General features: G+C 37.4%; 54 protein-coding genes and 1 pseudogene (1 of these 55 running past the window's edge). 1 reads left to right on the top strand and 54 read right to left on the bottom strand.

Annotated elements, in window-relative coordinates; translation table 11 throughout:
* Positions 1-965 precede the first annotated feature (965 nt).
* The 32 genes and pseudogenes from CYJ37_RS23235 to CYJ37_RS23400 form a co-directional block, all read right to left on the bottom strand.
* Complete coding sequence (locus CYJ37_RS23235) at positions 966-1,151, bottom strand: hypothetical protein (RefSeq protein ID WP_101552180.1); 186 nt, start codon at positions 1,149-1,151, stop codon at positions 966-968.
* A 179-nt stretch (positions 1,152-1,330) separates the two neighbouring features.
* Positions 1,331-1,906, bottom strand: coding sequence for a hypothetical protein (locus CYJ37_RS23240; RefSeq protein ID WP_101552182.1), 576 nt, complete (start codon positions 1,904-1,906; stop codon positions 1,331-1,333).
* Positions 1,907-2,201: 295 nt separating this feature from the next.
* Positions 2,202-2,768: a hypothetical protein gene (locus tag CYJ37_RS23250; RefSeq protein WP_101552186.1), complete on the bottom strand. Its 567-nt coding sequence runs from the start codon at positions 2,766-2,768 to the stop codon at positions 2,202-2,204.
* 1 nt (position 2,769) lies between these two features.
* Positions 2,770-3,360: a hypothetical protein gene (locus CYJ37_RS23255; RefSeq protein ID WP_101552188.1), complete on the bottom strand. Its 591-nt coding sequence runs from the start codon at positions 3,358-3,360 to the stop codon at positions 2,770-2,772.
* A 708-nt stretch (positions 3,361-4,068) separates the two neighbouring features.
* The gene (locus CYJ37_RS23265) at positions 4,069-4,686 is read right to left on the bottom strand and encodes a hypothetical protein (RefSeq protein ID WP_101552191.1); all 618 of its coding nucleotides are present in this window, start codon (positions 4,684-4,686) and stop codon (positions 4,069-4,071) included.
* Between the two features lie 28 nt (positions 4,687-4,714).
* Complete coding sequence (locus tag CYJ37_RS23270; RefSeq protein WP_101552192.1) at positions 4,715-5,227, bottom strand: hypothetical protein; 513 nt, start codon at positions 5,225-5,227, stop codon at positions 4,715-4,717.
* Between the two features lie 46 nt (positions 5,228-5,273).
* Positions 5,274-7,457 (bottom strand): peptidoglycan DD-metalloendopeptidase family protein, encoded by a 2,184-nt coding sequence (locus CYJ37_RS27850; RefSeq protein WP_257964293.1) that lies wholly within the window; start codon positions 7,455-7,457, stop codon positions 5,274-5,276.
* A gap of 17 nt (positions 7,458-7,474) precedes the next feature.
* Positions 7,475-9,460: a hypothetical protein gene (locus CYJ37_RS23280; RefSeq protein ID WP_101552194.1), complete on the bottom strand. Its 1,986-nt coding sequence runs from the start codon at positions 9,458-9,460 to the stop codon at positions 7,475-7,477.
* 37 nt (positions 9,461-9,497) lie between these two features.
* Positions 9,498-11,957 carry a hypothetical protein gene (locus CYJ37_RS23285; protein ID WP_101552196.1) on the bottom strand — a complete coding sequence of 820 codons (2,460 nt, stop codon included), beginning with the start codon at positions 11,955-11,957 and terminating at the stop codon, positions 9,498-9,500.
* 11 nt (positions 11,958-11,968) lie between these two features.
* Positions 11,969-13,930, bottom strand: coding sequence for a VirB4 family type IV secretion system protein (locus CYJ37_RS23290; protein WP_101552198.1), 1,962 nt, complete (start codon positions 13,928-13,930; stop codon positions 11,969-11,971).
* The gene (locus tag CYJ37_RS23295) at positions 13,884-14,819 is read right to left on the bottom strand and encodes a hypothetical protein (RefSeq protein ID WP_257964294.1); all 936 of its coding nucleotides are present in this window, start codon (positions 14,817-14,819) and stop codon (positions 13,884-13,886) included. The genes CYJ37_RS23290 and CYJ37_RS23295 overlap by 47 nt, the downstream gene beginning before the upstream one ends.
* An 18-nt stretch (positions 14,820-14,837) precedes the next feature.
* Positions 14,838-15,146, bottom strand: coding sequence for a PrgI family mobile element protein (locus CYJ37_RS23300; RefSeq protein ID WP_101552200.1), 309 nt, complete (start codon positions 15,144-15,146; stop codon positions 14,838-14,840).
* A 53-nt stretch (positions 15,147-15,199) separates the two neighbouring features.
* Positions 15,200-15,574, bottom strand: a complete 375-nt coding sequence (locus CYJ37_RS23305) for a TrbC/VirB2 family protein (RefSeq protein WP_257964295.1) — start codon at positions 15,572-15,574, stop codon at positions 15,200-15,202.
* Positions 15,575-15,780: 206 nt separating this feature from the next.
* Entirely contained in the window at positions 15,781-16,194 is a 414-nt protein-coding gene (locus tag CYJ37_RS23310) for a hypothetical protein (protein WP_101552202.1), read from the bottom strand.
* Positions 16,195-16,461: 267 nt separating this feature from the next.
* Positions 16,462-17,232 (bottom strand): hypothetical protein, encoded by a 771-nt coding sequence (locus CYJ37_RS23315; RefSeq protein ID WP_101552203.1) that lies wholly within the window; start codon positions 17,230-17,232, stop codon positions 16,462-16,464.
* Positions 17,233-17,516: 284 nt separating this feature from the next.
* Positions 17,517-18,575, bottom strand: coding sequence for a hypothetical protein (locus CYJ37_RS23320; RefSeq protein WP_101552206.1), 1,059 nt, complete (start codon positions 18,573-18,575; stop codon positions 17,517-17,519).
* A 21-nt stretch (positions 18,576-18,596) separates the two neighbouring features.
* Positions 18,597-20,822, bottom strand: a complete 2,226-nt coding sequence (locus CYJ37_RS23325) for a DEAD/DEAH box helicase (protein ID WP_257964296.1) — start codon at positions 20,820-20,822, stop codon at positions 18,597-18,599.
* A 42-nt stretch (positions 20,823-20,864) separates the two neighbouring features.
* Positions 20,865-21,971: a hypothetical protein gene (locus CYJ37_RS23330; protein WP_101552208.1), complete on the bottom strand. Its 1,107-nt coding sequence runs from the start codon at positions 21,969-21,971 to the stop codon at positions 20,865-20,867.
* 86 nt (positions 21,972-22,057) lie between these two features.
* Positions 22,058-23,032: a DNA polymerase III subunit delta' gene (holB, locus tag CYJ37_RS23335; RefSeq protein ID WP_101552210.1), complete on the bottom strand. Its 975-nt coding sequence runs from the start codon at positions 23,030-23,032 to the stop codon at positions 22,058-22,060.
* Positions 23,029-23,268, bottom strand: coding sequence for a hypothetical protein (locus CYJ37_RS23340; protein ID WP_101552212.1), 240 nt, complete (start codon positions 23,266-23,268; stop codon positions 23,029-23,031). The genes holB and CYJ37_RS23340 overlap by 4 nt, the downstream gene beginning before the upstream one ends.
* 338 nt (positions 23,269-23,606) lie before the next feature.
* On the bottom strand, positions 23,607-25,292 hold the full coding sequence (locus tag CYJ37_RS23345) for a hypothetical protein (RefSeq protein ID WP_101552214.1): 1,686 nt from the start codon (positions 25,290-25,292) through the stop codon (positions 23,607-23,609).
* Between the two features lie 16 nt (positions 25,293-25,308).
* Complete coding sequence (ltrA, locus tag CYJ37_RS23350; protein WP_101552216.1) at positions 25,309-27,096, bottom strand: group II intron reverse transcriptase/maturase; 1,788 nt, start codon at positions 27,094-27,096, stop codon at positions 25,309-25,311.
* A 700-nt stretch (positions 27,097-27,796) separates the two neighbouring features.
* Positions 27,797-28,183, bottom strand: a pseudogene (locus tag CYJ37_RS23355) (AAA family ATPase); the annotation flags it as partial.
* Positions 28,184-28,205: 22 nt separating this feature from the next.
* Positions 28,206-29,090 carry a ThiF family adenylyltransferase gene (locus tag CYJ37_RS23360; protein ID WP_101552220.1) on the bottom strand — a complete coding sequence of 295 codons (885 nt, stop codon included), beginning with the start codon at positions 29,088-29,090 and terminating at the stop codon, positions 28,206-28,208.
* A 43-nt stretch (positions 29,091-29,133) separates the two neighbouring features.
* Positions 29,134-29,781, bottom strand: a complete 648-nt coding sequence (locus CYJ37_RS23365; protein ID WP_101552222.1) for a hypothetical protein — start codon at positions 29,779-29,781, stop codon at positions 29,134-29,136.
* Positions 29,769-30,140, bottom strand: coding sequence for a hypothetical protein (locus CYJ37_RS23370; protein ID WP_101552224.1), 372 nt, complete (start codon positions 30,138-30,140; stop codon positions 29,769-29,771). The genes CYJ37_RS23365 and CYJ37_RS23370 overlap by 13 nt, the downstream gene beginning before the upstream one ends.
* A 335-nt stretch (positions 30,141-30,475) precedes the next feature.
* Positions 30,476-31,570 carry a prokaryotic E2 ligase family D protein gene (locus CYJ37_RS23375; RefSeq protein ID WP_257964299.1) on the bottom strand — a complete coding sequence of 365 codons (1,095 nt, stop codon included), beginning with the start codon at positions 31,568-31,570 and terminating at the stop codon, positions 30,476-30,478.
* A 2-nt stretch (positions 31,571-31,572) separates the two neighbouring features.
* Positions 31,573-32,091, bottom strand: coding sequence for a hypothetical protein (locus CYJ37_RS23380; RefSeq protein WP_101552228.1), 519 nt, complete (start codon positions 32,089-32,091; stop codon positions 31,573-31,575).
* An 11-nt stretch (positions 32,092-32,102) separates the two neighbouring features.
* On the bottom strand, positions 32,103-32,438 hold the full coding sequence (locus tag CYJ37_RS23385) for a hypothetical protein (protein ID WP_101552230.1): 336 nt from the start codon (positions 32,436-32,438) through the stop codon (positions 32,103-32,105).
* Between the two features lie 83 nt (positions 32,439-32,521).
* Positions 32,522-32,725 (bottom strand): hypothetical protein, encoded by a 204-nt coding sequence (locus CYJ37_RS23390; RefSeq protein ID WP_101552232.1) that lies wholly within the window; start codon positions 32,723-32,725, stop codon positions 32,522-32,524.
* Between the two features lie 102 nt (positions 32,726-32,827).
* On the bottom strand, positions 32,828-33,739 hold the full coding sequence (locus tag CYJ37_RS23395) for a 5'-3' exonuclease (RefSeq protein WP_101552235.1): 912 nt from the start codon (positions 33,737-33,739) through the stop codon (positions 32,828-32,830).
* 18 nt (positions 33,740-33,757) lie between these two features.
* Entirely contained in the window at positions 33,758-34,018 is a 261-nt protein-coding gene (locus CYJ37_RS23400) for a hypothetical protein (RefSeq protein ID WP_101552237.1), read from the bottom strand.
* Between the two features lie 359 nt (positions 34,019-34,377).
* Between CYJ37_RS23400 and CYJ37_RS23405 the strand changes: the two genes are divergently transcribed.
* Positions 34,378-35,379 carry a hypothetical protein gene (locus tag CYJ37_RS23405; protein WP_101552239.1) on the top strand — a complete coding sequence of 334 codons (1,002 nt, stop codon included), beginning with the start codon at positions 34,378-34,380 and terminating at the stop codon, positions 35,377-35,379.
* Positions 35,380-35,488: 109 nt separating this feature from the next.
* Here the strand turns inward: CYJ37_RS23405 and CYJ37_RS23410 are convergent, their stop codons facing one another.
* From CYJ37_RS23410 to CYJ37_RS23520, 22 genes are all read right to left on the bottom strand, one after another.
* Complete coding sequence (locus tag CYJ37_RS23410; RefSeq protein WP_101552241.1) at positions 35,489-35,989, bottom strand: hypothetical protein; 501 nt, start codon at positions 35,987-35,989, stop codon at positions 35,489-35,491.
* Between the two features lie 620 nt (positions 35,990-36,609).
* Positions 36,610-38,001: a DNA cytosine methyltransferase gene (locus tag CYJ37_RS23420; RefSeq protein ID WP_101552244.1), complete on the bottom strand. Its 1,392-nt coding sequence runs from the start codon at positions 37,999-38,001 to the stop codon at positions 36,610-36,612.
* Positions 38,002-38,066: 65 nt separating this feature from the next.
* Entirely contained in the window at positions 38,067-38,696 is a 630-nt protein-coding gene (locus tag CYJ37_RS23425) for a hypothetical protein (protein WP_101552246.1), read from the bottom strand.
* Positions 38,697-38,750: 54 nt separating this feature from the next.
* On the bottom strand, positions 38,751-39,884 hold the full coding sequence (locus tag CYJ37_RS23430) for a PD-(D/E)XK nuclease family protein (protein ID WP_101552248.1): 1,134 nt from the start codon (positions 39,882-39,884) through the stop codon (positions 38,751-38,753).
* On the bottom strand, positions 39,881-40,195 hold the full coding sequence (locus tag CYJ37_RS23435; RefSeq protein ID WP_101552250.1) for a hypothetical protein: 315 nt from the start codon (positions 40,193-40,195) through the stop codon (positions 39,881-39,883). The genes CYJ37_RS23430 and CYJ37_RS23435 overlap by 4 nt, the downstream gene beginning before the upstream one ends.
* A gap of 269 nt (positions 40,196-40,464) precedes the next feature.
* Positions 40,465-41,706, bottom strand: coding sequence for a hypothetical protein (locus CYJ37_RS23440; protein ID WP_101552252.1), 1,242 nt, complete (start codon positions 41,704-41,706; stop codon positions 40,465-40,467).
* A 76-nt stretch (positions 41,707-41,782) separates the two neighbouring features.
* Entirely contained in the window at positions 41,783-42,901 is a 1,119-nt protein-coding gene (gene dnaN / locus CYJ37_RS23445) for a DNA polymerase III subunit beta (protein WP_101552254.1), read from the bottom strand.
* Between the two features lie 120 nt (positions 42,902-43,021).
* The gene (gene ssb / locus CYJ37_RS23450; RefSeq protein WP_101552256.1) at positions 43,022-43,453 is read right to left on the bottom strand and encodes a single-stranded DNA-binding protein; all 432 of its coding nucleotides are present in this window, start codon (positions 43,451-43,453) and stop codon (positions 43,022-43,024) included.
* Positions 43,454-43,472: 19 nt separating this feature from the next.
* Entirely contained in the window at positions 43,473-43,781 is a 309-nt protein-coding gene (locus tag CYJ37_RS23455) for a single-stranded DNA-binding protein (RefSeq protein ID WP_101552258.1), read from the bottom strand.
* 13 nt (positions 43,782-43,794) lie between these two features.
* Positions 43,795-45,183: a CHC2 zinc finger domain-containing protein gene (locus tag CYJ37_RS23460; RefSeq protein ID WP_101552259.1), complete on the bottom strand. Its 1,389-nt coding sequence runs from the start codon at positions 45,181-45,183 to the stop codon at positions 43,795-43,797.
* A gap of 722 nt (positions 45,184-45,905) precedes the next feature.
* A complete protein-coding gene (locus tag CYJ37_RS23465; RefSeq protein WP_101552261.1) occupies positions 45,906-47,099 on the bottom strand; it encodes a hypothetical protein in 1,194 nt (397 codons plus the stop codon).
* A gap of 652 nt (positions 47,100-47,751) precedes the next feature.
* Complete coding sequence (locus tag CYJ37_RS23470) at positions 47,752-48,042, bottom strand: hypothetical protein (protein ID WP_101552263.1); 291 nt, start codon at positions 48,040-48,042, stop codon at positions 47,752-47,754.
* A gap of 147 nt (positions 48,043-48,189) precedes the next feature.
* Entirely contained in the window at positions 48,190-48,819 is a 630-nt protein-coding gene (locus CYJ37_RS23475; protein WP_101552265.1) for a hypothetical protein, read from the bottom strand.
* Entirely contained in the window at positions 48,803-49,258 is a 456-nt protein-coding gene (locus CYJ37_RS23480) for a hypothetical protein (protein ID WP_101552266.1), read from the bottom strand. The genes CYJ37_RS23475 and CYJ37_RS23480 overlap by 17 nt, the downstream gene beginning before the upstream one ends.
* Before the next feature lie 336 nt (positions 49,259-49,594).
* Positions 49,595-50,290, bottom strand: coding sequence for a hypothetical protein (locus CYJ37_RS23485; RefSeq protein ID WP_101552268.1), 696 nt, complete (start codon positions 50,288-50,290; stop codon positions 49,595-49,597).
* Between the two features lie 22 nt (positions 50,291-50,312).
* Positions 50,313-50,636, bottom strand: coding sequence for a hypothetical protein (locus CYJ37_RS23490; protein ID WP_101552270.1), 324 nt, complete (start codon positions 50,634-50,636; stop codon positions 50,313-50,315).
* Between the two features lie 602 nt (positions 50,637-51,238).
* Complete coding sequence (locus CYJ37_RS23495) at positions 51,239-52,189, bottom strand: hypothetical protein (RefSeq protein WP_101552272.1); 951 nt, start codon at positions 52,187-52,189, stop codon at positions 51,239-51,241.
* Between the two features lie 444 nt (positions 52,190-52,633).
* Positions 52,634-54,490, bottom strand: coding sequence for a hypothetical protein (locus CYJ37_RS23500; protein ID WP_101552274.1), 1,857 nt, complete (start codon positions 54,488-54,490; stop codon positions 52,634-52,636).
* Position 54,491: 1 nt separating this feature from the next.
* Positions 54,492-55,940: an AAA family ATPase gene (locus tag CYJ37_RS23505; protein WP_101552277.1), complete on the bottom strand. Its 1,449-nt coding sequence runs from the start codon at positions 55,938-55,940 to the stop codon at positions 54,492-54,494.
* A gap of 87 nt (positions 55,941-56,027) precedes the next feature.
* Positions 56,028-56,882: a hypothetical protein gene (locus CYJ37_RS23510; RefSeq protein ID WP_101552279.1), complete on the bottom strand. Its 855-nt coding sequence runs from the start codon at positions 56,880-56,882 to the stop codon at positions 56,028-56,030.
* A complete protein-coding gene (locus CYJ37_RS23515) occupies positions 56,879-57,457 on the bottom strand; it encodes an NYN domain-containing protein (RefSeq protein WP_180827429.1) in 579 nt (192 codons plus the stop codon). The genes CYJ37_RS23510 and CYJ37_RS23515 overlap by 4 nt, the downstream gene beginning before the upstream one ends.
* Positions 57,454-57,671: the 3' portion of a hypothetical protein gene (locus CYJ37_RS23520; protein ID WP_101552282.1), read on the bottom strand. Its footprint extends 232 nt past the window's final position; 218 of the gene's 450 nt are visible here — the last part of the coding sequence; the start codon falls outside the window, past its right edge — the gene reads right to left on this strand; its stop codon occupies positions 57,454-57,456. Before CYJ37_RS23520 ends, CYJ37_RS23515 begins: the two co-directional genes overlap by 4 nt.

Genomic DNA, 57,671 nt, shown 5'->3' on the forward strand with positions numbered 1-57,671 from the left:
GCGTGCTGAGAAGGTCTCTTTTTTTGTTTTTTATTATATAAATTTCATTTATCCAGCCTCTGGAGACAGAGCGAAAAAAGTTCCAGTCAGGTAGGCTGAATTATATAATACTCCACTTAAAAATCTCCAAATATAACCTCTTTTTTTACAAGGCAGCATATCCTTAACAGTTTAAGAGTTAATGTAAGGGTCCTTTATCCAATATTCTTATTTAAAAAAGAGCAATAATGTTCATGTTGCCGTACGGAGAGAGTCCGGGGCAGGGAGTGTTCAGGAGCTGAAAGGCAGATATAGATGACCCAGGCGCTGCCTTCCGCCAAGGGAGTTGCCTGCGCTAGTCCTTCCCACAGCCGAAAGGATTAAGGTTCCCGCCTCCTGCTGAATACAAGCAGACGCTGCACTCCCTACTGCCGGGCCGGCAGCTTCGGACTTGGACAGTTAAGTATCAAATGGCCACTCACCTCATGCCAGGCTATTTTCCCATGAAACTTTCGACAACACCTTTCCCGCTACTTGTTATATAAAAAAAGAGAGAGCAAAAGCCCTCTCGATCTAATTAGATGCTAAATAAAAGATATTCTTCTCGATTCTTAACGGTATGGGAATATAGAAGGAAAATACCTCCTGCAAGATATAGTATACCTGAAATATAAGGTATGCTAACGAACATACTAAAAATTAATAAGGAAGAAACAATGAGAGTTTGTAACGCTGATTTTAAATTCGTTTCACTCCTATCGCTTTTACTCAGTTCAGAAAATGAGCGGGCTCCCTGTATATTTACTTTTTGCAATAATAGCTTTGATCTAACAATATGGCTTACATAGGTAGCTGTTACTATAGCTAGAATACAAAAACCCCAAATTTTAAAGTCTAAAGTCTTCTGTATATAAAAGACTACTAACAGAAATAGTATACTCATTTCGACTGACCTGAATAACTTCAACATAATTTCTTCTCCTTACTTATCCTACAATTTTGACTTGATTCAAGAATGGAGTAATATCTGCTGGCTTTTCTTTATTTCCTAATCGAATGCTCATAGCTAAAGCCCGCTCACCGGTTAAAGCATTTACCTGGGGAGTCCCAACAAGAAAACCGATTATAGTAAAATTATAAGGCTGTGTTAATAGAAATCGTTTTACTTTCATTCATTTCTCCTCGCATTCATTTTATTTTATATATTTTATGGCATCGGATATCAGATATTAAAAAAGCCAATATCCAGTAAAAGGATATTGGCGGTTCTTCCGGCACAATTAGATTGATATTTAAGTTATCTCTATATTAACACAATTATGCCTTCAAGACTAGATAAAGTTAACCTCTTTTAGAAAAAAGCTCCTTTTAATATACGTTCCATTTCATCTACAAATTCAGAAAAACTATTATAGGCCTTCCGTATATTATAAAGAGTCGGATGATCAATCAGCCTATTCTTATCGTATATTCGTTGTGTAGGTATCCCTTTACTGTGAGATTTACTAATGCGATAAGCTGCCAAATAATCTTCTAAATTAAACTCAAATTCTTTCTGGAAGTAGTCCCTATCAAAATAATCATACTTAAACGAGGGATCTATTGATTGACAATATAGATATAAAAGATTGTTAATTACAGTATTCATTTCTAAATCGGGAAACAAATTATCTATTTCTTCTAAAGCGGTGATAGAAATAGAAAAGGACGTATGAAATAATTTATATTTCGTCTTATAAAGTTCTTTGTTTTTCTCAGGAGCGGGAAACATTTCAATTTTAACTGGGTTACTTTTATAAAGAAGTAGTCCCTCTACAACAGCTGCTCCCAATGTGTTCTTCCCCTTCAGCTTCTTTAATTCTTCGTAAAATGAGATTGGAATATTAAGAGGTTGCTGTAAACTCACATTTTTAATATCTCTTCTCAAAGCTTATCATCCCTACTTAAGTTATTTCTGAGTGTTTTAATCCAATGGTAAGGTATTTGATGATAACCCTTTACTCTATGGTCCAGTTCTACCTTTCCATCTGTCACTTTAATTATATAGGGAGATCCCTTAAGTTCTAATTGGTTTTTTCCATTCCATTCAATAACATATTGCTCAAAGTTCTTTTCAAATGCTTTACATGAAGAATGCTCACAATAATGATACAGCTTATATAGATTGAAAATGATATTGCTGCGAATGTCATTAACCCTCTCATTATTGTTTTTCATCATTCTCACCACTGTTCAATTGGTTCATCGCTAAACCATTGATTTTTTGGATTCTTATGACGTCCTTGTCTATTTAAAAATGCCTGCTTTAACTTTGGAATACCTGGCCAATCTACTTCCTCTGGGAGAATGTGAAGAGGTACCCCTATAGCAGCAGCTTCACTCTGAGCTAATTCTACTCCTAGGTCATAAATGGTTTCCCGCTGACCTTGGTAAGTTAAGATTTTCGGTGACACACCTACCAGGATATCTCCTTTTAATTTAAGTGAGGGATCCGCAGGAATCGCTCTTTCGTAACCACGTCTTGTACTTACAAACAATGGGTTATCATCTTCATCTTTAGGTAATCGAGAAAAATCAGGTTGCCAAAATCGAGGTACATTTTCTCCTTTGGGAAAGTAATGATAAACATCCGGAATTACATTTAGATCTCTTACAAATTGACCAGATTTTTGACATTCAGCAGGTTGAGCATACTCAAGCGGATTTACTTCCTCTTGGGTCAAAGAGCATTGATTTCTATTTGGATCATAGTTCTGGCATAACGTACAAGTGGCATAGATCTTTGCCATTTTAGTTTCCCCTTCTCTTTTTTAAATTTGCTGGCAGATCTTCTTGGCAGTATTTTAAACGAACATTAAATTCCTCCAAAACTTTTATATCTGCTGCGGTTAATGGGTTATCACATTTTATGCATCTGTCATTATTAATTATTTTTCCAGTTTTATGAGGAGTCTTTATTTCCACTCCAGGATTACTCCCCCAGCTCCTATATGGTGCCAGGTCCTGCCATCCAATTCTGTATCGATCACATGCTTTTCGAAGTGCGTCACTCTCTGCAGAAAGAATGGCATTTTTTAGGTTTTTGATTTTACCTGTATCAGTATATCTTTGAAGGTTTGAAAACCCCATTCCTTCTTTATTAACATCAAGTATAGAGAGAACACCTTTCACTAAAACCTGATCCTCATTTTCAAATATTATAGGTTCCCCAGTAATTCTCCAGGACCACAAGCCCCCTGCCTTTTCCTCTAAACGTTGGATATAAGCCTGGACAGGTATCGAGCTTCTATTATCAGAAACTTCAACTGTGCCTTCTGGAAAAGGATCAGTAAGAGAATTCATTATCTCTTTATAAATTGCCATCTTTTGTTGATATTCCATTTACAACATCTCCAAGAGTACAAACCATTTGTTGATTCGATTATATATTATGTTTTAAAACAAATCAACAATATATACCAGATGCTCCATTTTTTAATACAGAAAGCGCATTCAATAACTTTCGTTCTAATGCAGCAGTCCTCTGTCTAATAGGCAGATTTGTGAATGAAATTTAGAAATAAAAAAAGCCGCATAGGCTCGCGGCTCTTAGGTTTGAGGAACAAAAAAGTGGTAAATATCTGGTGAGAACTTCAAGATGATCCAAAAGATTGGTGCCCCAATTACCATTCCCATTCCTATTCTTTTCCTGGGAGGACTCTTTGAAGCAGTTAACCAGGTAAGGTATCCAAATACAAATCCGAAAAAAATCATAGGTTCAAAGAAAATTCTCATTAGATGAAAGGTAATGGTGCCCCATGGCTGAGTCCAGTCTAGTACACTGTATAAATTCTCAGTCGTGTTTATTTTTTGCTGAGTCCCGCTCTTAATATAAGTGATGATTAAGGGTAAATATAAGGACAACAGCATTCCTATTGACCCACCTATAGAGAATAAATAAGCTTTTCTCCGTCTGAAAGGATTCTTAGAAGCAAATAGTAAGTAAAAAAGAGAGAGCAAAAAGGTCATTGCAAAGACGAATACGAACACTATCTGAATAAACCTAACACCAAGCCCTAGTAAATCTTGAACCCCATCCATATATATTTTTCATCCTTTCTCTATTTTATTGATCAAGTCCCAGATAGAGGAGTCCACATAATAAAAATCGTTCTTGACGTGGTTATGTTCACCCGAATGTTCTATATGCTCCAATTCCACTTGCTTTAGCTTTATGTTGACTCTAACCGGTTGTTCTTGTCCTTGGTAATTTAGATCTGCAACCACCCTGAGGCTTTCTTTTTCAAAGACCATCATGCTTTTAATAATATGAATATCTATTAACGTTCCTTCTCGTGTTATCCGCTTCATGATGTCTCTTATTAACTCTTCTTTGTTTGTTTCCGATCTACTTTCATGAATATCCTTTTGAAACTGTTCAAATGTAAAAGCATCTGAATATAAATCAACTTCCTCTTTCATGGCTATGGCAAAAAGGTATTCAACAGCAGCCTCCGGCTTGGAGTAACGTTCTTGAAGGTATTCGTGGAATTCCTCTTCTGTTTCCCCCTCATCCGGAGTAAAGGCCTGCTCCTTCGCTAGAACTTTTTGAGCCGACGCCATATCCTGTGTGATAGCCGGCACTGCCGGAGTAGTGGCCTTTTTATAAATATAAAATCCTGCAATTAACACACAAAAGGTTATTAGTATAGATAGAATTTTTTTCATACCATTAATACTCCTAATCTGCTTATACTTACTCTTCAGTAGATTGGTAATTCAGACTTTCCATGAGTAACTTCCATTCATTGACCAATGAGGCCTGCTCTTGTTTTATTGAAATATAGGTGTCCTTTAGCCGTTGTTTATCCACGGGGTTATCCTCAGAAGAACGATTGGCCATGTCTACAGCATCTAGAAGTAATTGGTGAGCTTTATTAGTAACCAAAATCACCTTTTGATGCATTTCAAAAATTTCAGGATTTACATCCTGTTGTTCAATGGATTTAACCAATTTTGCAGAACTTTCTACAATTCCTTTTACATAGTTTCCAAATTGTTCATCGCTAAAGTCTTTGGTATACAGTCCATCAAGACCAGTATTAAATTTGTTTAATGCTTTATTCATTCCTGCAGAATGTTCCTGAAAAGCAGTGTGGTATTCCTGGACATGTGAAGTATTCTCCTGTGACACCTCTACAGAGTTTGATTTACTGGAGCATGCAGTTAAGAATAGAGAGAGTACTAATAAGGCAACGATCTTCTTCATTTCAAATAACTTCCTTTCTATGAGTACTAATTCAAAAGTGCAACATTTACTTCTCTGGTGGAATAGGGATATAGTTTAACGGGTTTTTACTATTGGATTTTGTAGAATTCCAGCTTGGTTGATGAACTTCAAAATGAAGATGCATACCTTGTGAATCCCCTGTATTGCCCATATAACCTATAAATTGCCCTTTCTTAACAGTTTGGCCGGCACTTACTGCCCGGGTATTTAAGTGAGCATATACGGTCTCGTACTTTTGTCCTTCAATTGTATGTTGAATAAAAACGACGTTTCCATATGATGAAGAGAAATAAGAGCGGTTAACAACACCATCTGCTGCCGAAACAACTGGAACATTGCTTCTTCCGCCTCCACCTATATCGACACCCGCATGCAGTTTCCCCCAACGTTGCCCATAACCGGATGTTAATTTACCTGTAGCTGGGAAGCTGAAGTTACCAGGAGATACAGGGATACTTCCTCCTCCAGGTAATCCATCTCGATACATAATCCCCCTATTGTAAACACTAGTGACATAGGCACTTGAGTGATTGTAGCTTCCAATAGCTTTTTTTATTTTTTGCTCATTTTCTTTTGAATATCCACTTGCTGCTAGATAGGAGGCTGCAGTATGGGCAGAGTCTATTAGACTCCAGGGAGAGCTAATTCCATCTCCATCAGCATCTTTTCCATATCCTCCATATTTATTTATACTGGAAGGGTTAGTTAGTAAAGCAATGATGTCGTTCATATCTCCCACCATATTACCTAACCTAGTGGTAGAGATATTTCCATTCCCTTTGAAGTTCCAACCGAGCCAGGTTAGGGGCATAAACTGGAAGTGTCCCTTGGCTCCAACGCTCGAGCCTTTTGAAGGATCTGTTGCAGCTGGATTCCTTCCCGCTTCGGTTTCTTGCATATGGATGCTTGCAAGGATCCACCAATCAATCCCATAAGCTGCAGCTGCCTCTTCATATATTTTTTTGTATTCCTCTGGGAACCAGGAACCTCCACTGCTGAAGCCGCCAGAACCTCCGATAAATAAACCGTCCGTTATGTTACTCGCAATACACCCGGCAATGTCCTTCCCCTTCGCGCATTTAATCAATCCTTCGTAATTGATTCCAATACTTGAGAATCGATCATCTATTTGCTTAAGCATTTCCATCATGTATTCTAAATCTTTGGGTTTGATTAACCTTGCTAGTTTCCCTTTAGGATTATCAACCATAAGGAAAGTGAGTAACCTATTAGTATCGTAAATAACATTTGGTTCAGACCGATCATCAATCAGATATAGATGATAGTTTTTAAATGTTTTGGTGCTGCAGTTTCCGTTGTTTGTAATCCCGCTATCAATCCACCCGGTTTCGTGCCAATAATAACTAAATGTTGCCTGGCTATATAGCAAGTTGGCATCTAAAACAATCTCCCGAGAAGGAAGTGGCTGTGTAGATTTCCTGGTCGATTTTTCTGTTCTCGTATTAATTACTGCTCCTGTCTCATCTAATTCTTCATATGTGCATGTTATCTCTTCCCGAATATCTACTTTTTCTCCTGAAGATTGGCCCATTCCCATCGTGACTTGAAGGGTGGGATCCTGAAAGTAATAATCATACTCTTTACTAATGGCACTGTAGAATTTTGACTTGGCTTTTCTTCTTTCTTCATCCGTTTCAGCGGGAGTATTTTTAAAATCTTTGTGCCAGGCCCGGTAAGAAGTATGTTTTAGATTTTTATAGGAATATAGAATTCCTGTAATAGCCCAACTAGGAGTCATTTTTTCATGCAACTGTTGTAACCAAGCTTCATTGACAGGAGGATAAGGAGCCTTATCCTGCTGCCCTCTTATTTTGCTGATCAATGGGTTAGCTAATTGATCTGATCGGTCCTCTACAACCTCTTTCATCGTATTATCAAAGAGAACCTCAGCTTTGTTCCGTTCCCCTCCCAGCTGAAAAAAGTCAAAACTGGCTACTCCTTCAATAGCAATGAGGAGGAGGACGATTAATAAGATGATTAAGATGACATAGGGGCCCAGGAATGCCAATATTGACTTAATAATGGCCGGGATTAGTTTTTGCAAAAAGAACTTAATTGCCTTGAATGCAGCTTTAAACCCTTTTCCTAAAAGCCTTCGATTTTTAATTACGCTTTTACCAGTAGCAGCCGCTTGCTTTGTTGGTTTAACAGCTAGATTTTGACTGTCATTACCATGATTTGGATCCACTTATTATCCCCCCTCTCTTATGAAAATCCTCTATGCCTAATCGAATGGTTATTCTCAAAAATAGAATGAAGTGTATCGGCAAACTTATCCCCGTGTGTTCTCATATCTGCACCTTGCAGCCCTGGCTTGTAATAACTATTCAGATCCATTTGTTCTTTAGGGAAAGATGAATCTTGGAGGGTACCCTGTGGTGTTCGTATCATTGCTTCTGATGTAGGCGTTAATGTTAAATTATTACGATCAGCTATTTGCGATAAGCTATACCCTCCATCTGGATTAGCTTGTAAGCTGGGCCCCGCCGGTTTAAAAGCTAAATTTACTTCCCGCTGCATACCGGTCCCCATAGAACTATCAGCAGCACCAAGGGGACTTACCCTGTTCCATTGATCTTCTCCCTGTTGCATATAGAGGGCGCTACCTTTATTGTCTTGGATCCACTTGTAATTAGAATCCGGTGAAATTTCTTTAAGGCTCTCTAAATTAACGCCTGCGAATCCACCTAATTCTGAAGAGTTTAAAAGCCTTTGCCTAGAAACACCGCTGAAAGCATGCCCAATGTGGCGGCCTGTGCCACCCCTTCCTATTAAACTGCCTACTGATTCACCTACATCACCAAACATGGCTCTTCGTTTACCAATGTCATTAAAGGTATTTTTTAGGCCCCCATTTTCCTTAATCCCTTTTAACGTATCTCTTGCATTCAGCGTGAATGAGCTAATATTTCTACTGCCTTGAAGCAACCCTCCAGTTACTCCCTTTCCTATCTGAGATCCCAATATAGCCCCTTGAGGACCTAGGACCAATCCTGCCGTTCCTCCGATAAATGCACCCGTACCAGACATCACTTTTTTTGCGGAATTCCAACCTTTGGAATTTATGCCTTGTGCTCTCTCGCTTAATTTAGTTCTAGATTGTTCCGCTAAATTTATTGGACCTGATTTAGCAGAGGGAAGTCTTCTTATACTCTTTGTTAAATTAACAGCAACTGCTGCAGATTGAACTCCAAACATCCCCATCTTATCAAGGTTAGAATTTGCTTCAGACAGATTAAACCAGGAGGTCAACATGCCTGTTAGTGGTATAAACAAAATCAGTAACGTCATTTTATAGATGACGCCGGTCTCGTCTATACCGCTCACCATGGAACTCAGAAGAATAAATACTGTCAAAATCACTCCATGAAAACTTTGTAAGAAAACAAGGCCACATAAGTCACGAACCCAAGTACTGAAGAAATGTTTTAAACGGCTAGATAGAAGTGACATCCCAGCTAGTGGGGTTAAGAGTAAAAGGAAGATGATCATAATCTTTCGATATATGTAAATTACATTTAGGTACAAGGCAAGTACCCATTCAGCAAAGAAAACAATAATATCTGTAAAAACAATCTCAGTCTTAGAAGTCATTAAACTAAAGCTCGTATAATCCAATCCGTTAGATAATAGAAATTCTTTTAACCCTTTGAGAATGCCATCATTTAAAATGAACAAATATTCTATAAAGATGTCATGAGTGGCCAGGAAGAAGGCAATAATGAACCAGGTTTTAGTTTCTTCCCAAAAATTTGCTCTTGCTCTTCCATTCAGTCCACTGAAGGCCAACTTAATTGAGGAATACAAGAACGTTAAGACAAGAATTAAAGAAAACGTACTTTTAAGCATCTTTACCATTGGTTCAATAATTTTAGTTTGTTCATCAAGCGTAAAGACGCCATTTACTAGTTTAGTATTTTCTTCATCACTCCAAATACAGTAAGGGTTGCCAAAGATTAGATTTGCTAATGTATTAATATCTGCAAAATTCACGACTGATGTAATTAAATCAATAGTGTAAGACTCAACAATAGATGCATCATCTTCTTTGTACTTGGCCATCGAGTCTTGGGTTTCTTTTGAAACTACTGGTTTACAGGTAGTTGAATCCTCATTCTTTTCAGCAGCACTTACAGGGAGAGAAGAGGATAGTAGGAATAAAACGCTTAAGAAAAAGAAGACTTTTTTCATCCTGTACCTCCTTCCTCGCTAGGCAGAAACTATCCACCTAAACGATCTCCCTTCTTCTCTCTTTAGCTTTGTTAATTGCAGCTAACCCCCAGCCCTTCACTTTTTGGGTACTCGCACCAAATGAGTTTATTCCATCTGCTACTCTTTCACTGGTATTCTGGCCAGAAGGCCCAAGCACTGAAGCAGCCACATAAGAATCGGGGTTTATTTTTGACGAATCAAAATTGGAATCTACCATTCTCGGTCTGGATAACATATCATTGATAGAATTGACTTCAACTTTACCGTCCACAGTTCCACCGCCCACAACAAAGGAATTTCCAACCCTCATTAAGTCAGGAGTGGATCCTTTTAATCCAGCCAACTCGCTAGATGAACGGCCTCCTGCTGCCACTGAGTTATTTGTAGAACCAGTAGTCTGAATATCACCATTTGAGTATGAAGGTGAGACAGCAACCCCCGCTGCTGTCTCCGCAAATGCTCGTTCAGCAACCGGTAACGTACTGCTTGTAGAAGTTACCGCGTTACCATTGAAACCTCCTGAAATATTGTTGTTAAGATTCCCGCTATTTAATTGAGTTGTTTGCATTCTATAAGTGCCATTCTCTTGAATCTGAAGAGAAGATCCTTGAGTTGATGTAGGAACTTGATAAGGGGTAATACGAACTTGCCCTGTATTTAATCCGGTATCTGCTTGGCCAGTAGTCCCAAACTTCATCCACTCTCCAGCACTTTGATCTTTAACATAAAACGCTGAACCTGTATTTGTCATAACGTGAATTGCTTCAGAACCAGGTGCCGTTCTGCGTAAATCACTAAAGTTCATGGGTTGGTATATAGGAGATCCATCTTGACGATGCCCTGTAACCCAGCCGGCTCCTCCAAGTGCAGCAGGAGTCTGAGATAAACGGTTCCTGGAAACCCCGCTTAATGCATGGCCAACGTTACGGCCGGCTTCTCCAAACCCAATCATGCTTCCGATAGATTCACCAATATTACCAGCAAATTCACGTCTCTCACTCAGATTTTGAAAGAATGCCTGTACACCTTTCCCATTTGCTCCTTCATATACGAGAGGAGAAACAAGAGTCTTTCCTAAATCCGCTCCCCCTGATACAATATTTCGAGCTCTTTGAAGACCTCCTTTGGTTAGTACCTGCCCCACTTTTGCTCCAGCTGCCACACCCATTGGGTTCATGGTAACGAGCCCAGCAGCCCCTCCTACAGCGGCTCCAACAGCTCCTGCTCCTTTTTGGATTGTTTGCCATATAGAAGAATTGGCTCCTGAGGCTCGAGAAGATATCTTTGTAATTGCTGAGTCATTACCGCCGCCCATATTCACCAAACTATTTTCTGATGAATTTGCGATTCCACCATTTAACGTGGAAGCAACAGAGCTGGTAGACCCGCCTCCTCTAATAATATTTCCTGCCTGATTAGCAATCATGATTGTACTCATGACTCCACCTAGGCCAGTCATCGCCATGGCAGACCCTAACTTGCTTGTGGAATCTCCAAAGGACAGCCACCTTGATATCATTCCGCTGACTGGAATGAACATCATCAACAACCCAAGTTTCATTAGAACGCCTGCTCCCATAGATGCTAGGTGAGCAAATGCAAAGAGCACTAAAGCATGAATTGTCTGCAGAAAGATGTTTGAGCATAGCTCTTTTATCCAGGTACCAAAAAAGCCCCTAGTTCTGTTAAACATCAGTGCATATGCTGCTACAGGTCCCATGATTAGTAAAAGAAGAATGATGATCTTTCTTGCTATATAAATAAAGTTCAGAATCAACGCCAATACCCATTCGGCTAAAAAGGTTATTAAGATGGACATAAAGCTGAAAGCGACAGTCCAATCTTCCATCCCGGAAATAATAGATACCCCATCAATCTCTATCCCACTCGAAGTTAGTAAGTCCTTAATTGACTGAACGATGGCAGAATTGACGCCAAAAATGATGTTCGTTAAAGGTACGAAGAGCGCCATAAAGATTCCGGATACAATCCACATTTTAAGGTCTTGCCAGAAGTCTGCCCGGGCCTGCGGATTTATAGATCCTAATCCCATCCGGAGGGATGAAAGGAGGATCGCCAAGGTAAGCAACACAACATATGAACCTGAAAACATTTTCAGCATTGGATCCACGATGGTCGTTCTTTCCTTTTGAGTGAAAATCCCATCAGCGGCCAACTTATCATCTTTATCCATCCAAACACAGTAGGGATTTCCGTAAATCAAGGAGGATAAGCCTGCAACATCCCCAATGTTAAAAAGATTTTCAGCTTGGCTGGCCAAGAATTTATCAGCCATATTTGCGTCATTCTCTTTAAAATCCTTCAGCTTGTCCTTTAGCTCATCCGTCACAACTGGATTTCCACAGGACCAATTATAAGTAGGTAAATCGACCAGTTCCTCAGCTGCAGATACACCAGTAGGAAGAGCGCTACACAAACAAATAAACAGGGTAAGAATAAGCCCGATCTTTTTCATGTAGACTCCCCTCAACCAACAACTTGAATGTTTTGGTTAGTATTTAAGTAGACCCACTCATCTGGAGTCGGTTCACTCCTGAAAAATACGATCTCCTTACCAGCCTTAAGCAGTACTTCTCCAGTATCTGCAGTTCTAATCATTTGGCCGACCTCATTGCTAAGTTTGAAGGTTTGTAAGATAGGTTCAATATCTTGGTCACTTTGCTTTAAGAATGCAACAGTATTAAGCTGAGCAATAATATCTTGTGCTTCCTCTGTTCTATGAAACATTTCATATCGTTGAGAGACGATTGTTAAACTAACATTCCACTTTCTACCTCGTGCGGACAACAGCTTATGGAATTCGAGCATGCTTGGGTACTTAAGCTGCATCCAGAATTCATCGGCAACGACTCTCTTCTTCGTTTTGGGATCATTTTTGATGAATCGATTCCAAGTCCATATGTTTAGGACATTTTGTGCGAGCGGCCTTTCAATTCCATTAGCAGATAGTCGCGAAATATCAAAGCACACAATTGGAGTTTGATCCAGGTCAAGGTCTTGTTCTGTAATAATTTCAGTCTGCCCATCAAACATCCCAAATGCTTTCCCTCTCGTAAAAAGAGTGACCACACTCTGGAGCTCATTAAGTTGAGTTACCCCGTCCTTAACACGATTTGAGATTTCGTTGTATACATCTGATATTGTGGGCATCTCAGTGTAAACTTTCTTCCAAATAAGTTTTCCTTCTGTATCAAATCCCTCAACCTCTTTATAAATGGAGTTAGGGTCCTCTGTTATCCCGTGGTCTCTATAGAGTTTTGTTAGGATCTCATCCAGGTTACCCAGTTCTGTAGGGGTTAAAGTTGCTCCTGAATTACCTGTAACAGCTTCTTTCATGACCTTAAAAAACTCAATTCCCTCTTTGACTTTTTCATTAATGTTAACCCGCTCTAAAATATGTTCGTCTGGTTCATTTTTATTTATTATTTCTTTCTCTACATAAATATCGAGCGGATTAATACGACTAGATCTTCCTTCGAAAGAATCAGATCTTAACTCTATAACGCAGCCACCTAATGCTAATGACAACTCTCTGTATTCTGGCTCTACATCAAATATGACCACCCGGTTTATTCCGTCCATGAATCCCCGGCCAATAAGTTGTTTTACAAAGACTCCTTTTCCGGCTCCTGATTCACCAAAAATCCCTACATTATAGTTATTTAATTTGCTATCGAAATTGTTGTAGTAGACATATTCGTTTCCATAAACTCCAATCGGCATTCCACCGGTGTGATTTAACTTTGAACTGGTGTGCGGAAATATACCTGTCAAAGCTAACTGGTCCAGATTCCTTGAGGTATTTTTCAAATAATTATGACCCATTGGAAGAGTGGAAAGAAAACCTTCCCGCTGCCTTCCATATGCATTTATCAACTCAATAGATTCTCCGCCTAAATTGGTCTCCAGGTCTACGCATTTTTGATTCAATTGAGTTAACGAATCTGCATAAATGGAACCTTGAATGCTTACATAATAAAGTCCATTTTGGTTATTTCGTATTTGATCTCTTAGGAACTTTGCATCCTTTAGCTTCTGAAGAGAATCTTCAATCAAAGCCATATTTTCGTTCTGTCTAGCTGAATGAAAAACGGTCTCCAATTGGTCAATTTTATTTTTCAATTTTCTAATGGCTTCTGTGCGGTGGAAAGGATCTACATGGACAGAGACATCCATGTCATCTCCCATAAATAAACCTTCTAACCAGTTAATCCGAACTGTTCTTGGATAACCACTTGGTTTGATAAAAAAGGTACGACCATACTTAATTTGGCCTAAGCCAGTCTGAAGTAAAAAATGATCGTCTTTAAAGGTAACTCCGTCATTAAGTGCATTATCTAAGAGTGAGGGAAACGAAATTTCTTTGTCTTCAATGACTGGTTCAGGAGATTCTTTCTTCTTGTTCTTCTTCCGGAATATAGTCTTCATAATCTTCAAATACCTCCTCTAAATCTTGGACCAGCATTTCATAACCAGGTAGTGTAGATGGATCAATCGTAATAAAACTGGTAATTTTCTCTTTTCCAACCTCAACTAAGTTCTCAATAGGGTTTGAAAGCATCCTATCCCGGTTCATTGCTCTCTTTAACACTTCAATAGCTTCTAAAGAGCCTAGTGTTTCACTTTCAATTTTTGCTCGTGCTAACATCTTTTGAACTATGAAAGCCTGTTGGTAAAGAGTCTCCGCTATCTTTCGTTCCTTTTGTGCCGCGGTTAATTTCCCCATCTTTGATGGCTCATAAATATAACTGACAACATAGTAAACTCTTCGTGTTAAGCGAAAATCTTGGACCGCCCGTTTGGTTATATAGCTTATAACTCGGTTATTGTAATCTTTGGTCTGAGGGTTTGCTTTTTCAAGGTTTTTCTTAAACCGAATTTCCTCTTTCCGCAGATCTTGACGCACTGCTTGTCCTAGAATTTGAAGAGGGAAATTAATAACTCTAAAGAGTGATTGGTAACCCAGAATAATACTTTGCCTCTCACTGGTGTTTAACAAGTCAAAATTCACAAAATCACTTGAAACAATAACTGAGTACTCATTTCTTGCCTTTTCAAAAATTCCGTATCGAATATCTTTAATACCGATTAGATCTTTTAGTAACACCTCATCGGATTTCGGCTTTTTTATTTGTTTTTTAGGACCTTTAGATGTTGGCTCACCGGTGGACTCCCTTTGTTCCTCCAAAAACTGTTTTCTTTTCCAACCAGCTACAGGCTCATTGTTATCCATCCTTTTCTTTGCTATAAATAGGAAGCCTATAAGAATGAGTGTAGCGATGGAGGAAGCAATAACAAAAATATCGAAAATCTGCATACTGCGGTCCTCCCCTTTCTATGAGTGGTAAACTTTTTGTGATTTAAAGAACTTGAACTTTGTTACAAAGAATTCAGAGAGATACTGTTCATGCTTATCAAGTTTTATGTATGCAAGAGCAACAGACCCCCCCAGAATTAATATTGCAAAAATGAACCGGATAATTCCGTCAACCCAGCCATCTAGAAATGGGATGCTGACAAATACAAGCAGAGCAAGAGAAACAAAAAGACTTGGAAAGACAATTAAAAACTGCCGCTTAGAAAAAACTGCAAGGATCTCCTTTTCCTCTTCCGTTAAATCTACAGGTACAATAATTTCATTCATAAACTTACCTCCCTATAAAAAAAAGAGTGGAAAAAATTCCACCCTTCATTCTTTTAACCTGCAATCTGGGCAATTGTAGGAGCAAGGTACCAGGCAGAGTAGAAAAGAAAGGCTCCGCATATGCAGCTTATTAGCGATATCCAAATCGTTCTCATCTTTGCTGCACTTATGGAACCAAGCATAATGAGTACTGCAATTATCAAAATACCAAGAGTGAATATGCCCCCACCTACACCACCTACCAATTTAATAATCGTAAGAACAGTGTCATTTATTCGATTGTTCCCATTCTGATAGATGTCTTTACCAATATCTGCTGCAGAGGCGTATGCAGGGCTCATAAAAACAGAAAAACAAAACATTAATAGGAGCGATTTAATTTTGAGCCCTGGTTTCATAGTAGGTTTTAGTGACTTTTCCTTTTTCATTTTCTCACCTCCCCTCAAACAAAAAAGCGGAAGGCACGCACAAATAGGGTTAATCCCTAATGCGCGGTCCTTCCGCTTTTGGTTCGAATATGTAATTAATCTCTATTATTATTAAATATGGTAATTTTGTCAATATTATCTTGATGGGAGTAGTGCGCTGTGTGAATCGAAAATCACCTATTGACGTTCTGCCTTCTTATTGCCTTTTATGATTTTTTATAATGTTTTTCCCATCTAGATTTAATAAGGCCTTGTTCAATTGAGTTCCCTTCTTTATTTATTTGATAATCAATGCTCAGGTAGCAGCACTCATAATTATCTAAAGATCCCTTTATTGCTCTGGAAATCAAGTAAACCCAGGTCTTATAAACATCTTCGTTGATCTGAGGTTTTTTTTCTGGCTCATTCTCAAGCACCTCACCGTTATGGACAACAACTTTACTGCACTCAATAGACAACTTCTGCAAATCATAATTCCTAACAAAGAAATTCATGGTACCAGAATAATTTTGAAGGAATTCTTGCTTTATATCCTTTTCGAGCATTAAGGCATCCTTAATTTGCAAAGCCAAAGCCCTATTTGCTCCTAATACTTTTTGTTCAGTCATGTTAATACTCATTTTTACCTCTCCCAACAATGTTATTTTATTACCTGTTAAGTGTATGTCTATGAATTTCATTTGATATTTTGATAATTAGATATTGAAATTTCAATTAAAATTATAGTACAAAATGCTTAATCGTTTCAACAGGTTTTGACAAATATTTTATGAGTTTACTTTTTTTTCATGTATATCAATAAAAATACTTCCTTCTCAAAACCTTCAACGTTGTTAAAAGCTTTGAGAAGGAAGTAGAAAATCCACTTCCCTTTCTTTTATAAAATGCTATATTACTGCATGTTGCATGTCGCTTTCATAGTATCCATATTTTATTAATTCTGGATCCAACACTTCTTCAACCTGAAATTTATCGTCTGCTATAAAGTGTCCTGAGACTATAACGACTTCCTCTACATGAACCGGTACTTTAGGCCCAATCATTTTAATAGATTCATTTTTATACTTTAATACAAAACATTCTCCATCTGATCCAACTTTGCCAATCATCGTTAGATATCCGTCAGAAAATGTACTTGTTGGAGTAGCAGTGATCATATTAGCAACCACATTACCATATTCTTTTGATATAGCATTGTACTCGTTTTCAGGAAGTATACTAGGCACACTACCTGTTTCATCCATAAAGGATTCCGTCGCAAATAAAGAAAGGTCTGAATTTGAAATTTCAAACTCATCTTTTGTTTCAATTTCATTATCTTGCATTAGTGAAACAAGTTTATCAACGTTAACCAACAAATCATCTGTCGGAATACTATGTTCTACTTCGTCAACCTGTTCAACCTCATCTGCAGAAAATACCGGGATATCCGATGCCACTGGTAATTCTTCTTGAAGAGGCATTTTTGGTTGAACGTTTGAATATGATGAAACTCCTTCAAATGAAAAGCTTCTTGCTTGCTCATAATTGTATACCCTAGCTCCACTCCATTTAGATACTTGTCTTTCATGAAACAACTCTGCAATAGTTGGAAATGCTCCAATCGCAATTATAATGCCAACAAATATAATTACTGCATGCACTCCATTAATCTCCACACATATTCCTCCTTAAAAAAGTGTTCTATATGTAAAAAAGCCCTAAAGGAAAGGTTCAAAAAAGAACAATTCCCTTTAGGGCTTTGAATATACAAGTATACTAAATAAACTTAGCGATTTAAAAAACAAGGCTACCAAGGTAGTAGGTTGAACAAAAAAAGAAGCTCTTCCGTCTTCGGTAGAGTTAAAAGAGTAAAATTAATATATGAATATTATACCTGAATTACAAATTACTAGCAAGCGATTTAAAGAAAGCCAAGAGAATATCTCCTGGCTTTCACATATTAAAATAGTGCAACCTGACCAGCTAAGGCTTTTGATTTCTTATCATTTTGTTGGAGTACTCTATGTTCTACTTTACTAAGGTCCTCTTCTATTTCCTCATCACTAGAAGGATCAATGTTTTGTTCTTCATCAGGCTCAGAAGTGCTATCTAACTCCATCTCAATATTTTCTATTTCATCTTCTTGATTCATGGGTTCAGATGTAGAACTTTCATTCAAATGGGTTTCTTCAGTAAAATCATCTTCTTCAATCGTAATTTCTCTATCAAGGTCCAAGATATCTTCCTCGAAAAATTGTTCTGATGGCTCAAGGGTTAGTTCTTCATCCAAAACAGACAGATCCTCTAAATCTTCAAATTCATCTAGTAAAACAATTTCTTCTTCATCTTCTAACTGTGTGATAAGTAATTCTTCTTCAGTTTCTTTTTCCTCTAATTCTAAATCTTGCTCTTCATTAAAAGGTAAAGGAGTCGTTATCTCCCACACCAATTCGGACAGTTTTCCAGTAGCTTCAATGATATTTCTATATTCTTCATCATCTTGATTGTCTTCTTTTTCCGGGATAACCCCTTTTTCTAGTAACATGCATCCACCTTTTCCAACAATTAATTCCGGTGAGAAGTAAAGTCCAAAAGGTTCAAAAGCAACTGCATCGATCATTAAGTTTTTTTCAATGATTGATGCATTATCATTTACTTTTTCTTTTAAGTCATCACAAACATCGGGAATCATTTTTTTGAGCTGCCTTATGGCTCCTTTTATGGTAGGAGAAGAAAAAGGATTTTCTTCAAACCCGCCCCATCTTGATAGCCACCATCCTGTGATCCCATCCTTATTGACGGATTGTACACGGAACTTATGGATTTCTGCATATCTTTTTATCCAGCCAGGTAACTCACTTTGAAAATATGCTCTTACCATTTTATTTTTTTCTTTAGGATGAAATTGGACGCTTAAAGGTTTGACTTCAAAATAATGATGGGTAGGAGATTCTGATTTCCTGTGCTCCATCCATTCTATAATAATACATTTATTTTTAGGCTCGAATCGTGGCTCCATTTTAGTCCTCCTTAAATAGTTTTAAGAAACTGAGAATATTTCTTCCCGCTTTGTTCCTGCAGCTAACATGTCAGCTGCGAATGCTTCATAGTCCAAATCCTCTGGTTCAATACCTTCATCACCTTCAAATTCTTTCGCCACTTGGGAGAAATCTAATTCTTGTCGGTCAATTGCCATATCCACGCCGGATTGTTTAGATAGGATCAAACCATGCATATTCACATCAATGGTATTTACTGAAATCATCCAATGAATATCGACTACTGATGTCTGTCCCCATCTAACTGCTCGAGAGTAACACTGCTGCAGCTTCTTTGCATTAAATTCCATATCATATATGAATACAGCCTTTGCTTCTGTAAGTGTGTAGGATTCGGCTCCGGTCCGTGTTGTCATTACAAGAATAGAGAGATTATCGTTCGGATCCTGGAATCTATTCATTAAATCAAAACGATATTTCATATCAACTGATCCATGTATATAACCTGCTTGTTTGCCTGGGATAATCCCGTCTAATAATATGCCTAACTGCTCAGCGGTTGCCTTATGAGAAGTGAAAATTAACATCTTCTTTCCAAGTTTCAGATAGCCTTTCGCTTTATCGATTAAGTATCTTATCTTGGTAGGCTGTTCTAATTTTGAAGGTTGATATTCCTTAAAGGTCCATGGACAGCTTGCTGCTTGTCTTAGTTTAGTTAACCAAGTACAAACCTCTATAGCATTTATTTGATACTTTTTGCCTTTCATAATTGCAGCTTCTTTTTTATTGAGCTCATTAATGTACCATTCTCTGAACTGTCTCAATATGTCCTCATAAAGCTTTCGATCTGCGTCTATCATTTCTAGGTGCCGCCGTATATGTCTTGGTTTAGGGACCCTAATGAAATTCTCTACATCTCTGTCTTGCTGGTTCTTCCTTATCATGAGTGTGTCTAACAACTTCCAGAGCTCTTCTTGATGTGAAACCCTGGCTTGAATAGAATCTGTCTCTAATAAGGTTTTGTTATGTCCCCCACCATAATAAATGCGAAAGTGTTCCGCTCCCATTTTTCCATATCCTTTGAATGGCTCTCTGTGGAATGGATTTTCAAAAGAGGATTCACAACCTGTCAACCATGCCAACTGCCAATATAAATCAACCGTTCCGTTCTCTGCTGGAGTACCTGTAAGTATAGTCCTTCTTTTTGTCTTTACCTTCCTCACAATTGATTTACTTCTTTTAGAATCACCGTTCTTTAGATAGTGACCTTCGTCTACTATGGCCGCGTCATAACCCCGATGAAAGTAAGAGGAAAGAGATTTTTTCCTGGATTTTATTACAGAAAATCCACAACTACAGAACATAGATTTCTTTTTCCATTGTTTCGAACAACATGGACACTCTTCTGGTAGTGTTTCCATGGTATATAGCTCGTTAGAAGGCTCTGCCTTTAATTTGCAATGGTGACAGTATTGAAGGTTTTGATTATAACTGTGCTTACTGTCACACTGCTGGCAACTACTATTTAAAACCGATTTAAAGGCAATCCGATCATGAGACCATTTTTCATAGCTGACTAAATGTATTCTTTTATTTGAGCTTAGATCAATAGGAGATTTAAGTTGAATATAATCATCTTCATAACCTAGAACCTTTATCTCTCTAATCCAATCATTTAGGTTTCGAGACATAGTTATAATAAGAATTCTTTCATTTACAGGATTTGAAAGAGCACCTACTAAGGATGTGATCGTTTTACCGAGTCCCATTTCAAAACAGAGAAAGACCCTTTCATTAGCCATCATTAATGCTGCGCCTTCTTTTTGATAGGGTGCAAGTATCTTCCCATCAGAAAGGGTGCCTCCAAATTGGTTTTCTACCATTTGGAGAGCATGCTTATATCTAGGTGTCATTTTGATTTCATCAATTGACATCTCATTCCTTCTGTGGCGTTTCTTTTTACTATTTAGTACATGCTGTACACTTTTAACTGAGTGAGAATCAACCTCTAAGCCCCAGTCTTTAAGCGCATCAATAACAGCACTATCTTCGAGCTTGTCGTTCATGTACTTTATCTGGTGATGCCAGGATAATGGGTTAATCTCTTTATAGTAGGTTTTTTCTTGACCTTGTTTATTTTTGATTGTGAAATGAAACTGTTCTTCATATTGATTTGAATAGTTCAAACACTCATTTTTCATTAACTCTTGAAAAAGAGATTCTGTTTTAAAATCTAACCCCTTGTTTGTATACTTCATACTTAACATAAGAAAAAGCACTACGAAAAAACGTAGTGCTCTTCACCTCCCTCAGTCTTTCTGCATTTGTCCAATTAGAGTCTTTGTATGTTGCGATTCCTCACAGCATAAAGTGAATGCAGACATTTTATTTTTGAAAAGGATCACAATTTCTTCTGAACGAAATAAACTGGCAGCTATTTCAACATACTCTGCGTTGAAGGCAAAAGTAAACTGCTCCCCTTCCACTACAACTCCTAGCTGTTGAGTGAGGATATTCTCCAGATTTGCTTTTACCTTCCCCTTCTCAGAGCTGATGGATAGGACCGGTCTATGTGGAGACAACTGCCTTGCTCGCCGGCATAATTCAATAAGCTCCATACGATCAAAAATCCACTTTGATTTAGCATCATCAAGCTCCGTATAAACACTATCTAAATCCGGATAATTCCCTTTCAATACTCGACTTACTGCAGTAGTGAGTCCACATTGAAAGACCAATAGTGTACGTGTGTCATTAATACCTATTGACACTTCAGCATCAGATGGAAAAATATTTGATAACCCAGCTAAACTCTCGGTTGGTAGGGAAAATTTTATCCCTTCAAACCACTTTGTTTTTTGAGATCTGATAACGATCGATTTATAACTATTACTGGCTTTGACAAATGTTTCACCTGTATCAGCATCCATTTCTAAGAACATCCCAGCTAAACAAGGGTTCTTTTTTGCTTGAGAGGAGTTAGCTAAAGCCGCGAACGGTGGTATTTCCTTAGCTAGTGAGTGAAGCACTCCTGGTGACCAAAGAACATTCTCGATCACCTCAGGTATCTCAATAAGCGGAGCTGTTTCTGCAATCGTTTCACAGGCAATTTGAGAAGATCTCCCCCATTTAAAAATGAGTAGACTTCCATCTAAGCTGACATTTATATCTTCCTCTGGAGGTAGAGCAGCTACTTTCATATCTAACTCCATTATGGAAGTAGCTAGATTTAAATCCCCCGTGATTTCAGCTTCTATCTTTTTTTCCACTTGAAGAACGTCTCCATTAAAAAAGAAGGAAACAAAGCTTCCTTCTGTTTTTATAAAACATGCTTTTTCTCCCATACGAGCTTTTCTAGCGCCCTTAGACATTGCTTTAACCGTAGACTGAAGCATTTCGCCTTTTACTTTAAACATGTTTATCTCTCCTTAAAAAATGTTTTTCCATACAAAAAAGCCCTTATGCGACTCTTAAAGGCTTAAAAATTCTTATGAATAATGTGTCAAATAAATAAAAGCTTATTTGCAATCTTCTCTAACGTTAAAATATAGTGACCATTAGATTTTAGTCTACCCTTAGACTGAATAATTTCTTCGATGATTTCTGCACTTTTGAAAGTTCCATACTTGTTAGAATAGGCCGCTAACAAAGAATACTGTTCTTTTAATCCTATTTCTCGATCAAGGCCAAAATTGATGACTTGTTGGAACCAAACTTGTAGCAGAGATAAACTAATTTGCTGTTTATCTTTGTCTGCAAATATAGCTGGCCAATGCAGATGAAAAGCCATCATCCCTTCGTAGGGTTTCTCAATAAAATGTACTAATGCAGAATAAAGCTGTTCCTTAGCTTTCAAGAACCAGTCTTCTTCCAGTATGACATCTATAGAAATATTTGATCTGATTTGAGAAAGAAGAAAAGAACTTTCTTCATCTAGACCTATTTTGAGCAGCTGTTGCCGAACTGTTTCATGGCTGATTGGTTGAAAATTATAGGATTGGACCCTGGATAAAATTGTATCAAGGAGTCGTTCCTTATTCTCAGTCAATAATATTGCCAATGAGTCTCCATTTGGCTCTTCCAAAAACTTTAATAAAGAGTTTGCTGCTTGAGTTGTCATCTTATCCACTTGCTCGATAATATAACATTTCTTATCAGATTCAACGCCCTTATAGTGAAATTCCTTTTGAAGCGCTCTTACTTGATCAATCTTTATAGATTGTCCATCTGGTTCAATAAAATGAAGATCCGGGTGGTTCATTGAATCTATTCTGGCACACTCCATACAATTAAGGCATGGTTTATTTTCTTCATGCTGGCTGGAGCAAAAAAACCTTTTGGCCATCCAAATTGCCATTGCTTTCTTACCAACCTCTGGTCCCCCTACGAATAAATAGGCGTGTCCAATCTTATTGTGTAAAAAAGCCTTTTGAATTAGATTACTAACCCTGGGCTGCTGTGTGAGAATATCCATCATGCAGTACCTCTTTCTAATTCAAATTCTAGTCCTTGAATTACTACAGAATAAGGGAGAGCCTCTCCGAATTTGTGGACAGCAGGAAGTATAATGCTTATGCCTCCTTGATAGGAATCTGCATTGTGCAACTGCTTAACTTTGGTCCATGCTGCATAGGCTTCTTCCCTGCTGCACCTTTTCTGTTTCCTACTTGTTAATATGTAAGAATGGAAAAAACTAATACTCCTCTCAAACATGTTATACTCCTCCTTAAAAAGTTTTGAGTGAAACAAAAAAACACTCAAGAAACAATCGAATGGATTTTGCTTTAGCAAGCACATTCAATCACTTCTTGAGTGTTTTTTAGTAAAGAGTTCATCCCGCTTGGGTTGAATAAATAAAAAATGTGTATATGAGATTATCATAACATGTATTGATTAATATGGAAATTCCTTTTAATCATCTACAGGTAAAAAAAATCATTATTAATAAAAAAACACTATTAATATTTGAATGGCAGCTGCCACCCACTATCAATAGTGTTTTGATATGTTTCTAAGATGAATAGTTCAACTCAGTTTTGATTTCGATCTCATTAAACAGTTCTTGTCTTTTGAAATTCCTGCACTACAGTAAACCAATCATCTTTTTCCAAAACTACTAATTTTAAAGCCATTCCCATAACTTCTTCTAATACCCCTTGAACTACGCTTCGATTGATTACCTTTTCTAGAAGCTTTACTTGGGGTTTTGTATTCATGGTTACAACCATAAAATCCGAACTTATTGCCCGAACTTCTGCATCCCTGAACAAAGCCATTACTTGAACTCTTTCAGCTTTCAAGGTTGAGAGTATGTCATCTCTTAATTTTGCATAGGTTTCTCGATACTCTTTTTTGGCAGACTTTAAAATAGTAAATACTTTATTCTGAACCTCATTTAAATGATTGCTCCGTGCCTCAGAATATTCCTCTGTTAATACAGTCTCCTCTTCACTAGGAGAATCAACTATTTGAATATAATCTGCACCTTCAGTAATATCCTTTTCCAATTGATCGAAGAAATTCACGTTAGTTTGCTCAGCCGGCACATCTTCCCCTTCTTTTTCTGATGTACTTGCTGCCTCAGAGCTGTTAAGTTCTGTTTCAATCATGGATAGCAGATCAAAGGTCTCTTGTTCAGCGGTATTTATATTAATTTCTTCCCCCTGTATCGTTAATTCGGAACCCTCTTTTGGCTCTATTACCATATTACTCTCTACAAATTCACCTGTATCACTATTACTTAATACTTTATCTGGTTCATAGATTCCGTCCATTTTGCGACAAAAATCATCTAGTTCTTTATCTTTGTCAACATTATTTCTCACACTATTATCTACCTTAGGCTCATCTTTCTTTGCTGGCTTTAGTTCTTCAGCAGGTAACATGGTAAGAGGAGTTTGTTCTACCTTTTGTTTAAGGGCTTCTATTTCTTTTCGTAAAGCTTCTAATTCACTAACATTGTTATCAGCGGTAGCTTTTATGAGAGCCACTTCTAAAATAATTTTGTCTTGCCCGGCATACTTAATTTGAGACTGACATTTAGAAAGTATTTCAATTATTGTATATGTTGATTCTATGGTTACTCCTTCTGCTAATTGTTTGAAGGATTGGTCTGTAAATGCCTTAGTGAGATTAGCTTTCTCTCCAACTCGGCGGTACACAAGAATGTCTCGGTAATAAGCTAGTAAGTCATCGAGGAAGAATTTGGGCTCCTTACCAGTTTCAATGATTTGATCCAAAAGATTCAATACTTGTGAAGTATCTTTCCCCTCAATTGCTTCTATCATGTTCCCAATAATAGAATGATCAACGGTGCCCGTTAATTCCACTATGTCCTGGACTGTAACAGATCCGTCCGCATGAGAAATTGCTTGATCAAGTAAACTTAAAGCATCCCTCATTCCTCCATTAGCTATCCTTGCTATTATAGCCAGGGCCTCTTTATCAACATTTACCTTCTCTTTTTCCACTATATAACTCATACGTTCTATGATGACTTTATCTGTAATTCTTCTAAAATCAAACCGCTGGCAGCGGGAGAGAATTGTCAATGGAATTTTGTGAGGTTCCGTTGTAGCTAAAATAAACATAGCATGTTTAGGTGGTTCTTCTAAGGTCTTTAATAGAGCATTAAAAGCCCCTGTCGTCAATAGCAATAGGTAAGAGTTTGAAGTTATCTCCGTCTTTTCCCCTGCTCCACACCGTACGTGCGAGTTTCCCCGCATACGGCGTTCCATCTGAATCTTATATCAATTAGATACTTTCAAGCTTACAAAGGGCTCTGAATTGATTTAACCTACGAAGTTGCATTGTGTTAAGGCTCAGAATCTTAACGTATTTATCAATAGTGTCTTGATTAGTAGCATGGATAAGTCTGTGTACAAGTTTGTGTACCATGACTAGATTAGTGAAGCTATCCGTACCACCTAATGACACTGGAACTTTATGATGACAGTGGGCAACATCAGCTGTAAGGAGCATATTCGTAATCGCGCATTTTCCTTTTTGCATTGAGTATCTTGATAGTCTATTGTCAAGATATTCAATTGAGCGATTCGGAATATTTGCTTTCATTAGCTTGACGAGTTCCACGTCCCATGCAAAGACTTTAGGAGTATCATATGGATTTAAGCTTTGTGAAAAGTTAAGGTTATTTGCCGTTCTTATGGCTGAGATAGGATAAAGATATCCTGCCTTTTTAAAAGCATATGTCTTTTTCTTCCTATCACCATATAACTTATGATAAGTTGACGTCTTTTCCACTTTAATATATCCATATTTAGCAATCCTTTTGAGTCTTCTTCTGAGTGTATTAAGTAAGTTAAATTCAATTCTTTCGAAGTCTTTAGTAACATGAGTAGCGTATTTGAAGAATTGCTGACTTCCTAGTACTACTGAGTTATAAAGAGCAACGTTTTCGGGAGTTGGGTGTTTTTTCAGTTCCTTAATTTGTTCTCTTAATCTCGATGTGATTTGTTTGACATTCCTATCAGCTACATTGGTTCTAGCCACATACTTTTTCTTCTTTGGGATGGCTTTGATTTTGTAGCCGAGAAATACAGAGCTGCGTTTTCTAAGGTTAATAACCTTAGATTTTTCTTTGGAAATGTCTAGTCGAAGTCTATCTTTCAGATAACCTTTGACCGCATGAAACCATTTCCAAGCAGTTTTACTATCTCTTGCTAGAATTCTGAAGTCATCTGCGTATCTCACTATATATCCCTCTTTGAGTTGGGAAGCTCTCTTTAGGTTGAAAATCTTAGCGTCGTTACCAGAATATTTATGTCTGGTCTCAAAAGTTTCCCATTGATTCGCTACCCACTGGTCAAGGTCATTAAGGACTACATTTGAGAGAAGGGGTGATAGTATCCCCCCTTGAGGTACTCCTTTTGATGAAATACCTTCTCCTTTTATTGGAGATTTCAACATTTTAGAGATTATTGCTAATACTCTTTTGTCCCTAATTCCAATATTCCAAAGTTGCTTAATTAAGAGAGTGTGATCTACGTTATCAAAGAATCCCTTTATATCTATGTCAACAGTGTAGTGTAGCTTGTTGATGTTAATTAGAGTTTGAACTCTAGCTACGGCATGTCGAGTTGAACGTAAAGGTCTGAATCCGTATGAATGGTTATAAAACTTAGCCTCGCATATTGGTTCAAGAACTTGTAAGAACAGTTGTTGAATGAGTCTATCCTTAATCGTGGGAATTCCTAATGGTCGTTTACTACCATCATGCTTAGGGATGAATACTCGTCTAATGCTCTGTGGCTTGTAATTTACTAAGGTTTTTCTGATGTTGGACAGGAAAGTTTCCTTGTCTTTTTCAGCTAAATTTATGATGGAGAAACCATCAGAACCTTTAGTTTTCGAGCCTGAGTTCGCTTTAATGTTCCTGTATGCAAGCATTATGTTTTCGTCTGAGAGAATGATTTCTAACAAATCCTTAAAATTTTCTCCAGTTTTGCTGGATTCATATAATACTTTTTGAATTTCCCCAAACTCATAATATTGTTTGTATCTAACGCCTTTTGTGCTCATAGGTGCATCACCTTTTCTTAGTGATATACTCACCTTCCTACCCGAATTATGAGCTTCAACTTGTTTTATCGTATTAATTGATTGTATTCAGACTTGGGACTATCCCTCCATTATGTTTCCATAACTTCAAAGGTACTGTGTCCCTACTCTCACAAAGATAAATGCATTTCGTCCATAAAATAGGACTTATAGCAACCTCCCGATGGTAGTCGTTTTTGCGGAGTTCTTTGCTTTCCACGTTCCGATAAGTGTAGCTGTACATATGCCTTTAGGTGTCCGCTTTGAGCCTGTAAGTTTTATAATCTCATAGCTGATTATCCCGAATTTCATAACATGCAATTTTACTTTTCGGTAACTTACCTTGCACTTGCAAGACCTATCTTTCGATTAGGTTAGTCCTCTAGACTCTTTCATTCGCGGGATTCGTCAGTCTCTTTATAGAGACATTCTCACCATGGGCATTTTATAGCACTCCGGCCTATCTCTCGTCATATCACTCGAACGTGACTTAGATTCGATTCAGCCGACTTTACCTGGCTTCATACTAATATAGATTCTACCAATCTATTTAGCATGCAGGAGTATCAAGCTGTCAGTTTTGGTCAGCATGATGACCTCATTCCTAACATCCACTTATCAGTTGTAACTTGATTAATTCAAGTTGACTCTTTTCCTAGCAAGCGCTAGTTATAGAGTAACGTGTCGCACGCATATGAACTTCATCTATTATATAAACCTTATACTTTCCATATACAGGCGTATATCCAATTTTATCTCTAAGCTCTCTAATTTCTTCCACACCATTATTTGAAGCTGCATCGATCTCGATAATATCTGGGTTACTATCAGAGCAGATGTCACAGGTTCCACATGGTTCACCATGTGAAGTTTTCTGACAGCTTACAGCTTTCGCAAATAGTTTGGCTGAACTTGTTTTCCCAGTTCCTCTCGGGCCGGAGAATACATAAGCGTGAGAAATAGAATCTCCATTGATCGCATTGAGTAACGTCTTTTTTATATGTTCTTGGCCAACTAAATGCTCAAACCCACTAGGACGGTATTTTCGATATAATGCTATATGTGTCATATTAATTCTCCTTAAAATTAAGTTATTTGTTATTCATAAAGTCGTTGTATTCTTTTACTACATTCCGAGGAATCCTTGTAGGATTTGCTCCACTTATACGTGCATTAAAATTAACAACATGACTTTCTATATCATTTGAATAAAATAGAGTATTCATGATGTTATTGGCTAACTGAGCAGCAAACTTGTTAGTGGCACATCGTTGAGGGTTATTTATTATGGCATCACCACATGATTGGCCAGGGAATACAGTTTCCTCATCAAGGAGAATGTCGCCAAATATCCTTCCTACAGGAGGTAAAATTACTCTACCGCGGCGTTTGTACCCTACTACAATTTGACCGCTAAACCCTGAAGTGGCCTCAATTGCCTTTTCTTCCAGACTATATTGAGATGTATGTTTCCCAGGAACCACATAAACGCCCTCCACCCCAGCATCTATGTATATTAGATCTTTTAAATAATCACTATAAAAAAATTGATCAAGCAATTGCCTCGTTTTATTGTTATCCAGCATACCTATAAGTACAGGAATAATATTTTCCTCTTCTGGGAATGTAAACAGCTTTTGAAGAAGCTCTATGCTCGTTACATACTCCGGTATAGACTGGACCAATAAATTGTAGTGTTCGCTATATCTTTCTCTCAGCGCATCCACTTTTAGTTCTCCGATATCTTCATCATCGAATAATTGATTGTTTAAATTCTTTTTTTCAACTATGTCTCCGTCACATAGGGAGATATGATAGTTAATGTCTGGGTTTGAATAATTACTCGCGCTCCGGTACGTTGCTATATCCTGACAAAGAGAGCGAAAGAAATGACTCCCATTTGCTCCGGCCCCTATTTGCACAATGAAAAATTTTGTTTTATTCCTGGCTTTCTCATTAAAAAGATTTAAAGTCATGGATGATCCTCCTAAAAAAATAAAGAAGGGAATAAGTCCCTTCTCAATTAAAAATTATTCGTTTTTCCCACTCTAACGGAAATGGCACAATTCGTAGAGTGATGTCCTGAAAAATCGTATCAAGTGGTATTGTTATGGCCGTATTATTAGCTTTAACACGAAATTTACATTGTGGTCGTTCTGTATTCAACAGACCAAATACTCCATAGATCATAAACGCTTTTTCGTCCGCGTCATCTGTACTTGAAAAATAGGCACTCATCGAGTTATGCGAATGGATTTGTGCAACTTGGATATATCGCAAGCTGTTTCTACCTAATAGGTCCTGGCTTAATACTGCATCAACCTTCACTTTCGATACATATTGGACAGGGCATTCTAGAAAATAGTTTCCCGACTCTGTATCAAAGAAGATCTGCAGCATCACTTCGGTATCCAGGCGGTCACAATATGCCTTAAAAAAGGAGTATATTTGTGAAAACATCTCCCCTGGAATTTTAGGTAATCTAAATTGAAACCCTTCCTGAATATCATCTAAAGTAGGAATAGATGGTGACTTTGCAATCATCTTTCCTATTTGTGATTCCCAGGCCTCATATATCGAACCGTCTGAGGAAGCAATATATGAGATTCCTTTTTTACTTGAGTCTAAATAGTCACGGATTTTCCAATAATAATTTATGAGAGGCATTGTTGGCTCCCCTTTGAAGCACCCGCAGCATCCGGGAACAAACGCTTGTTTTCTTTGTCAACATCCCAGCGTGTACGTGTAGCTGTGAACTGAAAAAATGACTTTTCTAGCTCGATTCTTAACTCCTCAAGTGTAATTTCCTCTTCAGGAACCTCTTCAACAAAGTCAGCCACTGTGAAAGACTCTGTAGCAAAATGAATAGTCCAATCCCCATTTACTTTTATTTCTTCTTTCGGCTTAGTTGCCTTTACCTGGTGGGACATCGTTTTAGCCTTCTGCTTTGGGAGTTCTGCTTCTCTCTTTTCAGATACATCCTCTACTCCCATATCAAAGATAGATAGTTCTTCTACTTTACTCATAATAATAAAAACCCTCCTTAAAAAGTTTTATAGCTAAAAGAGCAAAAAAAATACACTCTTTCAAAAGCGCTCAAATTGAAACTGCTACTAAAGCAGAATTAATGTGAATCACTTTTGAAAAAGTGTATTTAAGTAAATCTAAAACTCATCCCGCATGGGTCGAGGTAACAAATGAAAATGATATATCTTCATTATATACTATTTTTTTCATTATTTGTATCATTTAAAACAAATTTAAAAGCCCCCACTCTTGTTAGTAATTCAAGTTGAATAGGGGGCTTATTTATATTTTTCCTGAAACTATAAAAGGTAAACACTCAATTTCTTCGTAAGCCTTATAGCCCTACAAATTCCGAAAAAGTATAGGAAGAAGCTATTAACACTTCATCGTCAAACTCCTTCCCCTGGAACTGTTCTGTAAGTTCTCGGGTACCAGGATTAACATGACTGTTGTTAGGCGTACCTAGAAAAATGTACGGAATGTGTTGTAATTTTTGAAGTGAATTGATTTCATATTCACTGTAACTCCAACAAACTGAATGGTTAGAGTATACATTTGAAAATGGATATTCATATAACTGGGTTTTTTCATCAATAATCTTATCTTTCACACAAGCAATCTTTATGTTCTGGATCCTTGAGTTTTGAATTTTGAAATAGAACAACATTCCAGGATGCCCTACTTGCTTATAATCCACATCATAATATTTTACATTTAATTGACTCTTTGGAACCTCTAATACAATAGTCTCGGAAACTAAATCCTTATGATAGTAAATGACATTCTTAGGAAAGAAACCACTATGCAAAATGCGATTAGGCGCAGCTGTACTAAGTGCTTGCTCGATCCAACTCCCTTCCGCTTTGCTGGCTATTGATAAGAATAGGTCCTTTAGTTCCTCTTGTGAATCAGTCCCAGCAACTTTATCAGAAGCTGCTTTTAATATTTGTGACAATGCCGGGGTAGATAAATCCTTATTCACATGTGCCCGCTCCACCAGGAGAAGCAATAGATCACGGAATTCAATGACATCCCCTTCTAACACCTTTATGTTTTTGAAGGTTGATGAAAGAATGTTGTTCAGCCACTTTCCTTCGATATGTTCTAAATTTATTTGCTCTAACATCAATGATAGCAGCCTGACAAACCATTCATTTTTTTCAAGAGGACCTCCATCGTTTTCTTTCAATTTTTCTATCAATATATCCATTACTTGTTCAGGAAGGTTATCCCCCTCTATTGCAATAAAATTTTTAATAACCTCTATATAATCGTTCTCAAACAGATAATTTAAAATTTCATCTTCATGTAAAAGAGACATCATACTTCTAATGAAGTCATCTACTAGTACTTTTCTTCTTCCTGTTTGAAGATCTCCCTCAAACTTACGAACATCAACATTTTTACTCTCATCGATAGTGACCACCATTTTCACTGATCAACACTCCCCTCTATTTTCTGGAGTAGCATAAGAAGTTCATCCTTGAAATCCAGCATTTCACTAAAAAAGTCACTGAGTTCCAAAAAAAATGGTTCTGCATAGAAACCTATTGTGCCATCTGTACAAAACATCACATTTAAAGACCCGTAATCTCCATAGAATTCCTTATTTTTATCCAAAAGTTGATTAACTTCCTGATTTAAATCTCCTGAAATTAAAGGAATATGTCTAAACAATTCACTTAACTCTGAACTATAAAGTGTTGCACGTAGGCATTCACTTTTTAACGATTCATATGTTGGATTCGTCCATTGATTTCCTAACTGTACCATTTTAATTATCGTTTCCATATAATCCTCGCTAGCAAAACCATATGCATTGGCTGTATAAAAGTCCCAATCTTTATTAACACGTAGATTTCGTTTTTCTAAAAGCGTTTTAGCACATAACACTAAATCCAAAGCATATTGAAATACAATTTTTTCATCATCACTTACTGGTGGCAACATCTTAATCCCTCCTATATGAAACGCTTCTTTTTTGGCTTTGCTTTGTGCCAAATAGAACCTGTTAATTCTCGTGACATATAAAGTTCACGAAAGCTATTACCATGAAGATAGTAGCGCTCTGAAATTTCTGGTGTTGAATCTTCATCCCCTACTTCCATTGAAGGGATCCAGGAAAGCTCATCCTTCGCTAGTAGTAAATGTTTTCGTTCTACTCTTTCTATAAAGTCCTCTATTTCCCCGAACTTTACAAACCTGGAGAAAACAATTGTATTGAATACATCCATGATCTTTTCATCATCTGTTTCATAACAGCCTTCTAGCTTGTTCCATACGTTTTCTAGGTTCATATATTTTCTCCTCCATAAAAAAACACTCGATATGGTTGATGGATGTTTAAGCAACATTCATCACTCGTATCGAGTGTATTTAATCATATATAAGGTAAAGCTCGAACTTCCTTAGGTCGATTCTCAATTCCCGCTCCACCGTCTAATACTCTGTATTGGGGGAACTTTTCATAAAAGCGTATGGCAGCGGCTTCGAGTGAATTTGTAACAGCTGTTACTTGAGCATTATGAAATTGACCCGTTTCTTCATTTAAAACCACAAGCCAAAATGTCTTTAGCTCTACCATAATACTCAACTCCTTAAAGTATATCCGCTTTATTTTACCATTAGAGAAATATTCATACAATGTATTCTATTCTAATGTAAAATAGTCTTCTTACTTTAAGGTTTAGTATTTCGGGAAAGCCATTCCCAAGTTAACACAATCTTTTTTTAAAGCTTCCATATTCCAATGGTCACAGCAAATTTCCGCCGTGTTAGACAAAACATGCAGCTGATCATTCAAGGTAACCATTTTCTTAAATAGTAAACCTTCCTCTTTACCCTTGGCCAACTTGGCCTTATACCGGTTTAATTCTTTTGGGAGATTAGGAATGGCTTCCATAATGGCCTCAATGGTGCCAAATGTATGTAGAAGCTCCTTTGCTCCTTTCTCACCTATTCCGTGGATACCTGGAATATTATCTGCTGTGTCGCCTTCCATTGCTTTTAAGTCTATTATTTGTTTAGGATTTAAACCTTCATAGTCCTCTAGAAACTTCTTTTTATCGTAAAAGACATCAGCGGAACCTTTCCTTACTATTTGGATTACACGGTCCGTAATAATCTGAAACAAATCTTTATCATTAGACAAAGTATAAACCACCATATCTGATTGCAGCACCTTGGCTGCTGATGATATAAGATCGTCGGCTTCATAGTCACTATTATAAAATACAGGGACCCCCATATTTTTTAATACTTCTTCTATTAAGGGGAATTGCTCTGACAACTCCATAGGCTGCTGTTTCCGGGTAGCCTTATAATCACCATATAATTTGCTTCTGAAGCCCTTTCCTTTGTCAAAAAAAACTGCTAAATGAGTGATTTGTAATTCTTTCTTATAGCGGAGCATCATTCGTATAAATCCTTTTACCCCATTAGTGTGTACACCGTTAAGAGTCGTTTGTTTTCCTACGGGACTCATTGCTGTTGCATAAAAGGCTCGGTTTAAAACATTGTTTCCATCTATTAGCAAAGCCCTTTTATGGTCTTGTTTTGGGTCCTCTTTTCTTTCTTCTTCAAACAGTGATAGTTGCATTAATATTCCTCCTTGTATTTAAAATAAACTCATTTGAAGTGCTTCTGCTTCTTCAATTGTTTCATCTTCCTGAATCTCTTCAGTATGGCGTAATGGCTCTGTGATTACGGTCAAGGACAATAAATGTGACTGCTTTCTTATATAGCAGCGGCAATAATTCTTTGCCTCCGGATCCTCCTGTACACATATTTGTCCCATGTCACATAAATTCCAACTAGCACAACATGAAAATCCAGCCTTGCTAAATCCCCTAACTGTCGTTCCCGCTTTTGGCTTCATTGCTCTTCTCCTTAAAAAGTAAATTAAATGCAAAAAAGCTCATATTGAAACACCAATGAAAGTGAATTTTCTTCAATGGGTCTCAAAATGAGCTTTTATAAAAAAGTGCTTGTCCTGCATAGGTCAAGTTAATGGGAAAAAGAATATAAGAATATTATACCATCATTAGGATAATTTTCTATAATTATCTTATTAGCCATGATATGATACTTTTATAAACTTGTTTCTTTTATTTCGCCCTCGGGGGAGAAATCTCTTACTTTTTTAAGCATTCTTTTGAATGGTTTAATCTGTCTAAATGACAAATACCATTGAAAAGAATGCTTTTTTTATAATGACTTTTAAGGAGTGATAAATCAGTGAAAAAATTAAGATTAATTTTAGTCTGGGCAGTTCTTGCTTATCCTATCACCTGGATTTTTCAAAAGGTAGTAGGCATCCCAATATTTGATTCCTATCATGAAATTCTTTACAGCGGATACGTCATTCTTTATGCATGTTGGGACTGGCTGCTTATTTTATTTCTAACTTACATATTTAATCGGAACATCGTTCAAATTAAATATGATACTTTAGAAAAAATCAGACAATCAAGATTTCATGCTGAAGTAGATCGTTGGTTTGATACACCATATATTCCGCCTCTGATGATGTACTATCTATTAAACCCACCACAATCAGTCAGTACAGATATTTATAAAAGCGTATCTAACCGATTCTATCAATTAGTGGTCTTTGCTTTTCGCGATCGGGTATTTATAAATGGCCAAAGTTCTTCCTACTATCCAGCTGCGAGGAAGTCTCATTGGAGGATAATTGGATTAAAGGAATTTCTAAAAACAAGTTTAGTATCCATATTGATTGTTGGATGGTTCGCAAGTGTAACCATCAATGATCCAGAAAGTTGGTTATTTGGAAATGAGAGGTTTTCTATACCAGTTGTAATTTTCTTAGGATTGTATGTAGCCATGAAAATTCAAGCCTACTTAGAAATGTCTTATAACAAATTAGATGTTGTTATTGAAGATCACTTTGGTGAAAAAGAGCCAAAAGTATCATGGCCAGAAGTATTTCCGGACCAACCAAAGGGGAAGGTTATAACTGCTGCATGGCAAGCTGAGACTGAGAAGCGTCAAAGGTATACAAATTTAATTAAAGAGCAACAGCTATACAATAATCCGAATTATAGAAATCATGCCTTAGCACCGTATCCTTATCCTTCTGATTCAATTCCCGAATGGGCAGAAAACATTGAAATCCCAGCACCTCTAGAAAAGACCCCTTCCATGAACGGAAAAAGCAAGAAGAATAATAAAGTGACCAAAGGCAATGTTGTAAACTTTAGGAGAAGAGAATCTTAAGAGTAAAATAATATATAAATTAAAAAAGGCCTTGATTCTATTTCAAGGTCTTTTTTGATTGCTGCTTATATCATTTTAAAACTTCAAGATGATGGTCTAGGCTGATAGCTCAACTTAAATATTGAAGGTATCTCTCGGTTTGCTGTTTAAGTGATCGATAAGTTTCCTTTTCCAATTGTAAAAGTAATTGTTCAGCTTTGTGAATGACGGAAGAAATGAGGAATTCATTTTCTATCACCCAATGGTAATATAAAATTTTCACCGAATCATCTGCAAATGAAAAGTCGATAGGTATTTCAAAGTTTCTAATTGCTTCTTGTCTAGCAACAAAAAAAACATCCAAATTAAAATAGCCGCTCCATTTATTGACTTGGAATTCTTCCCTAAAGCTTACAATCGCTCTGGAGTTTATATCCTGCTGTATCGTAAAATCATATGCCTCTCCATTGACGACTGTATTTATTTGTATTGGTATATCTTCAATTTCTTTTACTTGTATCTCTTGAAGTTCTTTCTTAGGAACGGGTACAGGTCCTTCAATATGTGCTGACCGGTATTCAATCCCATTGAAATTTAAATATATCAACCCATTCTCACGAATAATATCCATTAATATCCCACCTTCAGAGAAACTTTCTTACCGGAAGTATAGACTTTTCCGACATTTAATAAACATGTTATCCCCTTGTTTATATCATATAAAGAAACACCAGTAAAGAACATACGTTCTGTTTTTGTTCTGGTTGTGGTATGTATTTTTTTATATTCTTGACGCCTTTTATAAACTATGATAATTTTTAACTACTCCTTAAAAAGTTTTCTATCTCGTTTGAGCAAAAAAACTTTTTACGAAATGCCCATGCAGCGGGAACTGCATGGGCATTTGTCGTTTTTATAGGCCAGCAAGCCTTCCGGCTAAAAAAATTGCAAAAAGGCTGCAGACGCTAAATGTATAAGCCACGATCCTAAATGGAATGACATTTGATGTCTTTGTACTTAAAAACACCGTAACAGATGCTAAGACATATAATACAATTGATACTCCCATATAAAATATGACAAGATGAATAACCATTCTTTATCCTCCCTTCTCTAAAAAAAACACCCCTAATGGCCTTCTTGTAAAAGAAAGTTCACTAGGGGTGTTCCCTTATCATTAAATTTAATTAATATTATTTTAGCCATTCAATCCCTTTATTTCAATACATGGCCAATATTTTTAAGTTAAATTTATATCAATAGCTGTAACTGACCGTCACTCTTTACTCCATAACCCTGGATTTTTTTTGATACGGGCTTTATTTTATCTTTGATTTTCATAAAAGAGAAAGCCAAACGATTAGCAATGGCTTTAACTACCCGACAATCAATACTTTGGCCTAATAACTCATAGGTACGTATTTTTTGTAGATGTTTCGTCAATTGAAACCACTTTGGAACGGCTAAAATCTTTTTGATTTCTTCAATAGTTAGGAACCTCCAGCTCTTTTTATCCTCGCTTAATACATAGCTGGAGGAGGCACTATGACTCGTATACCTTTTGGGTAAGCAGGCAATCCTTTCAGCTTCCTTCGATACGAAAGTTAAATCTAAAGATCTTTCTGCCCAGGCTGTGCGACTATTAAACGAGGTCATCCAGTCATCAACAGATTTCCATTCATGAGTCACCCCTGCTGGTTCCAAAAAGTCTTTGAGTTTTTTTCTTTTCATTTTTTGAGGAGCTGGAAAGCGAAATTCATTGAATTGATCCTCACTTTTAAATGAACATACATAAGTTCTCTTTCTATTCGCAATGCTTCCAAAATCCCAGGCATCTAAATCTTTTTGGACCCAGAAAGGATAGTCTTCACTCAATAAATCTTTAAGGAGGTTCCAGGACTCTGATTTATAAAAGTTAGGAACATTCTCAAAAAATAATGCTTCTGCTTGAGATGTTTTGATTATTTTAGCTGTAGCCAAAATCAAATCATTTACCACATTCCCGCTCAGATCACCTAAATTACTGTGCTCATTACATGGAAGTGTAACCATAGCAATGTCTGACTTATAAACTTGATGGCAGTCAGCCATATTCCCATTAAAAACATATGAGTTTGGAAAGTTATGCAGCAGTACTTCCGCTGAATCCTCCTCGAGCTCTACCTCTTGAATAGCAGAGTAATAATTGGTGTCCACAAATGCTGCAGTACCTATGCCTGCTCCAGCTGCAATACTTAATAGCCGGATCCGCTCATCTTTTACTGCAGGAAGAGTTTCATTTTCGAAAAGGTTATATTTGAGCGGTTCAATAACAATTTGGCTTTTGTTCCCCTTTTTAAATACGCTAATTTCTATCTTTTGCTTCACATCTATAATGGTGGCGTACTTATCCCCTGCTGTATCAATAAGAGGACGTCTTTCCCCGCTTATTTTGCTTACCCTAGAAGCCACTTTGATCGTATGAGCTGCTTCTGATGGATAGTTTTGAATAACGATCTTCTCGTCATACTCATTTATTGAGATATAAAGGTTTTCTCCTGGATTTAGTCCGGCTGCTTCGCAAACGATATGTTGCAAAAAAAGCCTCGGTTTTCTAGCTTTGTTAGAAACTGTATAAACTTTCTTCAGTTTTAGATTCATCATTTACTCCTCCAATTGATTGTATTGTCCACATAAAAAAGCATGTGAGAGACACATGCCTTTGAGTACTAAGCCTTTAGATACTGTTCTTCCATAGAAGAGTCCTCTAAAACAAAGCTGTTATACAAAATTTCCAGAACTTCTTGTTCGTTTTCGTATCCGCGATTATTAAGAAAATCATTATAGACTAGTAAGAGATATTTATCTTTTTCTAACAATCTTCTCATTTTTGAAACTTGGAAAGTTAGAGATTGCTCATCATCTGTAATTTCAGTGGCCCTAAGGAATTTGAGAATAGCACAAAGAGAATTTTCCTCACTGATCCCTAATTCAATTATATAATTTAATTGGTCCTCATCCAGCTCTTCATAATTGTCCGTGTGTATGTACACCTCAAGCGTACCTTCATCACTTTGCGCTTCTAACATGACCAAAAACCCCAACTTGTCTTGTAACTTTTCTTCTAAAAACTCTCTTATTTTGTCTGATTCCCCTTCACAATGTTCATGTTCCAATACAATTTTGAAGGTATCTTTAATATAAAATAATTCACCATTTAAATCGCTTTTAGGGTAAAAGCCTAATACGCCCGCCTTCTCTTTCAGTAATTCAAATTCCTCAATTGAATTCTTATCAATTATTAGACCCCTGGATTGAAGCAATGAGATCATTTCTTGTTGGTTTAACATAAATTGCATCTCTATTTCCTCCTTAAAAAGTAAAATAGTTCATCAGTTTTACCGATGAACTACTTAGTTTACGTATTTAAATGAATTACGTCCTTTTGTATACGAGACGAGCTGCTGAAGCTCACCAGTCTGATCATTATTCAACCACTCTTCCAAAGTTGAAGATTTTGTACTTAAAAGGTCCTTTAACTTCAAGTTATTCCTATTGGCATAATCAATTAAAGCATCCAAATCTTCGCATTTAGGGTTGGGTTGGCTTTTATCCATCATCCAAACACCAGTACCAACTTTAACTGAGTCGTTATCTCCCACCCATTTCTTTAACCCGTTTTTCATGTTTTTAAGGGCCGTTTCCTGGGCTAACAGGTAAGATCCAATCTTTTCAGCTTCCGTTGCGTTAGAAGGGGCTCCTGTACCTGGCAGGTCACTAAGTAATCCACTTGCACATCTGGCTGCATACGGACAGTGCTCACATTTAGCTCGTTCCTTGCTCATTTCCCAATCATTCATATAGCCAGGATCTTTCGCTTCTATCCGGTTAATTTGGCGTACAATCCAGTTCCTAGCTTTAACTAATTTTTCCTCAGTTAATTCAACTTCGCTATCCTCTTCTACGCCCAACCTAGGAAAAACAAGTCGCCCTTTAAAGGTACTTCCCACATATCCTCTTATTTGCTGGAAAAGCCAGCCATAAATAGCTAATTGAATATGGTTTTCTGCTGAAAAGGAGCTCCAGCCGGTTTTGAAATCCCAAATATAAGTTGTATCGGTAGTAGGATCATCAATGATAACATCGACTATTCCGCGGATTTTTCCTCTTGTCGTTTTTACTTCCAACTCCATTTCAGAAGAGATTTCAACATATTCCCCTTTTGGTAATCGATCATATGCTTTCTTTAACAGGTTAATAAGGAAGTATGCCTTTTCTCCCTCAGGCAGCCCTCCATTCACTCCTATTGAATAATAAAGTGCTTCAGAGGGAGAGTAACCATCCCTGATCATTAATTCAATCGCAGAATGAAATATCTTACCTGTTTGCATGGGAGGACTAGAAGGATAAGGCAGTTCTAAAACATATTTATAATAGAACTGTCTTTCGCAGCCTTCAAACATAGACAATCTTGAGTAACTCCACTCCTTTTGACTGTTGCCAGAAACATAAACAGGTGTCTCTGTTTGTAAAGGATTTGAGCTCATTGCACTAACACCAGGGGTTCATCTTCCATTGACTCAGATTTCCACACTAACCTTGTTCCTTCATGACCAAAACCATAGTCTAATAAGATCGGAAACTTTAAATCAGAAATAAGAGGTGACTTTATCCTTGCGATCATCCAATTGAGGATAAAGTTTATCCCTTTAATTTCGCCGTTTACACCTGTAATTACTGGAACTACACTATACCCCGGATAATTTCCATCCTTCAGTGAAATCGTTGCAATAGTTTCACCTTCCAGTTTTGCTGAGTATACTGCAGTACCATTGTGATAAGTTGTTTGTACTAACAATGGAATTCCTCCTTAAAAAGTTTGTAGTGGAAGAACAAAAAAACGCTCTTCGAAAAGCCAACATTAAACTGCATAAGCAGCATTAACAGTTGTTCGCTTTTCGAAAAGCGCTTAGGTAAAAGTTCGATTTCTCCCGCTTGGGTGAAATATAACAGATTAATACTTATGAAGATATAGTATCACAAAAAGGAATTTGTATCCATAAGATGTTGTTCTTCAGCCTTACCAGAAATTGAAATAGGAGAGACCTCAGCCCCTCCCTATTTCTATTAGAAAACAAACATTAATTGTTCCTTATTTTTCCCTGTGGAATTAGCTAAAATAAATTCTGTTTTAGCCGCTGCTTCAGTTTGAATTTGATTAAATAGATTCATCATTGAATTTCCTTTTCGACTATCGATAAACTCTTTGTTACTTCTTATTATGCTTTGAATATTTTCCTGTTCCCTTTTAGGCATTTTCATATTAAAAGGAGGATTAGATATTGTTTGGTCAGGCATAATTTCTCTTGCCATAGCTGCAACTATTTCTATCTGTTTTTCCCTTTCAATTGTATTCCAAGGTTTTGCAAGTTCTTGTTCGTAATCATAAATCTTGTGTTTCTTCAAATTCAAAGGATGGAAGTACACATCTACAAATTCACTGCCCTCTAAAAAAATATTAACTGGAGCAATGAACTCTCCCGTGAGGGCATCCCCTTGATAAATTCTAGAATTTACATCAAATTCAAAGTATTTATTAATCCTCAATTCCTTTGGATCAGCATGAATACCGATGATCGGCCTTGGTACATAGATAACAGATGGTTTATAAAAGAACGCCTGGATTGCTGCGGCTCTTACCATTAAATGAGATAAGTCACTTGCGACAATATTTAAACTCTTAGAAGGAAGAATTAATGCTCCCGTACCTGTACAAGGATCATACATGAGGTCTGTTAATACCTTTTCCTCTTCATCCCCTTGTAACATCAGATTCATTGCTTTTGACAAAGAGAGCGGGGTCGGGTAATAATCTAATGCTCCAGATGAACCATTCTCGGCCAGAAATACACTCAGATAATCTGAAGGGAACTGGTAAAACAGAGAGAAGTCAAAGGTACGGTATAAATGCTCCCATGAATCCTTGTCCATATTAGGTTTTTCAAACCAAGCCAGTCCAATGGCATATCCAATCCAGGAGAGAAATTCATATGGTCGGACCCCTTTATAGGATACCGGTTCAAAGGATTTCTTTAACATCTTTTTAACTGCCTCATTTCCGCTTTCACTAATTGTTACATAAGGATAAGGATCCCCCTTTTTCCACTCCCCTTTGCCCAGGATAGTTAGCCATTTATACCAGTTTCCAAAATATAAAGTATCTGCAAGGAAACAGGTAGAGCGGGCCCAACCGAAACGATAGGAGTCCTCAACTGATTGCGGAAAGGCTGTCCAAAGAGGATGAGCCATCATTTCTTCCAGCTGCTGCTTCTTTTCAGGGGTTATGGGTTCAAAGTTATGATTTGTCATTTTATTATTCCTCCATTGGAAAAGGCGTACTTGTAGTACGCCTTAATATCATCTATTTGGTGTAAATTCAATAGTATTAGTTTGTTCTTACTGGCAGCACCAGTTGGATAAGTGACTGTTCTTCTTCAGATACGAATATAAACGGCCTTTGTTCACCTAAAAACTTAACCTGTATATGTTCAGTTCCAAATGCACTAAGAGCATCTAATACCAGTTTGTAATTAAAAGAAATCTTAAGATCCTCGCCTGTTACTTCAAAGTCTTCAAGGGTTTCTTCTACCTTACCTATCTCACTTACTGTCGAAGTAATATGAACTTGTTTATCCTTAATTTCTACTGTGACTACGAAGTTCTTTGGCTCAATAACTGCACAGCGCTTTAGGGCTTGCTCTAGCTCTCTGACTTTAAGTTTAAGTTGTGTTTTACTCTCGGTCGGAATTAGTCTAGAGGTATCCGGATATTTCCCATCTAACAACCGGGTATAAAAATTAAGATTGGAAGCTTTAAATAGGACCTGGTTATCGGTGATTAATACATCAACGTTATTCTTATTGCTTTCAATGATCCTTGACAGCTCTACAAGTGCCTTAGCAGGGATAGTCACCTGTCTTTCTTCTTTCAAACTGATGTTCATTTCTTTAGAAGACAGCCGGTGAGAGTCTGTAGCTACAATTTTCAAGACATCTTTAAAGCTTAAATTAACCCCTGTTAGGACGGGCCTTACTTCTGAAGTGGACACAGCAAATGCTGTTTGTTTTACTAAAAGCTGAATTTCCTCTGCTGTTAGCGAAACATCAGTCTCTCCTTCAATGGAAGGTAGCTTTGGATATTCCTCCGCCGGGAAACCATTGAGATTAAATTGTGATTTTCCGGATTTCAAGGAGGTTACATTCTTGGAATCAACAGTGATTTCTATGTCCTTTTGAGGCAGCTTTTTCACTACCTCATTCAAAAATTTCCCGTTTATAACAACGCTGCCTTCTTTCATGACGGAAGCCAGTTCTTCTCCATTCTTTTCTAAAGGGACGATTTTCTCTATCGAAATATTGGAGTCAGATCCAATTAACGAAATGGATTGCTTTGTAGCAGTTATCTTAATACCCGATAAGATAGGCAAAGACACTCGAGGTGAAATAGCTTTATATACATCACTTACTGCTCTTTCTAAAACTTCTTTCTGTATAGAGATTTTCATTAACTTTTCCTCCTAAAATCGTAATTTTTAGTTAAAATGGCAAAACAAAAAGCACATCTTAATATGTGCTTAAAGTACTCACACCCAGGGTGTGGCTTATATTAATCTGATATCGCCTATTTAAAAGGGCAGATCATCATCCGAAACATCTATCTGTCCTTCATTTGCAAATGGATCCTCCTGGATAGAATTGTCCTTTCTAGGTTCATTTTGTGATTTGGTTTCACTATTATTCTTACTATCTAGGAACTGAACTGAATCAGCCAAAACTTCAGTCACATAGACTCGCTTGCCATCTTGACCTTCATAGCTGCGGGTTTGTAATTTGCCGTCTACCCCTGCAAGACTTCCCTTTTTCAAAAAGTTTGCTACATTTTCAGCTGGCCGTCGCCATATAACACAGTTAATGAAGTCTGCTTCCCTTTCACCTTGTTGGTTGGTAAAGGTTCTATTGACCGCTAAAGTGAAAGAAGCCACCGGAATTCCATTTGGAGTGTACCTTAATTCTGGATCCTTAACTAAACGCCCTACAAGTACTGTTCGATTCATCATACAAATAGTCTCCTATCCCTTAGTTACTTTTCTTTGGTTGCTCTCCATACTCAACTTGATCAGCCCAAATCTCAAACTTAGTCATATTTTTACCATTCTCTTGGTAGTTACTTGACCGCCATTCCCCTAGAATTACTATCTTTTGACCCTTAACCAGGTAATTAGCACAAGCCACTCCTAGGTCTCTCCATACAGCAACAGGGAAAAAATCGGTCCTTTTATATTTACGGCTTTCTACTGCTAAGATAAAGGTACAAAGGGCTACATCGCCTTTATAGCTTAATGTTGGTTCCTTTGTAAGCCTTCCGGAACAAGTGAATGATTGCATACTGAATAGCCTCCTAAGCAACTTCGTATAGTTGCTTTAAGTCTACCAATTTTCGTTCTCCAGTGCGCAAATTGATTTGGAAAGGAAGTTTTCTATGCTGCAATAAATCATCAAGTCCTTTCCCATCTTTAATATCCCAGGTCCATAGCAATACTTCTATGCCTAATTTCATGACTTCTTTAGCAAATTCCGTCAATATATCAAACAACCGCTTCTGCTTTTGTTGGGATTTTAAAGAGTCATCCTCACGTTTCAGCGTATCCATATCGTAAGCTAAAATGAATTTTTTAGTTCCCCAATCTCTTAATAGTGGTATCACCGGTTCAAAGTTTCCAACTCCAGGTATACCAATGAGCACAACGTTCAACAAATTTGCTGAAACTTGTGCTTTATGTTCACCTTCTGTGGCAATTACTACCGAAACATTATGAATGTCCGCTAGGTCAGTTCCAACTTCCCAAACTTTAAGTTGAGAAACAGGAGGAGCAATATGTAGCGGTGCCCCACTACTAACACCATTCTTTCGTAAAAGAGCCGTTTTCGTTTCAATAGCTGTATTATCTGTACTGGAAAACCAGATATATTTTGGCTTTCCTGCAGGCCGCTTAACTCTTAAGCGAACAATTCGCGAAAACCTATCTCTTACTGGTATGAAGTAACCGCCTTTGCCAGAAGATAGAGTCCAAACCCAATATCCCCTGCCTTGAGAATCCTCTTCTAATAATTCGGGTGGATATTGAGTAGCCAAGTTAGGAGGTATCAATCTCTGAACAAAACCTGGCACTCTAGCTATCGGGTAACCTTTAGCAATTAGTTTTTGAAGGATGGGAACTAACTCCTCTGGAGAAGGGACCGATCGTAAGCTCAAACTAACTACATCTTCTTTGGAATATCTCCTTTCCTGGAGCCATTCCACTGCATGCTCCTGTCTAATTGGGCATAAAGATAAAAATGCTCGATAGACTTGATCGCATACTTTGTCACTCAAAGGTTCCAATTCAACGATTTGCTTTACCCGGGGCCTATACTGTTTCTCTGACTTCACATAGCTTCCATCATCATAAAGTATGGGTATCCCTATTAGCTTTGCTATTTCCTCTATAATCTTGGGAAACGCCTTTTTATCCTCTAAATTGGTTTTGTCATACCCCCGTCCATACTCGTGCCAAAAGTAATAACTAAATGCACTTGAACCGCTCGCTTCACAAGCAAAACACTTAAAAAGGTTCTTGTTTGGTTCTATAAACGTGTTATCACTTACTCTGGCTTGATGTCCTGGGTTTGGGCATGGGATCTGGTATTGCTTTCCCACCCTTTTAGTATGGACACCTAAAGCGTCTGCTAGATCCAGAATGGACACAGCATTAACTTCTTCGATTGTTTGTTCACTTATTCTAGCCAAAAACAATCTCCTCCTTAAAAAGTTCTTCTTCAGGTAAGTTTGAGTGAAAAAAAAAACACTCCTTCAAGAATCAATTAGCATTTTCCATTAGAAAATACTTTTGATCACTTCAAGGAGTGCTTTTAGCTCAAAACATATCCGCCCGCCTGGGTGGATTTTACATGAAAGAAATATTTTATAAGGATAGTATAGCATAATTTTCTTCTAAATAAATATATAAACCTTATCCTTTAATATCTTAATTTTTGAGATATTAATCTAAATCTCTTTAGAAATTTCCATTCTGTCTGTAGAAATACAGGAAATATTAGTAAAGCTTCATTTTTAGTTATAAAGATAAACAAGTAGTGATGATAAAAAATCAGTAATTAAAAATAAAGCGGTACTTCATGGAGTCGTTTAGCCTTACTCTCTCTAAGCGTCATGGACAATTTAGTTGATTAAAGAATCGAAATTTCAACAACTTAACAGATCTTTATATAAAGAATCCCCTATCTTCACAACTGGAATAAAATAATACTCACAATTGAACAACCATAATAATGGATTATCCAGAAATCCACAAGAATGCACTCGTAATCAAGGTTATTAAAAAAAGCACCCAATTACTGTTAAATTCAACGTAGAAGGTGAATTTGACAGCTGGATGCAGTACAAAATTAAGATGACCTCAGAAGGTGGATGTTTAAATAAATGGGAAAAAGCCCTGTCTTATGAAATTTTTAAACAAGGCTAGTTTTGTTATTCTGTTGTATGGTGAGCGGGTATGTTCCATGATCCTGGAAATAAGAAGTACCCATATCAATTTTATCTTCAAGAGATATATGTATTTCTAAATAGTTTTTAAATGTTTGTATAAATGTCCTCCGCATATAGCCGCCAAGACTTTTGATTCTAAACCTAGGGTCCTTTGCCTTTTGGGCGGTATAGTAGTCTGTCAATAATCTCAGTGAGTCCTCAAATATGTTCCTAATTATCCTATTTCTTACTTTAAGTGGTTGAGAAGAATACTTCATTATTTTAATTACTTCTTGCTTAAATGCAGCCATAATGTCTCGTATGTCTTTATTCCTCTTTGGAATTTGGAAATGATCTAGCTTTGAAATGACTTCTTTCCGTAGTGACGCCTCCAGTGTTTGAGTCTCAAGTTCATCCTCTTCTGAGTGCACCATTTCAGGGTTAATTTTGACCTTGAATTTCCGAATAACAATTTGGATGACATTGTTCTTCTTAGTAACTGCTACTCTATCTTTGCTAGGTATTCTTTCACTATAGCCCTCAGCCTCGAACACAAAGAGGGTTTTCACGGCTTCAATAAATTGTCGTACTTTGAGAGCAGATTGTTTGGTTTTAGTTTTCAATGTATTCATCGTGTACTCTTTGGACACATTCACAATATCTTCAATTGATGAATTTTTGCTGTTTTTAATTTTGTTACCAATGGCACGTGTAATTGCATTAAATAAATCTAACAATAAAAATAGTCCCGCGCTATTTCTCGATGATACAAGAGACTTTAAAACTGGATCTTTTAGGAGTTTATAAGAAACTCGAAAGTAGCTTAGCTTTACCCCTTGTGCAGCAAGTTCCGGAGAATTCCATCGATCAAAATTTGTAATTTGATAATAAGGTTCACCTGCAATGATGATTTCCTTAACCAAGCCTCTTGCAAAAAGAACTTCTCTACCTGAGTGAATAGTTGTGTAAGGGATTTTCGTTGAGTTAGCCCAGGTAGATAAAGACAGTTCCTTTGCATTCACTCTGCCAAAGTCATCTGCTTTAAAATGAAATAGTATATAGGTTGCAATGGCAGCTGCAGAAAGAGGCGAACGCTCATGTTCAGCTTTTAATAGGTCCAGGCCGGCTTGAAAAAACTTTACACCATTTATAGAGTAATTTTGTCTTTTTTTATTCATGAGGTTCCCCTCCTTCCGTGTCAATATATGTAACTTTTTAGCTATAAAATGCCTAAATATAGTAACTTTAAATCATTGCAACTTATATTAATAATCGCTATAATAAAGATATAATTAAAAGAGACAATAAGAAAGACGCCCTCAAAGGTGTTATTTTTTTGAAGGTAAGTTAAATATTTTTTAAGGTAAGCTAAGCTAAGTCTCTTATTATTCACTCACTTGTTTCATCATCAGAATTAATTTGTTGGTAGCAAATTAATTCATCGCTCGTCCGTTCAAAATTGGTAGTTTTGAAAGGACCTCCACTTTACATTTCAGCTGATCGTTGGTAGCGATCAGCTTTTTACTTTTTGTAAAAAGCTTTTTGGGCAAATAAAAAACGCATTCATTTTTCACCCAGAAAGAATCGGAAAAGAATACGTCAAAAAGACCTCTCTAGAAAAGTATACACCTATCCCCATAAGAGATAGACTTACCCTCTAGCTCCCGATAACTAACTACATTCTATCATAATTGTCTTATAATGTGAAAGTGAAGTTTTTAAGTTCAAATGTGTTGACTATAGTACTTAATCGTTATATAATCGACTTAATTTAATAGTACCGATAACTAGCAGAAACCCTTTCCTTCCCAGGTGAGGGTTTTTTGCTGTTTATGAGGCTTTTGCCAGCTGCAAGACTATTCCTATCAAGTGATTTAAACTAGAGTACATATGGCTATTACGCGTTAGCTGCTGTGCCTCATGCAGCACCGTATAAAAATCCTTTCGCGGAGAGTTCTCGTAAGCTCTATTAAAAATTTCATCAGTTTTCATAAGAGCAAGGGAATCTAATCCCTGGTTTAATTGTATAGCCTTGAAGGACTTAATAAGCTGGTCTTTGGTGATATCCTTTTGGTGAACATTTATATGAATTCCTAATTCCGCTAGCTTTCCAGGCAGCATTTTTACCCACCCCATTTTTTTCAATAAAAAAGGACACACTGGTAGCGTACCCAGTGTGTCCGGTCCTTCCGGATCACAAATTCCATATTAAAGATGCTTTAATTATGAATAATAAGGCTCCCTTTGTCAAGGGTACCCTGCACGGCTTCACATTCTTTCTAACTTCAGCAGAATGGCTTTCATAACGGACATAGAATTCCCTTTTTGCTTAATCTTATCTAAAAAATCAAGAAATAAAATGGCAAATAGTTCTTCAATAACAATGTCCTGATCCCCTAAATAGGGTGCCAGGTCATGGAGGAAGATTTCTCCTCTTAAAATAAAGGAAGACTTTAATCGGATGGTCACATAGGCTATTTTCTCTTTTTTTGGTTTGACTGGTATTTCTCTCTCTACATTCTCAAAGGAAAACAAGTTGGTTTGGATCTGCTTTAAAACCCTCTCGGTAACTTGAGGTTTTTCCAGGTATTTCTCTTTGCAGGCGGCTAAGAAACGAGCCATTGATTCAAATTCAGTTCCCTTTTTTATTTGAGTTAGAAAGTCATCGTATAGGAGGCTTATTAAATGCTCTACCGTAAGCATTATGGGACTATCATCTTCAAATAGATCATTAAAGTCTTGTACAAAAACTTCCCCTCTAAGGAAATCATAATAAGGAAAAGACAATTCTAAATAACGTGATTGTGTTGTAAAAATAAAGTCAAAGAACCCCTTTTTTTGGCCATAGCCCTGTATCTTATCCTGCAGAAGGTTCCATTGGCTATATGATTTTTTCAATGTCCCCACTCCTCTGCAGCCATTCAACCCCGGCTTTCATCATTAGATATACCACTTTTCGATCTGAGAACCCTTTACTTATCCCAATGCCATATGGACCTCCGAGTTGCTTGTATTCGTATATGCGTAAATTAGTATGCATGTAGCGTTTTGAGTCTTTATAGGGGATTTCCCAGTCCACCATATCAAGATTTTTAAGCATATGCCGAAGAAGTAAGGTATTAAATTTTGTTTGAGACAGGGGTTTCCGGTACTTCCTTTCATAATAAACGCCTGCTTGCTTACAATATGTTCTCAATTTCATATAAAAAATATGCTCAACTGAAAACTTCACGTTCTTTGTTTTATCTGAACGCTCCGCTCTTGTTTTAGGTTTGGTAGTAGATATTTTAACTTGGGAGCGGGATATTTCATTAAATAGAGGGTTTATCGATTCCATCATACTCTCCTTTCTCACGGCCATTTTTCCACTTTCTAATAATATATAGGATGCTCAGACCTGTTAGAACTGGTTCTGGTATATTATTAGGTTCCTTTGTTCATAATGGATAAAAACAAATATAAGGGATGGATTGTTATCTATGAAAAAGAAAAAGATTGAAGAGAAGGTAAAGAAACAGTTTGCAGAAGCTATGGTTAAGTCACAAAAAAAGTTGGGGTTAAAGGTAGTTAAGGTTAAAATTAAGTGATAAGAAAAAGGCACCCCGTGGGAGTGCCTTTTGAAGTATTTATTCATGAGGTGAATGACTGAAAATTTTAGTGGGTACCTGGAGGGTTAATATCCTGAGTTACATGGATCTATAGATGCAGGAACAATTCCTGTTGAGCGTATGAAACCCGTGTAATTCGAGTACTGATAAAAGTTTGTATTATAAGCTCTTCTACAAGTTGTATAGTCCCGATCTGCATCGGCATAATTGTACCTTTCCCAATAGACGGTATTTAAATCTAATCCTTGAAAGGTCATTGCAATAGAAAGAACAAGCGCAGCGCCAGCTGGTATTTGCATAACAGTTGCAAGAGCAGCGGCTATAATTGTAGCATTAGCATATTTCCAGGATGAATTCCCTTGTGTAGTGGATATGTACTCCCACTTAGTAGCTTGTAAGGAAATACCAGAAATTGAAGATGAATTTTTATCCACAGTTTCAACAGATTGACCGAAAACTTCTCCATCTAAATAAATAGTTTCTTCAACTATTTCCATCTTGTGAATTTGTTTACCATCTTCTGACAGTATATACTGAACAAATGCTCCATCTTCAATTACAGATTCGATATATTCAATTTTTCCAGTATCTAAATATTCCACTTTAACTTTTCCGTATGTTTCACTTAATTCAAGTTGAGTATATTGCACTTGATCATCACCGTAGACTACCTTTTCTGAAGCAGCTGCTGTATTTAAATTTATAAGATTTAGAAGCAGAATAAAAATTAGGGAAAGGGAGAGTGGTTTTTTAATTTTCATAGTTCCTCCTAATAACCTTTTTTTAACTACTAGACACCTTTTTCCTTTTTATTTTTATCGTCCAATCTACAATCATTAAGGCTAAACATATGAATAGACTCAATTTAAATAGAACTCCTTGTTCGAGGTAAAAATAGAAAAGGACCGCTAACAATCCAAAAAACAGAGAGAGAACCATCACTTTTGACATGCCGCCCAATAAACCGCCTACTAATCCTAGTAGTATAGCTATCAACAATCCAATAAAAATAAAGCTTTTATTTTCTGGCTGAAAGTATACGGTAAATAGTACAACCAAACTGAGAATATACCCGCCCCACTGCATGACGGAAGATAAGATCTTCATTAAATCACTCCTCCCCTATAATATTGATGCATATTCGAAATTGGTTAAAATATTAACACTGTCTTAATGAGATGTAAACGTTAATTAAAACCATTTTCGAATTATTCTGAAAAAATTATAGGGATAAATCTCTATAAGTGAAAACGGTTTCATACATTCTCAGCACGAACTGGTTTACTGAGCCTCAACCTTCCATCAATCACTCCTTTCCTTACCTTTGAAATATTCTGTATATAGTAGCTCATTACCTTTGTGTGTGTGTTGGGAAAAATTGCAAAAAATCTCATTGAATAACTGTTATTTTTTTATTTTTAAATTTTTCATCGCCCTATTATGGGCAGTTCTGTGCGAAAATGTTGGGAAACTTTACAAAAAAAGAATAACCTTCTTCCATAATGGAAAGGTGATTTTCGTTTATGGCCTACTTCCTTTTCTGTCGAATCCTTTTCACCTGTTTTTACAACTCCTTGGGTATATTTTGTTCCACGATTATTGCTATCCAGGATACATGACCTCGACTGTTAGGTTTAAAGGTAGTTAAGGTGAAGATCAAGTGAGAAAAAGAAAAAGGCACTCAGCAGGAGTGCCTTTTAAATGTATTTTTATCGATTTTTCCAAATATCAGTCTCTAATGCACCAGAGAGTCCTTGTATTAGTCGGTGGAAATGTGGAGCTCCCTCATCAGGATTGTTAAGAGTGGTCTTCTCAATAGCTGCTTTGGCTGCAGGGTACAATTCATCAAAGAGGATTCTAGCATTGGATGTACCCAGGTAAGAAACGCCCAACGCATGAGAAGGTACTGATGTTGCATCAATAATTGACATAGAGGATCCAAGTAATCCGTTGCTCTTCAAGGGCATGGCTCCGTCAGTAGCGTCTTTATAGGCGATTAATCCATCTAAACCATTTTCTGCTGAGGTAAAGAATGAAGATTGTGGATTCTGGGCTACACCTGTAGAACCCATCCCTGCGATTGCTAAGCCCATTACAGACCAAGTATCGTATCCAACGTGCATGTCACATTTTTCATCTCTTGAAATGCCCCCTACTAACCAAAGGCCATTGCTTAATTGGGTGTCTCTAACATACATAGAAAAATCAGTCATTACACCTCTATACGGATTGTCTTTTCCGCCGACATGAAGGGCGTATGATCCTAAACCTGCAGCTGCTACTGCAAAAATATTATTTGATGAGTTTGACCTGAGAACAGGGCCACACGAGGACATATCAGGATTAGTGAAAAAATCAGAATTTCCAACTTTATGAGTATTTCTAGCATTCTCCAAAGCTTTTAGTAAATCATTCATTGTGGCTTTATATTCGCTTTTTTTAGTTGCGCTAAGGTCTAGAAATGCATAAGCTTTTGAAAATGCCATTAATAGCATTCCGGTATCCGGTGATTCAGTTGCCCCTAAATACCATCCCCTGCTATCGCGTGTCTTGCTCAATTCCATCCGGGCTTTAATGTGATCAAGTGCAGCAATGGCATCGCTATTTACTGTTGGTGCTAGCGGATCGCCTAACTGAGCCAGTCTACCACGGAGACTCACTAGAAAGATCGCGTCCTGAGCGGCTCTAAAGAAACCAGGACTATCACTTCCCTTAGATCCAACTCCATTATGAGCGCCTCCTAATTTGGTAGCATCAATATGCTTTCCAGACTGAAAATACTGGCGATAAATTTCTTTGGATTCGCTGACTACGTTAACGGATGCTGCTTGAGATTGTGAAGGGAACGATAGGCCCGATCCAATAAAATGCAGCTAGACAAATAAACAGAAACTTTTTAATTATATGACCTCCATTTTCAAATAATTTACATATAATGTAACTTAGTGGAAGTTAATTGTCTAATGATAGCGGACGATTGTATTAAAATAAATAAAAAGTCATAGTTCATATTTACTTGTCAGATTGCTTGCTAAATAGAATTTTGTAAATAATGATAAAAAAATAACCTTCCCCAATTATGGAAAGGTTATTTTTTATATAGTCTACTTCCGTCTTTGTCGAATAATCCTCTTCACCTGTTTCTGCAACTCTTTGGAAATATTCTGTTCCGCGAATATTGCTCTTCCAGGATACATGGTCTTCACTACATCCATAATCTCTTGTTTTGGTTGGCCGACAAACAGGCATAAGACATCTATTCCGCTTTTCTCGGCTTTCTCAACCATATTTCTGATAGTAAATGGATCTTCATCTGGACCAAATATAGGGATTCCATCAGACAGCATAATGAGTATTCGGATGTTCTCCTCTTTTGCTGATATTTGATTAATGGCCCATTGCAATGCTAGTGTATCGCGGTTACTGTATTCTTCCTGAATGCCGCCTAAGCAGCTCTTTTCATCATCAGAAAAACGATCTATGTTGGACTTAATGGGATAAATAATTGAACCATCATCTATCTCGGTGAACGCAAATGCATTGGATGGAACATCGGCCTCTACACAAGCCTCTAAAAGGAGCTGTAGGGCATTCTTCATCTCGTCAATTACAAGCGTGCCAGAGGGCAGCCTAAGCCCCGTAGAACCGCTTATATCCATCATAAAGGATATAAATGCATTATCTTTAGGTGTTCCTTTATACTTTTTTTGAAAAACATTGTTATTTTGACAATGTATTGCCTTCCACGCCTGGTTAGGTCTGAATCTGCCGCTCCTTACATTTTTTCGTAGGGTATCTACTTCTCCTTCTAACAACTGCCTAAAAACTCTCGCTGCAGGTTTTATAAAACGACTAATTTCTCGGTGGGTTGTATTAAATCTTTGAATATCTCTCCGAGGATATGGCTTAATTATTACCTCTTCTCTATTGGTTTTCTTTAAGGATGGAATCTCTATACTAACCATTTCATTTCTCTCATCAAAATCCATTACATCATTATTAATATCTTCCACATCTTTTTCCATCTGTCTTTTTTCAGATTTTAAAAGACTAGAAAAATCAGGTGGCTGGTCATCATCTTCAAAGGTTTCTTTATTCTCTTGCTCGTCTTGAGCGGAATCGCTGCCGGCTGAGTTGTCAATAAGAACCAGGACCTTTTGGGAATTATCTTGTGTTTCTTGAGCGTCTCCCCATTGTTGATGCTCATCATGGGCATCAGAGTGATATTGAGCGGGAGGATTTTCTGGAATCTCATTATTCAAATCCATCCAGTTAATCAATGTTGGCCAAACCGTTATCATGATATCGGAAACGATAGAAAGACATTCACTGGTAGAAGGTGCAATGCGCAGCTTATTGATTTGTTCTTGTACTGAGTCTACCAGTTCTTTGGATTCTGGCAGCCACCCTTCTAGATCTTTCATTCCTAAGACACGAGAGGCATAGGAATCCTGGAAGTCAACAACAGGATCCTGTCCGATTCCTGCTCCGCGAATGCCAAACCGCCATTCATAATTACAGAAATCAACATAATCCTTAAAGTCAGGGAATTTCTTCACTGAAAGGTTCTCCATTCGTCCATCCAGTGACATATTTCCAAAATACTGTAACCAACGAATAGGATACTTAGGTGTCATTGTATTTCTCCAGTCATTTAAGCTGGAAGAGCTGTTTTCCTTTAACCATTTAGTGTAGTCCTCCAGGAAATCGAACTCAATATGGCCTCTTTCGTGAAAACCGTGGGCCTTTCTAAGGATTCTACATTCTTCTGGTGAAAAATCTCGATGGTTCGGTGTTTGGATATCATATTTAACCCAAATAGTTTTTCCATCTGTATAGGAGGTGGAGTCATCGGTCCATAAAAAGCCGAAATTTTTTCCACCAAATAATAAACGAAGAGACCGCTTTAAGCGATCTCCTTCCCGTTGTTTCATTTTCTCCTGTCGTAAGGTTAACTTCATGCTAAATGCCTCCTGTAATGTATTGTTCTTCTTCAGGGCTTTTCGGAAAGTCTTTCCACCCTTTTTCACGTATCATATGGCGTGCTGCCATATATTCATCTATATCTTCAATTTTGTTCAGGAGGTAGTCTTCTATTACCTCAACCTTGGTATCAAAAGTAACTCCATAATTGAGAAAATAATGAGCAGAATCTATATAGCCGCGAAGGGTGTCAGCTGAGGTTCCTTGAGACTCTTCCCGCATTAATGTGTCTATGGCATTCTTAATTTTCTCAAGGAATGAGAGACCAAGACTATCATTAAAGCCGGTCTTACTCTCAATTAGGCTTTTAAAATTCATAGCGTAGGGAAGACGGAGTATAGCAAATCGGTCCTTGAACGCATCATTTAACGTCTTTACACCGATGTAGCCTTCTCCCAAGTTCATACTCCCTAGGATTACAGAGTGCTCATGCCGCTTTATGGCCCCTACAGGAGATGCTAATACTCTATTTTCATCTGTTACTGAATGAAGAATAGATGTGACATCCCCAACGAGCATATTAATTTCAGCCATGTTAATAATTCCACCAAATTCTATGGTTTTTGAGAATTCCGAAGGATCGAAGGTAGTTTCCCCATTACGGAAAGCTGGCTCGCCTACAAGACTTTCTTTGGTTTCATCTTTGTTCCCTACATAAACAGTCATTGGAAGACCAAGAATCCATGAGATGGTTGAAATAAGTGTATCTTTCCCGCTGCCTTTGTTCCCTACTAAAATAAGATCTTTTCCACTTAGGATATGACGGATAGCACGTTCGAGCATTACGCCATGATAGGGATAGTTTGGTTTGCTTGGTTCAACAGTCATTGAACGCATCTCAACACTTCCATAGACAGCTGCTCTCTTTGCTTGAACTTTTGTTATCATTCTAGTGGAAAAGCCCTCGAATTTTAAATAATCCTGGACATCCACCCAGCCCTCTTTCCAATCTCTCTTTTGCTTGGCCACAGCTGGTTTTCTGCTAGTGGTAGGAGCGGGGGTAGAAGGTTTCACTGAGGTAGTATCTTCTACTGGTTCCAATAACTCAAATAATGAATGGAGACTTGTATAATTGTCGTTTTCTTTTGAGAATGGTAACGATCCTATATCAGCGATAGAAACTCCGAAACTCGCTTTTTCTAATTTTAGACCAAGTTTGACTGCTACAGCTGCAGCAGCACCTAAATGGTTACATTGATTCCCTTTTTCATTATGTTCACAGTAGTGGATAAGTTTAGCGCTACTTCCAGTCGGATCTTCTGTCATAATGTATGCAAAAGGTTCCAGGTCCTTAAACTTCAACCTATAGATCTTAGGAGATAAATTAGAGTTTAGAGATTCAACTGAATCCACAATATCCGGGATCTTTTGAGTCATAATTTCTATTAGAGTTTCTGAGGTCGTAAACCTTTTAAATTTGAAAGCCATTTATAAATTCTCCTTAAAAAGTTATTTTAAAGTTCTTATACGAAAAAAAGAGTCGATACTTTGTACCGACTCACTCTTAAAAAAGTATTAAGCCACACCAACATCTTCTATGATAGGAGAGGTCTTTACATCCACACGTAACCGATTGTTAGTAAGCCAACCTGACACTATGATGACTTGTTTTACACCTAGGCTATCCATATATTCTTTATGTTTTTTAGGCATGATGATTTGAATACGGGCGCTTTTCTCGGTTAAGGCTGCGAAATGACAGCTACCGTCTGGTTTAAATGTAGGTAGCTCTAAGACTTTCACTCGGAAACTCTCTGGAGCATTACTATCTTTTTCTTTCTCACCATAAGTAATCGGTTCTTCTGATTCTTCAACTTCTTTTTCGGTAGCTTCACTATCTAGCTGTACTTCCTCAGCACTTGCTATTCCGCTGCCAATAAGACCATACCCTAGAAATCCTAATGCACGACCAATAGCGCTTGTTTCAGCCACTTCTAGAGGATTGTCCTTTTCAGCGCCTTTGGCATTCTCAGAAGATGGAATAACGGAACTACCCGTTGCACTGCCCAATAGCTCTGAGTGTATGGTAACTTTAAGGGATCTTTTATTCTCGGCGATAACGGGCTCTTCAAAGTGGAGCAGCTTTCCAGCGGCCCTGTGGTCATCCCGTGCTTGTTTTACCCGTCCATTTACTGCCATATAGGGATAACTGACTGAAACATAGGTACCAGAAGTAATTGCATACATACCTAGATTAGAGGCTTCCGTATCTATTTCTGTAGCAGCTCCAACCTTTACACTTTGAGGTAGAAAAACTAAGAATTCATGATATTCCGTGGGGATTTGTTTTAATGCCTGCTTTCCCCTTGTTTCTGCTGCATCAATAATTTCTTTAGCTTTATTAATAGCCCATGCTGGCGTTTTACTCATGCTACTCCACACTCCTTATAATTGTTTGGAATTTTTTTTTGACGAACCGATTTATGGTCAGATGGAATATGGCTGATCACATCTTCCAATCGAATGATTTCATCAACAGCTTCAGACAAATGACCTGCAGGTACATTTTTTGAGAGGATAGCCTTTACAATGGTCCCATTCCGCTGAGCTCTATGGACAGCGGGTACGAGATCACCGTCAGCAGAAAACACGATGACTTCATCAAACCCTTTTAAACTAAGTTCTAAAAGGTCTAATGAAAGTTGGACATCTACCCCTTTTTCTACTAAGGCTCCCTTATGATCTAGGACAACAAACCCCTCTTTGACCTTAATCCCATCTCTGGAAAGGCGGTTGAAAAACCGGCTTCTTTTCCGATTTCGCTCGGGGTCCAGAGATTTTGAAATGACAGCTCCATAAAACCGATAATCCGTGGGTTTATTAATATAAATCTTTTCGACTGTTTGAAAAAAGACCTTCCAGGGGTTAATTCCCTCAATCCCCAGCTTATGAATTTGTTTTATGGCATTCATTTCATCGATAAGAATTGCAGCTCGCTTTTTCATCCTAAAACCTCCCATTTAAGTTGATGTTCCATATAAGGGAGAAAAGAAAGTAGATGAGTTTGTACCCCTTGGCCATTTCGTTTCTCAATCATAAAACACCATTCCTTGGGTCCAAAAGGGACTGCAAATATACTAATCCCTGTGTGAGGAAGCTTCCAAAGTACACCCTTATTTAATAGACCCTTCTCTCTCATAATTTCTGTAGGGATTTTTC

This window comes from Bacillus sp. UMB0728 (genome assembly GCF_002858875.1).
Lineage (GTDB): Bacteria > Bacillota > Bacilli > Bacillales > Cytobacillaceae > Bacillus_AB > Bacillus_AB infantis.

What these genes read in the sequence shown, in the direction of transcription:
- CYJ37_RS23235 (WP_101552180.1), bottom strand. Translation starts at nt 1,151, where the DNA reads ATGAAAGTAAAACGATTTCTATTAACACAGCCTTATAATTTTACTATA.
- CYJ37_RS23250 (WP_101552186.1), bottom strand. Translation starts at nt 2,768, where the DNA reads ATGGCAAAGATCTATGCCACTTGTACGTTATGCCAGAACTATGATCCA.
- CYJ37_RS23255 (WP_101552188.1), bottom strand. Translation starts at nt 3,360, where the DNA reads ATGGAATATCAACAAAAGATGGCAATTTATAAAGAGATAATGAATTCT.
- CYJ37_RS23265 (WP_101552191.1), bottom strand. Translation starts at nt 4,686, where the DNA reads ATGAAAAAAATTCTATCTATACTAATAACCTTTTGTGTGTTAATTGCA.
- CYJ37_RS23270 (WP_101552192.1), bottom strand. Translation starts at nt 5,227, where the DNA reads ATGAAGAAGATCGTTGCCTTATTAGTACTCTCTCTATTCTTAACTGCA.
- CYJ37_RS23280 (WP_101552194.1), bottom strand. Translation starts at nt 9,460, where the DNA reads ATGAAAAAAGTCTTCTTTTTCTTAAGCGTTTTATTCCTACTATCCTCT.
- CYJ37_RS23285 (WP_101552196.1), bottom strand. Translation starts at nt 11,957, where the DNA reads ATGAAAAAGATCGGGCTTATTCTTACCCTGTTTATTTGTTTGTGTAGC.
- CYJ37_RS23290 (WP_101552198.1), bottom strand. Translation starts at nt 13,930, where the DNA reads ATGAAGACTATATTCCGGAAGAAGAACAAGAAGAAAGAATCTCCTGAA.
- CYJ37_RS23295 (WP_257964294.1), bottom strand. Translation starts at nt 14,819, where the DNA reads ATGCAGATTTTCGATATTTTTGTTATTGCTTCCTCCATCGCTACACTC.
- CYJ37_RS23300 (WP_101552200.1), bottom strand. Translation starts at nt 15,146, where the DNA reads ATGAATGAAATTATTGTACCTGTAGATTTAACGGAAGAGGAAAAGGAG.
- CYJ37_RS23305 (WP_257964295.1), bottom strand. Translation starts at nt 15,574, where the DNA reads ATGAAAAAGGAAAAGTCACTAAAACCTACTATGAAACCAGGGCTCAAA.
- CYJ37_RS23310 (WP_101552202.1), bottom strand. Translation starts at nt 16,194, where the DNA reads ATGAGTATTAACATGACTGAACAAAAAGTATTAGGAGCAAATAGGGCT.
- CYJ37_RS23320 (WP_101552206.1), bottom strand. Translation starts at nt 18,575, where the DNA reads ATGGAGCCACGATTCGAGCCTAAAAATAAATGTATTATTATAGAATGG.
- CYJ37_RS23325 (WP_257964296.1), bottom strand. Translation starts at nt 20,822, where the DNA reads ATGTTAAGTATGAAGTATACAAACAAGGGGTTAGATTTTAAAACAGAA.
- CYJ37_RS23330 (WP_101552208.1), bottom strand. Translation starts at nt 21,971, where the DNA reads ATGTTTAAAGTAAAAGGCGAAATGCTTCAGTCTACGGTTAAAGCAATG.
- holB (WP_101552210.1), bottom strand. Translation starts at nt 23,032, where the DNA reads ATGATGGATATTCTCACACAGCAGCCCAGGGTTAGTAATCTAATTCAA.
- CYJ37_RS23340 (WP_101552212.1), bottom strand. Translation starts at nt 23,268, where the DNA reads ATGTTTGAGAGGAGTATTAGTTTTTTCCATTCTTACATATTAACAAGT.
- CYJ37_RS23345 (WP_101552214.1), bottom strand. Translation starts at nt 25,292, where the DNA reads ATGGAACGCCGTATGCGGGGAAACTCGCACGTACGGTGTGGAGCAGGG.
- ltrA (WP_101552216.1), bottom strand. Translation starts at nt 27,096, where the DNA reads ATGAGCACAAAAGGCGTTAGATACAAACAATATTATGAGTTTGGGGAA.
- CYJ37_RS23360 (WP_101552220.1), bottom strand. Translation starts at nt 29,090, where the DNA reads ATGACTTTAAATCTTTTTAATGAGAAAGCCAGGAATAAAACAAAATTT.
- CYJ37_RS23365 (WP_101552222.1), bottom strand. Translation starts at nt 29,781, where the DNA reads ATGCCTCTCATAAATTATTATTGGAAAATCCGTGACTATTTAGACTCA.
- CYJ37_RS23370 (WP_101552224.1), bottom strand. Translation starts at nt 30,140, where the DNA reads ATGAGTAAAGTAGAAGAACTATCTATCTTTGATATGGGAGTAGAGGAT.
- CYJ37_RS23375 (WP_257964299.1), bottom strand. Translation starts at nt 31,570, where the DNA reads ATGGTGGTCACTATCGATGAGAGTAAAAATGTTGATGTTCGTAAGTTT.
- CYJ37_RS23380 (WP_101552228.1), bottom strand. Translation starts at nt 32,091, where the DNA reads ATGTTGCCACCAGTAAGTGATGATGAAAAAATTGTATTTCAATATGCT.
- CYJ37_RS23385 (WP_101552230.1), bottom strand. Translation starts at nt 32,438, where the DNA reads ATGAACCTAGAAAACGTATGGAACAAGCTAGAAGGCTGTTATGAAACA.
- CYJ37_RS23390 (WP_101552232.1), bottom strand. Translation starts at nt 32,725, where the DNA reads ATGGTAGAGCTAAAGACATTTTGGCTTGTGGTTTTAAATGAAGAAACG.
- CYJ37_RS23395 (WP_101552235.1), bottom strand. Translation starts at nt 33,739, where the DNA reads ATGCAACTATCACTGTTTGAAGAAGAAAGAAAAGAGGACCCAAAACAA.
- CYJ37_RS23400 (WP_101552237.1), bottom strand. Translation starts at nt 34,018, where the DNA reads ATGAAGCCAAAAGCGGGAACGACAGTTAGGGGATTTAGCAAGGCTGGA.
- CYJ37_RS23410 (WP_101552241.1), bottom strand. Translation starts at nt 35,989, where the DNA reads ATGGATATTATTCGTGAGAATGGGTTGATATATTTAAATTTCAATGGG.
- CYJ37_RS23420 (WP_101552244.1), bottom strand. Translation starts at nt 38,001, where the DNA reads ATGATGAATCTAAAACTGAAGAAAGTTTATACAGTTTCTAACAAAGCT.
- CYJ37_RS23425 (WP_101552246.1), bottom strand. Translation starts at nt 38,696, where the DNA reads ATGCAATTTATGTTAAACCAACAAGAAATGATCTCATTGCTTCAATCC.
- CYJ37_RS23430 (WP_101552248.1), bottom strand. Translation starts at nt 39,884, where the DNA reads ATGAGCTCAAATCCTTTACAAACAGAGACACCTGTTTATGTTTCTGGC.
- CYJ37_RS23440 (WP_101552252.1), bottom strand. Translation starts at nt 41,706, where the DNA reads ATGACAAATCATAACTTTGAACCCATAACCCCTGAAAAGAAGCAGCAG.
- dnaN (WP_101552254.1), bottom strand. Translation starts at nt 42,901, where the DNA reads ATGAAAATCTCTATACAGAAAGAAGTTTTAGAAAGAGCAGTAAGTGAT.
- ssb (WP_101552256.1), bottom strand. Translation starts at nt 43,453, where the DNA reads ATGATGAATCGAACAGTACTTGTAGGGCGTTTAGTTAAGGATCCAGAA.
- CYJ37_RS23455 (WP_101552258.1), bottom strand. Translation starts at nt 43,781, where the DNA reads ATGCAATCATTCACTTGTTCCGGAAGGCTTACAAAGGAACCAACATTA.
- CYJ37_RS23465 (WP_101552261.1), bottom strand. Translation starts at nt 47,099, where the DNA reads ATGAATAAAAAAAGACAAAATTACTCTATAAATGGTGTAAAGTTTTTT.
- CYJ37_RS23470 (WP_101552263.1), bottom strand. Translation starts at nt 48,042, where the DNA reads ATGCTGCCTGGAAAGCTAGCGGAATTAGGAATTCATATAAATGTTCAC.
- CYJ37_RS23480 (WP_101552266.1), bottom strand. Translation starts at nt 49,258, where the DNA reads ATGGAATCGATAAACCCTCTATTTAATGAAATATCCCGCTCCCAAGTT.
- CYJ37_RS23485 (WP_101552268.1), bottom strand. Translation starts at nt 50,290, where the DNA reads ATGAAAATTAAAAAACCACTCTCCCTTTCCCTAATTTTTATTCTGCTT.
- CYJ37_RS23490 (WP_101552270.1), bottom strand. Translation starts at nt 50,636, where the DNA reads ATGAAGATCTTATCTTCCGTCATGCAGTGGGGCGGGTATATTCTCAGT.
- CYJ37_RS23500 (WP_101552274.1), bottom strand. Translation starts at nt 54,490, where the DNA reads ATGAAGTTAACCTTACGACAGGAGAAAATGAAACAACGGGAAGGAGAT.
- CYJ37_RS23505 (WP_101552277.1), bottom strand. Translation starts at nt 55,940, where the DNA reads ATGGCTTTCAAATTTAAAAGGTTTACGACCTCAGAAACTCTAATAGAA.
- CYJ37_RS23510 (WP_101552279.1), bottom strand. Translation starts at nt 56,882, where the DNA reads ATGAGTAAAACGCCAGCATGGGCTATTAATAAAGCTAAAGAAATTATT.
- CYJ37_RS23515 (WP_180827429.1), bottom strand. Translation starts at nt 57,457, where the DNA reads ATGAAAAAGCGAGCTGCAATTCTTATCGATGAAATGAATGCCATAAAA.